The organism is Actinopolyspora sp. BKK2 (assembly GCF_011291845.1).
Taxonomy (GTDB): Bacteria; Actinomycetota; Actinomycetes; order Mycobacteriales; family Pseudonocardiaceae; genus Actinopolyspora; species Actinopolyspora saharensis.
In genome coordinates this window covers 1-57496 of record NZ_JAANTE010000008.1, presented here as the reverse complement: position 1 = coordinate 57496, position 57496 = coordinate 1, and the positions used below count along the sequence as shown (strand labels likewise).

Below are 57496 nucleotides of genomic sequence, written 5' to 3'. Positions count from 1 at the left end.
GGCGCGTAGGTGCCCGGGGCCCCGGTGAGCACCACGTCACCCGGGCGGAGTTCGACCAGTTCGGAGAGGAACTCCAGGACCTCGACGACTCCCCTGGCCAGTTCTCCGGTGCTTCCCTCCGCGACCGGGGAACCGTTGCGCAGCAGGGATATCCGGGCGTGGGCGGGATCCGTTTCCGTCTCGATCCAGGGGCCGAGCGGGCTGAACCCGGACCGGCTCTTGGCCGTGGTCCACAGCGGGTCCTCCCGCTGGGCGTCCCTGGCGGTGACGTCGATGCCGACCGTGTAGCCGAGCACGTGCTCCAGGACCTCGCTCCCGCTGCCGTTGCGCAGCGGGGCGCCCAGCACCACGGCGAGTTCGACCTCGGCGTCGACCCGGCCGATGCCCTCCGGGAGCGGGACCTCAGCGCCCGGGTCCGTCACCGTCGCCGGAGCCTTGAGGAACGCCGCGGGTGGCAGCGCCCGGTTCTCCTCCCCGGTGTTGCGCGCCATCCCGAACAGGGTCGCCGGCCGGACCGGGGCCAACCGCTCCCCGGAGAACTCCTCCACCACGGGGACGTCGTCCGGGCGGCGCAGCACCGCCGCGTTGTCCACCGGTTCACCGGCGACCACGTGCTTCCGGCCCCGTCGGGAGAGCACCGTGTGGACCCGGCCGTGGCGGCTCAACCGCTCGATCCTCATCGGTTCCCGTTCCCGGCCGCGAGCTCCGGTTCGGCGGGCTCCGCGCTCGCGGGCGTCCTCCTCGACCGCACCAGCGGGGTGATCAGCGCGGCCAGCACGAGCGAGCCCGCCATCAGCATGAAGGAGGCCGTGTTGGAGCCCGTGGCGGAGTTGAGGTATCCGACCAGGTAGGACCCGAGGAAGCCGCCCAGGGATCCCACCGCGTTCACGCAGGCCACGCCCGCTCCGGCGAAGTCGCGCGGCAGGCTCTCCGAGACGTAGGCGAAGTACGGCCCGTACGGGGCGTACATCGCGCCGCCCGCCACCACCAGCAGCAGGAGGGCCGCGGTGAAGTTGTCCGGCCCGACCAGGTAGGAGAGGTAGAAGGCCGCGCCACCGCCCAGCAGCCAGGGCCAGACGTAGCGGGACCGCGTGCCCGCCCGGTCGGAAACGCGCGAGTTGAGCACCATGAGCAGTGCCGCCACCCCGAAGGGAATGGCCGAGATCAGCCCGGTGAGCCCGATCCCCTGGCCGGATCCGGCCTTGACGATGCTGGGCAGCCAGAAGACCAGCCCGTAGACGCCGATGCTCCACAGCAGGTACTGCACGGAGAACAGCACCACGGGACGGGACCGGACGGCCTCGGCATAGGAGGCGACCGGGGTGCCCGCGCCCTCCTCGGACTCCAGCGCGCTCAGCAGCGCGTCCCGCTCGGAGCGGTTGAGCCACTTGGCCGTGGACGGGAAATCGCTGACCAGGGCCCGGAACACGAAGGCCCAGGCGATGGCTGGCAGCCCCTCGATGATGAACATCTCGCGCCAGCTGGTCAGCTCGACGATGTAGCCGGAGACCGCGTTGAGCCACATGACCGTGATCGGGTTGCCGAGGATCAGCACGGCGTTGGCGCTGCCGCGCTCCCGCTTGGTGAACCACCTCGCGAGGAAGACCACCATCGCGGGCAGCACGGCCGCCTCGACCGAGCCCAGCAGGAAGCGCACGACGAGCAGGGTCACCGCGTGCTGCAGCAGTCCCTGGAGAGTGGCGAGCACGCCCCAGGCGAGGGTGCACCAGAAGATCAGATTGCGGACGCTGCGCCGCTCGGCGTAGATGGTGCCCGGGATCTGGAACAGCGTGTACCCGAGGAAGAACGCGGCTCCGATCAGCGAAGCGGTTCCCCCGCCGATCGCCAGGTCCTCCTTCATGCCACCGGCCACGCCGATGGAGTAGTTGGACCGGTCCAGATAGGCCAGCGAGTAGGTCACGAAGGCGACCGGGAGCAGTCGCAACCACCTCTGCCTGCCCAGTTCGGTCGGGGTTGTCGAAGCGGAGGACGACACCGAGACCCCCTTTACCGCGATGTGGTAAACTTTTCTGTAATATGAAAAGACCATATTCAGGGGTTTGTGACCTCGTCAACACCCGCAGGTAACATCAATGGTGTTTTCCTGCTGGTCGGTCGCAGCGACAGGGGAGGTTCGGTAGCCGTGACGGATCCAGCGGAAAGATCCGAGGACAACGCCAAACGTGGCGACATGGTCGGAAAAGCGCTGCGGGTGCTGAACCTGCTGGGCGAGGCCCCGAACGGCGCGACGCTCTCCGAGCTCGCGCGCCGCGCCGGATATCCGGTCAGCACCACCCACCGGCTGCTGAACTCGATCGCCCGGGAGCAGTTCGCCGTGATCGACGAGGAGCGGCGCTGGCACCTGGGGCTGCGCATGTTCGAGCTCGGCCAGCGCGTGCTCAGCGCCCGCGGATTCGCCGGAGTCACCACCCCGGTGCTGCAACGCGTCTCCGAGCGGACCGGCGAACCGACGCTGATGTCCTTCCGCGAAGGGCACGAGCAGCTCTACGTCAACCACGCAGAGGGCTCGCAGCAGATCCAGATCACCGGAGAACCGGGCAAGCGCGGCCCGCTGCACTGCACCGCCATGGGCAAGTGCCTGATCGCCTTCGCCCCGGAGGAGACACGCGAGCAACTGGTGTCCGAACTGCACCTGGAGAAGCTGGGGCCGCGCACCATCACCGACCGCGCGGCCTTCCGGGAGACCATCGAACAGGTGCGCGCGGACGGCTTCGCCGTGGCCGACGAGGAGCACGAGGAGGGGATACTGGCCGTGGGGGTGCCCGTGCTGACACCCGACGGCACGGTCGCGGCCTCCGTGTCCACCGCCGTGCCCGCGTTCCGCTCCTCGCTGGAGGAGCTCTACACCCACCTGGGGCCGCTCCGGCAAGCGGCCCGCGAGCTGGCGGCGGGCCTTCCTTCCGGGTGAGCGGGTGGACAGTTCCTCAGCTCGGCCTTCGGGAGGGCGATGGTCCAGGGGCCAGCGGCACCGCCGAACTCCCGGACAGGAACTTCAGACCGAAGGGCACCGCTCAGACCGAGCGCTCTGAGCCCAAGTCACCGGCACCGCTGCGGGTTCTCAGTCTCGGGTCTCGCGAGGACAGCCTCGACGTTGTGTAGGTGCCTACCCGATGTCGAGGCTCCCGCAGCGAGACCCCGACTGAGGTTCCGCCACGCAACCACCCAAGCAACCGGCACCGCCGACCCTTCGGGGAAAAATCAGCCTTCGTTCTCGCACGTTCGAGCCCGACGAAGCAACGGGCCGCGCCCCTGCGACCAGCGCTCCCAGGCGAAGAGCACCACCGCCGCCAGCGCCGCCGTGCCGAACATGGCTGCGAACCGGCCGAACTCGACGGTGACGTCCTCCGGGAACAACAGCTCAGGCACCAACTGCCCCAGCAGAAGCAGCACGCCGAACCACACGTACTTCATCGGACTCCCCCGACAAACGCCGCTACGAAAACACCTCGAACATGGAATAGCCTGCTTCGGTACTTGGTCCGGTGGTTGATCCAACCGCCACCCGAGCGTGACATCCCGGCGCAGGAATATCCATAGCGGAATTCCTCCGCGAAAAAAGGGAAACTCTCGGGTAACCACGACCCCAGCACGCGCGGCGGAAATCCTAACGCCGCGCACCGCCCTGCCGACACGCCCCCCGCGTGCACTCGGGCGACGAAGAACACAGCCCGACCCACCCGGGCGAACTGCGCCGGGCGAGTGTTCCGCAACTCACAATATCCCCACGTCAGGGCGATAGCCGCCCGGTCACCTCTGGACCCACCCCCTAACCTGACGGGGTGTCCGAAACCGGAGAAGCACGCCCGAAATCGGGTTGGATCCGGCGGCTGACCGCCGCCTGCTGGCGCCACCCCGTGACCGTGTTGCTTTCCATGGGCTCCGCCGTGACCGCGGTCGGCATGGAAGCGGCCGTACCCGTACTGACCAAGATCGCGGTGGACGACGCGGTGTCCGGAACGACCGCACGGCTCGGCTGGATCGTCCTCGCGATGATCGGGCTGGGACTGTTCCGCTTCGGTGCCGCGTTCGTGCGCCGCTACAGCGCGGGCAAACTCGCCGTGGACGTGCAGCACGACCTGCGCAGGTCCGTGTTCGGTTCCCTCCAGCGCCTCGACGGGGGCAAGCAGGACTCGCTGCGCACCGGGCAGGTCGTCTCGCGTTCGATCAGCGATCTGCAGCTGGTCAACGGGTTGTTGTCCATGCTGCCGCTGGCCGCGGGCACCGTGATGCTCGCCGTCTTCTCCCTCACGGCGATGCTGTGGTTGTCGCCGCTGCTCACGCTGATCGCGCTCGTGGTCGGTCCGCTGATCGCCCTGGTCACGGCCTACAGCAAGAAACGGCTGTTCCCGGCGACCTGGACCGCGCAGCAGCGTGCCGCCGACATCGCCGAGCAGGTCGAGGAAACCGTGAGCGGCGTTCGAGTGGTCAAGGGCTTCGGGCAGGAGCGGCACGAGGTCGAGCGGATGACCACCCGCGCACGCCGCCTGTTCGCCGACCGGATGCGCGCCGCCAGGGTGACCGCCTCGCCCGCGGCGCACCTGACGGCGCTTCCGCTCGCCGGGCAGGTCGGCGTGCTCGGACTCGGCGGCTGGCTGGCGCTGAACGGGCAGGTCAGCGTGGGCACGTTCATCGCCTTCGCCGGATACCTGACCATGCTCGCCGGCCCGGCGCGGATGCTGTCCAACGTGCTGATCCAGTCCCAGCACGCCAGGGCCGGGCTGGAACGACTCCACGACGTGATCGACACCCGGCCGGACGTGACCGACTCCCCCGACGCGGTGGACCTGCCCTCCGGTCCGCTGCGGGTGGAGATGAACGAGGTCCACTTCGGCTACACCGCTGACCAGCCCGTGCTGCGCGGGGCCAACCTGGACGTCCGGCCCAGCGAGACCCTGGCCCTGATCGGCTCGGCCGGATCGGGCAAATCGACCGCGTCGCTGCTGCTTCCGCGCTTCTACGACGTGCGCTCCGGCAGCATCCGGATCGGCGCGGAGGATCCGGAGTCCTTCGAACGGGACATCCGGCAAGTGCGGATGGACTCGCTGCGCTCGGCGGTCGGTGTCGTCTTCGAGGAGGCCTTCCTGTTCTCGGACACGATCAGGGGCAACATCTCCTACGGGCACCCGGACGCCACCGAGCAGGAGATCGTCGCGGCGGCCCGCGCGGCCGAGGCGCACGACTTCGTGATCGACCTGCCCCAGGGCTACGACACCGTCGTGGGGGAACGCGGCCTGACCCTGTCCGGGGGACAACGCCAGCGGATAGCCCTGGCCCGGGCCCTGCTGACCGACCCGCGGGTGCTGGTCCTGGACGACGCGACCTCGGCCGTGGACCCGACCACCGAGGCCGCCATCCACGACACCCTGCGCTCCGTCACCGCCGAACGGACCACCCTGCTGATCGCGCACCGCAGTTCCACCCTCGAACTGGCCGACCGGATCGCGGTGCTCGACGAGGGCAGGATCGTCGACAGCGGAACCAGGCGGGAGCTGGAGCGGCGTTCGGAACTGTTCCGCTCCCTGCTGTCCGGCCCGTCCGGCCCGGTGGATCGGGCCGTGCCCGGGGAGTCGTCCGGACATCCGGTGGGAGCACCCGGGCAGGAGCCGACCCCGGAGCTCTGGCCGGGCGAACGGCGCGGCTCGGGGCAGGCGTCTCCCGCGGCCCCCGCGCGCGTCGACACCGCCCGGACCGGGGGAGCCGCCACCACCGCCCGCGCAGGCGGTGCCGCGGCAGCGCGCTCAGCCGGGGGCGCGGCGAGTGCCACGGCGGAGACCCCGCCCACGGCGGAACTGGCCGAGGCGATCGACCGACTGCCCCGCGCCACGGACGAACCAGAGCTGCACGGGGTGAACCCGACCGCCCCCGACCCGTGCTTCCGGCTGCGTGAGCTGTTCCGGCCGATCCGGGGGAAGCTGCTGCTCACAGTGCTGCTGTTCGCCCTGAGCGCCGTCGCCTCGGTGAGCCTTCCCTCGCTGGTGCGCTGGGGCGTCGACGGCGGGGTCGGGGCGAACGACCCGAGGACGCTGTTCACCGCGACCGCGGTCGGAGCTGGTGTGGTGCTGCTCGGCTGGGTGGCCGTGCGCGCGCAGACGGTGGTGGCAGCCCGCACCGGGGAGAACCTGCTGTACCTGCTCCGGCTGCGCAGCTTCTCCCACCTGCAGCGGCTGGGGCTGGACTTCTACGAGCGGGAACGTGCCGGGCGGATCATGACGCGGATGACCACAGATGTGGACGCGCTCTCCTCGTTCCTGCAGACGGGGCTGGCCACGGCCGTGGTCAGCCTCTCCACGATCATCGGGGTGGCCACGGCGCTGCTGGTCACCGACCTCTCGCTCGCGCTGGTCTCCCTGTCGGTGCTGCCGCTGCTGGTGATCGCCACCGTGATCTTCCGCAGGGTCTCCTCCGTGGCCTACGCGGAGGCGCGCGAGCGGGTCAGCACGGTCAACGCCGAGATGCAGGAGAACGTCTCCGGGCTGCGCGTGTCCCAGGCGCACCGCAGGGAGCGGCTGGCGGCCGAGCGCTTCGCCGAGCGCAGCGACGCCTACCGGCGCTCGCGGCTGCGGGCCCAGCGCTACATCGCCACCTACTTCCCCTTCGTGACGATGCTCTCCGAGCTGGCCCAGGCCGTGGTGCTCGGCGTCGGGGCGACGCGCGTCGCCCAGGGGGAGCTGACGGCCGGTGTGCTGGCGGCGTTCCTGCTGTACCTGGGGATGTTCTTCAGCCCGGTGCAGCAGCTGTCCGGGGTGTTCGACTCCTACCAGCAGGCCCTGGTCGGGCTGCGCAGGATCGGCGAGCTGCTGCGCACTCCCACGACCGTTCCCGAGGCCACCCACCCGGCCACGGTGCCGAGCAAGCTCTCCGGCGAGGTCGAGCTCCGCTCGGTGTCCTTCCACTACCCGGGGTCGGACGACACGGCGCTGTCCGACGTCTCGCTGCACGCGACGCCCGGCGAGACCATCGCGCTCGTCGGAGCGACGGGTGCGGGCAAGTCGACGCTGGTCAAGCTGCTGGCCAGGTTCTACGACGCCTCCGAGGGCGCGGTGCTGGCCGACGACGTCAACATCCGCGACTACCCGACCTGCGGATACCACCGGCACCTGGCCGTGGTCCCTCAGGAGGGGCACCTGTTCGCGGGGGACGTCGCGAGCAACATCGCCTACGGCCGTCCCGACGCCGGACCGGCCGAGATCGAGCGAGCGGCTCGCCGGGTGGGGGCGCTGCCGGGCATAGCCGCGCTCCCGGACGGTTTCCGCCAGCACGCGGGCGAGGGCGGCCGCTCGCTCTCGGCCGGGCAGCGCCAGCTCGTCGCCCTCGCCAGGGCCGAGCTCGTCGACCCGGACATCCTGCTGCTGGACGAGGCCACCGCGGCGCTGGACCCGGCGACCGAGGCGATGGTCGCCGCGGCGCACAACCGCCTCGCGGAGAACAGGACCACCTTCGTGGTCGCGCACCGGTTGGCCACCGCGGCCCGCGCGGACCGCATCGCCGTGCTGGACGGCGGGCGGATCGTGGAGCAGGGCACCCACCGGGAGCTGCTGGCCGAGGACGGCTTCTACGCGCGGCTGTGGGAGAGCGGAGGCGACTTCGACGGCCTCGACGAGCAGCTGCTGCAACGCTCGGAAGTCGGGGAGCAGGCCGAACGGGTGACCACGAGTCCCTAGCGGTTCTCGCTCGGCTCGCTCGGGGTGCCGCCGCGGGGGAGGCGGCCTCCCGCGGCGGCACCGGTCGAGCCGCCACGGGCTGGTACCAAATCTGGCACCTGGAAGGCATGCCGGCCTCATGCCGGCTCTGAACGTGGAATTCACCGAGGAAGAGAGGACTCAGCTCCGTCACGCGGCCGGACGCGAGGCCAAGAGCCTGCGCGCGATGGCTCATGATGCGGTGCTCACCGAGCTGCGACGTCGCAAGGTCACCTGCTGAACTCCTCCGGGACTTCGTTCACCTCCGCCCCCACTGCGCGCCGATGTGATCGCGGCGGGTGACCTCGTCCCACGACGACCACTCCTCACCGGGGAGACGGAACGCACCGGCTGGATCTCTCAGCATGTGGCCACCGGCAACCAGCATGCAGGAAATCCGAAAAGTGCGCTAAACCTCACATTTCCCACGGGGCGCGGGTCCGGCCGGAACGAGCACTTCGAGGCGATGCGGCAAAAACCCCACATACTACCGGAAACGCCGAGTTCGGGCAGGAGCGGACTCACCCGGAAGGAGGCGCGCAACCTTCACCTGATCGATTCGGAGCTCCGGGGTCAACCCCTCGGAACTCGGGAGAGTGCCAACGAGACACCCCGGAAGCGTTAGCCTGGTACGCGAGCGTTGCAAAAACCACGAGCAGATGGATCGAGGCGAACGCCAGCCGTGTCCAGCAGCAGTCCAGCCTCACAGTTCGGCCCCAACGAGTGGTTGATCGAGGAAATGTATGAGCAGTACCTCAATGACCCGTCGTCGGTAGACTCGGCATGGCACGAGTTCTTCGCCGACTACCGGCCCGGCCAGACAACCACCGGGGAGACCTCGGCTGAGGCGGCAAGCGCGACGGCGAGCCGGACCACCTCGACCGCCACCAAGGCCGACCAGCAGAACGGCCAGGTTCACAACGGCGCGACGGTGAGCTCCGCCCCGGCGGACGCGCAACGCCCCAGCTCTCAAGGTACCGCGGGCTCCCAACCGACCCAACAACAAACCGCCTCCGCCAAGAACGGTGCCGCCCAGGACGGCGCCAGGCAGAGCAGCGCGCAGCAGGCTTCCAAACCGTCCCCGCAGGAGGCGGCCAAGGCCGCACCGGTCAAGGAGGAGTCCGGCGGCGACGAGACGAAGACGTTGCGCGGTCCGGCCGCGGCGATCGCCAAGAACATGGAGCAATCGCTGTCGGTGCCCACCGCGACCAGCGTGCGCGCGATCCCGGCGAAGCTGCTCTTCGACAACCGCATCGTGATCAACAATCACCTGAAGCGGAACAAGGGCGGCAAGATCTCGTTCACCCACCTGATCGGCTACGCCCTGGTGCGCGCCCTGCGGGACTTCCCCGGCATGAACCGCCACTACGGCGAGGACGCCAAGGGCAAGCCCGCGGTGGTGACTCCCGAGCACGTCAACCTGGGCCTGGCGATCGACCTGCCGGGCAAGGACGGCTCGCGCAACCTCGTGGTGGCCTCCATCAAGGCGTGCGAGAACATGAGCTTCCTCCAGTTCTGGCAGGCCTACGAGGACATCATCCGCAAGGCGCGCAACAACGCGCTGACCGCCGAGGACTTCGCGGGCACCACGATCTCGCTGACCAACCCGGGCCCCAGCGGAACCAACCACTCGGTGCCCAGGCTCACCCAGGGTCAGAGCGCCATCATCGGCGTGGGCGCCATGGAGTACCCCGCCGAGTTCCAGGGCGCCAGCGAGAAGGCGCTCACCGAGATGGGCATCAGCAAGATCGTGACGCTGACCTCGACCTACGACCACCGGGTGATCCAGGGCGCCGAGTCCGGCGAGTTCCTGCGCAAGGTGCACAACCTGCTGCTCGGCGAGGACAACTTCTTCGACGACATCTTCGCCTCGCTGCGCATCCCCTACGAGCCGGTTCGCTGGTCCACCGACATCCCGGAGGGCGCGGTCGACAAGACCGCCCGGGTGCTGGAGCTGATCGACGCCTACCGCACCCGCGGTCACCTGATGGCCGACATCGACCCGCTGAACTACCGGCAGCGCAGGCACGAGGACCTCGACGTCCTCTCGCACAACCTGACGCTGTGGGACCTCGACCGGGAGTTCCCCGTCGGTGGTTTCGCCGGGCAGGAGCACATGACCCTGCGCGACGTCCTGGGTGTGCTGCGGGACTCCTACTGCCGCACGGTCGGCGTGGAGTACATGCACATCCTCGAGCCGGACGAGCGCGAGTGGCTCCAGCACCGCGTCGAGAAGCCGCACGAGAACCCGGACCAGTCCGAGCAGAAGTACATCCTGTCCAAGCTCAACGCGGCCGAGGCCTTCGAGACCTTCCTGCAGACCAAGTACGTCGGGCAGAAGCGCTTCTCCCTGGAGGGCGCCGAGACCATCATCCCGCTGTTGGACGCGGTGCTGGACTCCTCGGCGCAGACCGAGCTCGACGAGGTCGTGGTCGGCATGCCCCACCGGGGCAGGCTCAACGTGCTCGCCAACATCGTCGGCAAGCCGATCGCCCAGATCTTCCAGGAGTTCGAGGGCAACCTCGACCCGGGCCAGGCGCACGGCTCCGGCGACGTGAAGTACCACCTGGGAGCCGAGGGCAAGTACTTCAGGATGTTCGGTGACGGCGAGACCAAGGTCTCGCTGACCTCCAACCCCTCGCACCTGGAAGCCGTCGACCCCGTGCTGGAAGGCCTCGTCCGGGCCAAGCAGGACATCCTGAACAAGGGTCAGGAGGGCTTCACCGTGCTGCCGGTGCTGCTGCACGGTGACGCCGCCTTCGCGGGACAGGGCGTGGTCGCCGAGACGCTGAACCTCTCGCTGCTGCGGGGCTACCGCACCGGCGGGACGGTGCACGTGATCATCAACAACCAGGTCGGCTACACCACCACGCCCGAGTCGGGGCGTTCGAGCAAGTACTCCACGGACGTGGCCAAGATGACCGGTTCCCCGGTGTTCCACGTCAACGGCGACGACCCCGAGGCCTGCGTCTGGGTCGCCAAGCTCGCGGTGGAGTACCGCAACACCTTCGGCAAGGACGTCGTGATCGACATGGTGTGCTACCGCAGGCGCGGGCACAACGAGGGCGACGACCCGTCGATGACCCAGCCGTCCATGTACGACGCCATCGACAAGATGCGCAGCGTCCGCAAGACCTACACCGAGTCGCTGATCGGGCGCGGCGACATCACCGTCGACGAGGCCGAGAACGCGCTCAAGGACTACGCCAACCAGCTCGAGCACGTGTTCAACGAGGTGCGCGAGCTGGAGAAGCACCCGCCGGAACCGAGTCCCTCGGTCGAGTCCGAGCAGCAGATCCCCACCAAGCTGGACACCAGCATCTCCGAGGAGGAAGTGCGGCGGATCGCCGACGCGCAGACCGACCTCCCGGAGGGCTTCACCCCGCACTCGAGGGTCAAGCCCGTGCTGGAGCGGCGCACCAAGATGGGCAAGGAAGGCGGGATCGACTGGGCGTTCGGCGAGCTGCTCGCGCTCGGCTCGCTGACCACCTCGGGCTACCCGGTGCGGCTGACCGGGCAGGACACCCGGCGCGGCACCTTCGGGCAGCGGCACGCGGTGGTCATCGACCGCAAGACCGGCTCCGAGTACACCCCGCTGCAGAACCTCTCCTCGGACCAGGCCAAGTTCCTCACCTACGACTCCGCGCTGTCGGAGTTCGCCGCCGTCGGCTTCGAGTACGGCTACTCGGTGGGCAACGCCGACGCCATGGTGCTGTGGGAGGCCCAGTTCGGCGACTTCTTCAACGGGGCCCAGCCGATCATCGACGAGTTCATCTCCTCCGGTGAGGCCAAGTGGGGACAGCGCTCGGACCTGGTCCTGCTGCTCCCGCACGGTCACGAGGGCCAGGGCCCCGACCACAGCTCGGCCCGCATCGAGCGCTGGCTGCAGCTGTGCGCGGAAGGGTCCATGACGGTGTCCATGCCGTCCACCCCGGCGAACTACTTCCACCTGCTGCGCAGGCACGCCCTGGACGGCATCGACCGGCCGCTGGTCGTGTTCACCCCCAAGTCGATGCTGCGGCTCAAGGAGGCCACCAGCCCGATCGAGCACTTCACCTCCGGCAAGTTCGCCTCGGTCATCGACGACCCGACCGAGCCGGACCCGAACGAGGTGCGCAAGATCGTGCTCTGCACCGGCAAGCTCTACTACGAGCTGGCCGCGGAGCAGGCCAAGCAGGAGTCCCGGGACACGGCGGTCGTGCGGCTGGAGCAGCTCTACCCGCTCCCGCACCGCAAGCTGGGCAGGCTGCTGGAGCGCTACTCCAACGCCTCCGAGATCCGCTGGGTGCAGGAGGAGCCGCGCAACCAGGGAGCCTGGCCGTTCCTCGGGCTCGCGCTGCCCCAGCAGTTCGGTCCCGAGCTGGCGGGGCGGCTCAAGGTCGTCGCGCGCAGGCCCATGGCCGCCCCGGCCACCGGGCTCAAGAAGGTTCACGACGTGGAGCAGGCTGAGGTCATTACCAACGCCTTCGCCGACTGAGCCCTCACAGCGGGACCTCGCGTGCGTGGTCGGTTAGCCGTCACGTGAGTCGGCGCCTTGCCGCGTTGGGCCGCTCTTGAGTAGCGACCTACGCGGCGAGCGGCCCGGCCTTGCAATGCATCCGACTCACGCACCGGGGTCCCTGCTCTGCGCAGGCTCAAAGCGCTCGCGTCGGAGTGGCGGGGTTTCCGAGAACTCAAGTTCTCCGGGAACTCGAGTTGCTCGGGTGGTTTCGTGGCGGAACTTCTCGCGGGCTCTCGCTCCGGCGAGGCCCGACATCGAGTAGCCACCTACGCCACGTCGGGCCTTCCTCGCGAGAGCACCACGAGAGAACCCGCGGTCGGTCGGGCTGCGCAGGCTCAAAGCGCCTGGATTGGACGGAATCCCTGTCCGGGAATTCGGTGGATCCGCGGGTGCTCCTCGGTGCTTCCGGCGCCGAGAGCTCCACGCCGGTGGTCGACGCGACAGAAGAGTTCAGCACGGTGACGGGGTCGCCGGTCCGCACGGGCCGGCGACCCCGTTTGCTCTCGGGACCGGTCACCGCACGGGCAGGCCGCGTTCCCGCGCGGCGGCTGCCTGCCTGTCGCCCCGGGTCACCATCACCAGGTCGTCGTCCGCCGCGAGCGGAGCGGCCTGTTCGAGGGCTGCCCCCAGGTGCATGGCGTCCAGCGTGCGCATCGGGTGCGACAGCACCAGTTCCCTGGCCCTGGGCACGATCACCCCCGGATCCATCCGCAGCACGGCGATGGGCCCTCGTTCCCGCAGTCGCGGTCGAACCGGTCGAGCACCCGGGTGATCGTGGCGGCACGATCGCCGCGCTGGGTGGCGGAAACGGCCGAGGCGAACGCCGGTGAAGCTCGTCGTCCACCCGCGCGATCAACTGCCTCATGCAATGAGGATTGCGAACACGCATCATCGATATCACTTCAGCGCTCCGCCCCCGGCGGTGACTTCCCGCCTGCCGGACCGGCGCGGAGAGCACCGCCCCGATCCGGTTCCGGGGAAACGGCGGCTTAAGCTGCCCCTGAACAACCACCGAACAGGAAACCAGGACCGTTGGGAGGCGGGTTTGTACTTCACCGACCGTGGCCTCGAAGAGCTCGAGGAACGTCGCGGCGACGAACAGGTGAGCATGGTCTGGCTGGCCGACCGGATGCGTGCCTTCGTCGACGAGAACCCCGAGTTCGAGGACTCCGTCGAGCGGTTGGCGACCTTCCTGGCCCGCGACGAGGGCGACGAGGAGAGCTCCGCGGACGAGGAGGCGGAGGTCGAGCAGTGAGCTCCGCTCCCCGGCGAGCGAGCACGTGACCACTCCCCCGCGCGCTGTGCAGTCTGACTTACCCCCCTGTGCGGAAAGTCCTGCTGGACCGGCGCCGCGGGTGGGGAGACAATCCCGTGCGGCGATCCCGATGCGCCCACCGGCGTACCGGCGGAACGGACGCGGCCACACCAGGGGTGAACAGCCCGGCCGGATCGCCGCGGAATTGGAGGAACCGTGCGAGCACTGGTGAAACCGGCCGCCGCGCCGGGGCTGGAGCTCACCGAGGTCGCCGACCCGGAACCCGGGCCGCGGGACGTGGTCCTCAAGATCCTGCGAACCGGGATCTGCGGCACCGACCTGCACATCGACGCCTGGGACGAGTGGGCGGCCGAGAACATCACCCCACCCCTGATCGCGGGTCACGAGTTCGTGGGAGAAGTGGTCGAGGTCGGCGCGGGGGTTCGCCAGGTGGCCGTGGGCGACCTGGTCAGCGGCGAGGGCCACCTGGTCTGCGGCAGGTGCCGCAACTGCCTGGCGGGCAGGAGGCACCTGTGCGCGAACACCCGGGGACTCGGGGTGCACTACGACGGCGCGTTCGCCGAGTACGCGGCCGTGCCCGAGTCGAACTGCTGGGTGCACCAGCAGGCCGTCGACCCGGACGTGGCCGCCGTCTTCGACCCGTTCGGAAACGCCGTGCACACGGCGCTGAGCTTTCCGGTCGTCGGCGAGGACGTGCTGATCACCGGCGCGGGCCCCATCGGACTGATGGCGGCGAGCGTGGCGCGGCACGCGGGCGCCCGCCACATCGTGATCACCGACGCCAGCGAGTACCGGTTGGAGCTCGCGCGCCGGATCGGCGTGGACTTCGCCATGAACGTCTCCGAGCACGAGCCGCACGAGGTCCAGGAACGGCTCGGGATGACCGAGGGCTTCGACGTGGGCATGGAGATGTGCGGGCAGCCCTCGGCGCTGCGCGACATGATCTCCAACATGGCCCACGGCGGGCACATAGCCATGCTCGGCCTGCCTGCCGAGGGCTTCGCCATCGACTGGAGCTCCGTCGTGCTCAAGATGCTCACCCTCAAGGGCGTCTACGGCAGGGAGATGTTCGAGACCTGGTACTCGATGTCGGTGCTGCTGGAGTCGGGTCTGGACCTGAGCCCCGTGATCACCCACCGCTTCGGCCACACCGAGCACCGGAAGGCCTTCGACACCGCACGCGGCGGCCGGTGCGGCAAGGTCATCCTGGACTGGACGGTGTAGCAGCAGGACTTCCGCGGGCCGGAACGGCGGAAGCGGCGAGCCCCACGAGCGGATCCTGCCGCGTGAGTCGGACGCGTCGCGAGGCGTCGACGCACGCGGCGGCCACCCGACCAGGCGAGCAAAGCTCCACCACGAGTTGCAAACGGCGAAAGGAAACCCCCCATGCTCGGCAAAGTCGCCGAAGACCTGCGCGGCAGGCTGGACGAGATCCGCTCGGCGGGCCTGTACAAGCACGAGCGCGTCCTGGACACCCCGCAGCGGGCGCGGGTCGCGGTCAGCTCGGACGGCTCCGAGGAGGAAGTGCTCAACCTCTGCGCCAACAACTACCTGGGACTGGCCGACAACCCCGAGCTGGTCGAGGCCGCCAAGCGGGCGCTGGACCAGTGGGGGCTCGGAATGGCCTCCGTGCGGTTCATCTGCGGAACCCAGGCACCGCACAAGGAGCTGGAACGGCGGCTGGCCGAGTTCCTCGGCACCGGGGACACGATCCTGTACAGCTCGTGCTTCGACGCGAACACCGGCCTGTTCGAGAGCCTGCTCGACGAGCAGGACGTGATCATCTCCGACGAGCTCAACCACGCGAGCATCATCGACGGCGTCCGGCTGTGCAAGGCCCGCCGCGCGCGCTACGGCAACCGCGACATGGCCGAGCTGGAGCGCAAGCTGATCGAGCACGCCGACGCCAGGCACCGGCTGATCGTCACCGACGGCGTGTTCTCCATGGACGGCTACCTGGCCCCGCTGGACGAGATCTGCGAACTGGCCGAGCGGCACGACGCGATGGTCATGGTCGACGACTCGCACGCGGTCGGCTTCCTCGGCTCCACCGGAGCGGGCACCCCTGAGCTGTTCGGGGTCACCGACCGGGTGGACATCGTCACCGGAACCCTGGGCAAGGCCCTGGGCGGCGCCAGCGGCGGCTACGTCGCGGCCTGGCCGGAGATCGTGGAGCTGCTGCGCCAGCGCTCCCGCCCCTACCTGTTCTCCAACTCGCTGGCTCCCCCGATCGTCGCCTCGGCACTGGCCGCGCTGGACCTCATCGCGAGCCGCCCGGAGCTGCGCGAGCAGCTGCGCTCCAACAGCGAACTCTTCCGCTCCCGAATGACCGAGGCGGGCTTCGACCTGCTGCCCGGGCAGCACCCGATCATCCCGGTGATGATCGGCGACGCGGCCGAAGCCGCGCGCATGGCCGAGCTGCTCCTGGAGGAAGGGGTCTACGTCATCGGGTTCTCCTACCCGGTGGTTCCCCACGGCAAGGCCCGCATCCGCACTCAGATGTCGGCCGCGCTCGACTCCTCCGACGTCGAGAACGCGGTGGCCGCGTTCGTCAGGACCCGCGAAAAAGCAGGTAAGCTGGCCCAATGATTGACCCGCGTCGACTGGCCGTGCTGCGCGCGCTGGCCGAGCACGGCACGGTGCGCGCGGCGGCCGAGACGCTCTTCCTCACCCCCTCGGCCGTCTCACAGCAGTTGACCTCCCTGGAGCACGAGGCAGGCGAGGAGCTGCTCGTCCGCAGCGGGCGCCGCGTCCGCCTGACCGCGGCGGGCGAGCTCCTGGCCGAGCACGCCAAGAACGTGCTGGCCGAGCTGGAACGCGCCGAAGCCAGCATGGCCGCCTGCGCCGCGGGCACCGTGGGACGTGTCGAGGTGGCCTCCTTCGCCTCCGCGATAACGCGGGTGCTGGCTCCCGCCATCACCACGCTGCGCGGATCGGCCCCCGGCATCACCGTGCTGGTCCGCGACGCGGAGGCCCACAACAGCCTGCTGATGCTGCTGTCCGGCGAGACCGACATCGCGGTCTCCATGGAGTACAGCGCGACCGCCCGCGGCGAGGAACCCCGCCTGACCCGCTATCCGCTCTACACCGAACCCTTCGACGCGGTGCTGCCGCCCCGGCACCCGCTGTGCTCCCACGAGACGGTCGGGGTCGAGGAGCTGAGCGCCGAGGACTGGATCGTCCCGCTGCCGGACAACCCCTGCCGCGAGGTCGTCCAGAGCCGGTGCGCCGACGCCGGGTTCGCCCCGAACATCACGCACACCTCGGACGACTTCCACGCGGTCGTCGCGCTGGTCGCCGCCGGAACCGGCGTGGCGCTCGTGCCGCGCGGGGCAGTTCCCGCCGAGCACGGCGCTCAGGTCCGCCCGCTGAGTGACCGGGCGCCCACCAGGAGGGTGTTCGCAGCGGTCCGGCACGGTCGTGAGCAGCACCCGCTGCTGCGGAGCGTGCTGGACGCGCTGCTCGAGAACGCACAACCGATCTGAACGGCCCGCACCACCTCCCACGTCCGGCACCGGGAGACCGCGGAGTCGACCACGCTCGCGAACTCGCGGAGCCCCGCTTACGTTCGACCAGCGAAAACCGGCAACACGAAGCACCACCGCAGAGAGGCGGGAGCGAACATGGCACAGGACGACGCCGAGCAGCCGAGCGGCACCTCCGAGACGCGGAACGGCCCGCTGGAGCAGCACGACGGGGACGACCGGGGCGGCAGGACGAGCATCGCGGACTCGGTCGTGCAGAAGATCGCGGCGATCGCCGCGCGCGAGGTCTCCGGGGTGCACGCGCTGGGCAGTGGGGTTTCCAGGGCGTTCGGCGCGCTGCGGGAACGGGTCTCCGGCGGCAGCGGCACCTCCACCTCGTCCGGGGTCCGGGTCGAGGTGGGCGAGAAGCAGGCCGCCGTGGACCTGGACGTGGTCGTCGAGTACGGGGTGTCCATCGTGGAACTCACCCGGGCGGTGCGGCGGAACGTGCTGAGCTCCGTCGAGCGCATGACCGGTCTGGATGTCATCGAGGTCAACATCGCCGTCAACGACATCCGGCTGCCCTCCGAGGAGAGCGAGGCGAACGAGTCGTCCCGGGTGGAGTGAGACCCCCGCGGGACGAGCCGACTCGGTGCCTCGCCACTCGGCGGGGCACCTGGAGCGGGGCCCGTCCGGAACACGCACACCGGGCCACGAACAGGACGCGATTCCGGTCCGACACGTGCGTTCCCCGGGCCGGCGGTGGTGGGATCGGCGAAAATCCCCGGGAAAGTGAGCGACGATGGCACCGTCCGAACACCAGCTGATCATCGGAGGCGGCACCCGCCCCGCCGCGCACGGGCGCACGACCGCGGATACCTCGCCCCACACCGGTGAGGTCTTCGCCGAGGTCGCCGCGGCTTCCGTCGAGGACGTGACCGCGGCGGTCGACGCGGCCGCCGCCGCGTTCGGCCAGTGGTCGCGCACCGGAGCGCTGCGGCGCAGGGAGATCCTGCTGCGGGCGGCGGATCTGCTGGGCGAGCACACCGAACAGCTCGTCGAGCTGATGGCAGGCGAAGTCGGCGGTACCCGCCCGTGGGCGGCGTTCAACGTGGATCTGGCCGCGAACATCCTGCGGGAGGCCGCCGCCTCCACCACCGGCCCGCGCGGCGAGGTGCTGACCTCCTCCGACCCCGACGAGTGGAGTTTCGCGCTGCGGCAGCCCGCCGGGGTGGTCGCGGCGTTCGCGCCGTGGAACGCCCCGCTGATCCTCGGAACGCGCTCGTTCGCCACCGCGCTGGCCATGGGCAACACGGTGGTGCTCAAGCCGAGCGAGCAGGCTCCGCTGACGGCGGGGCTCCGGTTGGCCGAGATCCTGCGGGAGGCCGGGCTGCCGGACGGCGTGCTCAACGTGATCACCAACGACGGCGCGGACGGCGCCGAGATCGGCAACGCGCTCATCGCCGACCGCAGGGTCCGGCGGATCAACTTCACCGGATCCACCGAGGTCGGGCGTTCCATCGGGATCGAGGCCGCCCGCCACCTCAAACCCGCGGTGCTGGAACTCGGCGGCAAGAACTCGGTGCTGGTGCTCGACGACGCGGACCTGGACTACGCGGTGGACGCGGTCGCCTTCGGCGCGTTCATGAACGCGGGCCAGATCTGCATGTCCGCCGACCGGGTGCTGGTTCCCGAGGCGATGCGCGCCGAGTTCACCGAGCGACTGGGCAAGAAGGTCGCCGGACTCCCCTTCGGCGATCCCAGCGACCCGGACACCGTGCTCGGCCCGGTGATCGACGAGGCGGCCGCGCGGCGGATCTCCGCGCTGGTCGACGACGCCCTGGAACGGGGTGCCGTGGCGCACTGCGGCGGGCAGCCACCGGAAGGGGCGTTCTACCGGCCGACGGTGCTCAGCGACGTCACCCCGGAGCAGCGGATTCACTCGGAGGAGATCTTCGGCCCGGTCACCACGGTGCTCGGCTACGAGTCCGTGGAGGAGGCGATCGAGGTCGTCAACGACACGCCGTACGGGCTGACCGGCGGGGTGATCACCGCCGACACCCGGAAGGGCTGGGAGATCGCACGACGAGTCGAGACCGGGATCTTCCACATCAACGACCAGTCGGTGGGCGACCAGCCCCAGGCCCCCTTCGGCGGCATCAAGGACTCCGGGTTCGGCCACTTCGGCGGGCGCAGCGGTGTCGAGGCCTTCACCGACACCAGGTGGGTGACCTTTCGGGAGCAGCAGGCGCACTACCCATTCTAGATGTGTCGTCCCGGGGCTCGGTTTTCATAGGTGGTTGCGTGGCGGAACCTCAGTCGGCGCCCGGCTGCGGGTGCCCCGACATCGGGTAGCGGCCTACACAACGTCGGGACCGTCCTCGCCGGGCACTCGACTGAGAACCCGCAGCGGCGCCAACTGCGCAGGCTTAAAGCGCCTGCGTTGGAGCGGCAGGGTCTCCGAGAGCTCAAGTTTTCCGGGAACTCGAGTTGCTCGGGTGGTTAGCCGGCACGTGAGTCGGCGCCTTGCTGTGTTGGGCCGCTCTTGAGTAGCGACCTACGCTGCGAGCGGCCCGGCCGTGCAATGCATCCGACTCACGCACCGGAGCTTCTCCTCCTGCGCAGGCTCAAAGCGCTTACGTTGGGGTGGGGCTTTTTCGGGGACTGGCTTGTCGTAGGGGGTTGCGTGGCGGAACCTCTCGCGGGCTCTCGCTGCGGCCAGGCCCGACACCGGGCAGCGGTCTGCACGGTGTCGGGCCTTCCGAATGCCACCGGATTCCTCACCGGGAATCAGATCCTGGCACTGCGGGTGGGGCCGCTCTCGACGATCTCGCTTCCGTCGTGAAGCAGTATCCGGAAAGTGATTCTGCTTCCTTCCTTCATGTTGTAGTTGCAGTCCGTCGGATTGTTCCTGCCGTCGAACTCGCACTCACCTGACCGGTAGTAATCGGTGTTCCACCGGACCAGGGGAGTCAAACCGTCCTTTTTCTCGTCCCACACCACGACGTGGTCCCCATGGCTCACGAAGCACGCTCTTGCCGGGGAGAAGTTGTTGATACAGACCCTTCCCTGTGGAGCCGCTTCCGCGTTGGCCGGAGATACCGCGGCATGGGCCGGAATTGCCGTGACCAGCAAACCGGTCGCGGCCAAGAAGGGAACCGCCAGGTTCTGCGGACGCAGAGACATCGCGCTGTCCTCTCGACGCTTTCGTTGTGTCCATCCGACATGTCGGATCCACACGGCCGGGGATCATCCTCCCCGAGTTCGAAGCCAGCGTGCAGCACCTTCGGCATCAACCACTCGATGGCATCAGACGATCAACTGCACTCCCACACGTCCGCACCAGTAGCGTTTCGCGGACCGTGTTCGTGATCACCGTTCAGTGGGATCCTCGGGACGGCAACGTAGGTCCGGCGGTCCCGCCCGCGCTTCAGCGCACCGGCCTTCCGGCTCGCCACACCCGGTGGGTCAGCGGCACCCCGGGCCGGTAAGCCAACCACGCCGCGCTGGGCGCGTCGAGCGCCTGCACGTCCGCCCTGGCACCGGGGCGCAGCACCCCCACGGCCCCGTCCCCGCCGTCCCTGCCCAGCGCGGCGGCACCGCCGCGCGTCGCCGCGCGGACCGCCTCGTCCACGGTCATCCGCAGCTGCAGCACGGCCGTGGTCACGCAGAACGCCATGGACGAGGTGTAGGACGAGCCCGGGTTGCAGTTGCTGGCCAACGCCACGGTCGCCCCCGCGTCCAGCAGCTCCCGCGCGGGCGGCAGCGGCTGGCGCGTGGACAGATCGCAGGCGGGCAGCAGGGTCGCCACGGTGTCCGAATCGGCGAGCGCGGCGATGTCGGCCGCGCCGAGGTGGGTGCAGTGGTCCACGCTGGCCGCCCCCAGCTCGACGGCCAGCTCCACCCCCGGACCTCGCTCGAGCTGGTTGCCGTGCACCCGCAGCCCGAGCCCCCGCTCGCGCGCGGCCAGCAGCACCCGCCGGGACTGCTCCGCGTCGAAAGCCCCGCGTTCGCAGAACACGTCACACCAGGACACGTGCGGGGTCACGGCGTCGAGCATCGGCCCGCGAACCGTGTCCAGATAGTCCTCGGCCGCGCGCTCCGGTGGGACCAGGTGAGCCCCCAGGCAGGTCACCTCGTCGACCTCGGTCGCGGCGATGCGGGCCGCGCGGAGCTCGTCCTCGACGGTCAGCCCGTAACCGGTCTTGGTCTCCACGCAGGTGGTCCCCTGCGCGACCGCCTCGGCCAGGTGCGCGCGGAGGTTGGCCGCGAGTTCCGCGTCGGTGGCTGCCCGGGTGGCGCGCACGGTCTCGGCTATGCCCCCGGCCGTGTAAGGCCGCCCGGCCATGCGCGCCGTGAACTCGGCCGTCCGGTCCCCCGCGAACACCAGGTGGGTGTGGCTGTCCACCCACCCCGGCAGCACGGCCCGTCCCTCCAGGTCGACCCGGTGGTCGGCGGCCGGGGCGTCCCGCGCCGGGCCGACCCAGCTGATGCGCTGCCCCTCGAACACCAGCGCCGCCTCGGCAAGCTTGCCGAGCTCCTCGTCGTTGGTGGTGAGCTCGGAAATCCCGGTGATAATAGTGGCTGTTGGCACCGCTGCCCGCTCCGTCCTTTCCCACCACTGCTGAACGTTTCGCGCGAAACCGTCACTCCGGAACCGCTCCGGAAAGTCGTTCGTGCTCACGGCGCTTCGAGCAGCTCCCCGATGCTCCTGCTCAGCTCGCCCGCAGCATCGGACACCCGGAGGTGCGCACCGTCCCGCACCACGGGGACGCCGTCCACCACGACCTCCCGCACGTCCGCCGAACCGGCGACAAGCACCGCCGAGGCCAGCGGCACTCCGGAGAACCGCACGCTGTCCAGGGACAGAGTGACCAGGTCCGCCCGCCCCCCGAGCTCGATGTGCCCCGCGTCCGGCCAACCGAGCGCGCGGTGTCCGGCCGAGGTCGCCATGGAGGTCAACTCCCCGGTGGAGAAGTGCCCCCGCACCTCGCTGCGCAGCCGCATACCGGACTCCACCCCCCTGGCCTCCGCGAACGGGTCGATCACCGAGTGGCCGTCGCTGCCCAGCGAGAGCGCGCACCCGGCCACCGCCAGCTCGTCGGCGGGCCCGATCCCGTCGGCCAGGTCCGACTCCGTGGTCGGGCACAGGCACACCCCGGTGCCGCTGCGGCCCAGCCGCGCCACGTCACCGGGAGCCGGGTGCGTGGCGTGCACGGCCGTGGTCCCCGCGCGCAGCAGCCCCTCCTCGTCGAGCAGCTGCGTCGGGGTGCGCCCCGTGACGGCCAGGCAGGCGTCGTTCTCGGCGCGCTGCTCGGACAGGTGCAGGTGCAGCGGCACCCCACGCGTGTGGGCGAAGTCCCGCACGGTCGGCATCGCCGCGCGCGGCACCGCGCGCACCGAGTGCAGCGCCGTCCCGACGAGCACCCCCTCGCGGTCGGGTTCGAAGTCCTTCACCCGCTCGGCCCAGGACTCGACCGTCCTGTCGGAGAACCTCTCCTGCACCCCCTCGACCGGAGGGCCGAAACCGCTGCTCAGGTAGCAGGTGTCCAGCAGGGTGAGCCGAATCCCCGCCTCGGAGGCCGCCCGCACCAGCGCGGCCGACATCGCGTTGGGGTCGTCGTAGGACGCCCCGCCGGGAGCGTGGTGCAGGTAGTGGAACTCGCCGACCGCGGTGATCCCGGCCAGCACCATCTCCGCGTACACCCCGCGGGCCAGCCGGTAGTAGCTGTCCGGGTCCAACCGCTCGGCGACGCGGTACATCCGGTCGCGCCAGGTCCAGAAGGTCCCCCGCTGGTCGGCGGTGCGTCCCCGCAGCGCCCGGTGGAAGGCGTGCGAGTGCGCATTGGACAAGCCGGGCAGCGTCAGCCCGTTCAGCCGCCGCGCCCCCGGCGGACACGCCCCCGCGTCCGCCGTGACCCCGGTGATCCGTCCGCCGTCGGTCTCGACCAGCACGTTCGCCGCGGGGCCGCCCGCGAGCCAGGCCCATTCGCACCAGTAGGTCATCGGTTCCGACTGCCCCTTCCCGGTCATCGGCTCCACCTCCGCAGCACCTCGGTCAGCGCCGCGGCCCCCGCGGTGCAGTCGTCCCGCTCGGCGTGCTCCTGCGGAGCGTGGCTGATCCCGGTCGGGTTGCGCACGAACAACATGCCGGTCGGTGCGCGCGCGGACAGCGTCCCGGCGTCGTGCCCGGCCCCGGTGGGCAGCGCGGGAGCTCCCAGCAGCGCGGTGAGCTCGTCGCGCACCCCGGAGTCGAAGCTCACGCCGTCCGCATAGGACTCCTCGGACAACCGCACCGAGCAACCCTCCTGCGCGGCCAGCTCCTCCGCCCGCCCGGCCAGCTCGTCGACCAGCGCCCTGGCGTCGGCGTCCCGATGCGCCCGGGCGTCCAGCCACACGTCCACCGACTCGGCGATCACGTTCGTCCCACCGGGATTCGGTCGCAACCGCCCCACCGTGGCTCTGGCGTCGTCGAACCGCAGCGCGGCCGAGCGCGCCTCCGGGACCAGTCGGGCCGCGGGCAGCATCGGGTCCGCGCGGTCGTCCATGGGAGTGGCCCCGGCGTGGTTTCCCTGCCCCGTGAAGCGGAACCGCCACCGCCCGTGGGCCAGGATCGCCGAAGCCACCCCCACGGCGCTGCCCCGGTCGATCAGACCGCGCCCCTGTTCGACGTGCAGCTCCACGAAACGCCCCACCCGCTCCAGGCTCGTCCGGTCCGGCCCGGCCAGTCGCGGATCCTTCCCGGCCGCGCGCATCGCCTCGGCGAGAGTGGTTCCCGACTCGTCGCGCAGCCCCAGCGCCGTCTCCGGGTCGATGGTCCCGCAGGCCAGCCGCGAGCCGAGGCAGGGAACGCCGAACCTGCCGCCCTCCTCCTCGGCGAAGACGACCACGGCGAGCGGTCTGCCCGGGCGGAAGCCCTCGGCCCGCAGCTCGTCCACCGCGGACAGGGCGCCGGCCACTCCCAGCGGACCGTCGAACCGCCCTCCCCCGGGCACGGAGTCCAGGTGGCTGCCGGTGACCACGGCGTCGTCGCCCGGCTCGGACCACCAGGCCCAGAGGTTGCCGTTGCCGTCGGGAAGCACCGTCAACCCGCGCGCGGCGGCCTGAGCGGTGAACCACTCCCTGAGCTCGAGCTCGGCGTGGTCGAAGACGTGTCGCGAGTAGCCGCCCCCGGTGCGGTCCCTTCCGATCCCGTCGATCTCGGCGAGCAGCTCGTTCGGTGTGGCCACCTGCTACCTCCGTTCGGGAGTAAAGGAGTGCGCGGTTTGGTTCGCTCGGGTGGTGAGAAGCGAGCGGCGCCGGGGCACCGAAAACACCACGCCGCTCGCCGACGCGCACGCTCGGCTCACTCGGTCGGTATCCGCAGCCCGTGCCGGTGGGCCGTCTCCCCGGCCCGCTCGTACCCCGCGTCGACGTGGCGCAGCACCCCGGTTCCGGGATCGTTGGTCAGCACCCGGTCGAGCTTGCGCGCGGCCAGCTCGGTTCCGTCGGCCACGGTGACCTGGCCCGCGTGCAGCGAGCGACCGATCCCGACACCGCCGCCGTTGTGCACGGAGACCCACGTGGCCCCGGAGGCGGTGTTGACCAGCGCGTTCAGCAGCGGCCAGTCCGCTATCGCGTCCGAGCCGTCGGCCATGCTCTCGGTCTCCCGGTACGGCGAGGCCACCGATCCGGTGTCCAGGTGATCCCTGCCGAGCACCACCGGGGCCTTCAGCTCCCCGGAGGCGACCATCTCGTTGAAGCGCTGCCCGGCCTGCGCGCGCTGACCCTGGCCCAGCCAGCAGATCCGCGCGGGCAGCCCCTGGAAGGAGACCCGCTGCCCGGCCATCCTGATCCACCGGGCCAGGTGCTCGTCCGCGCCGAACAGCTCCAGGATCGCCCGGTCGGTGGCCGCGATGTCGGCCGGATCTCCGGACAGCGCCGCCCAGCGGAACGGTCCTCTGCCCGCGCAGAACTGCGGTCTGAGGTAGGCGGGCACGAAGCCCGGGTAGTCGAACGCCCGCTGGTAGCCCGCCGTCCGCGCCTCCCCGCGCAGCGAGTTCCCGTAGTCGAACACCTCGGCTCCCGCGTCCAGGAAACCGACCATGGCCTCGACGTGCGCGGCCATGGACTCCCGCGCCCTGGTGGTGAACCCCTCGGGGTCGCGCGCGGCCCGCTCCGCCCACTCCGCGGTGGAAATCCCGCGCGGCAGGTAGGACAGCGGGTCGTGGGCCGAGGTCTGGTCGGTGACCACATCGGCCTCCACCCCGCGCCTCAGCAGCTCCGGCAGCACCTCGGCCGCGTTGCCGATCACCGCGACCGAGTGGGGCCTGCGGTCCCGCTTGGCCCTCTCGGCGCGGGACACGGCGTCGGAGAGGTCCTCGACGACCTCGTCCAGATAACCGTGCCGCACCCTGCGGTGGGCCCGCTCGGCGTCGCACTCGACTACCAGCGCCACCCCCTCGTTCATGGTCACCGCCAGGGGCTGCGCCCCGCCCATGCCGCCCAGGCCCGCGGTGACGGTGAGCGTGCCCGCCAGCGAGCCGCCGAAGCGCTCGGCCGCCACCGCCCCGAAGGTCTCGTAGGTTCCCTGCAGGATCCCCTGGGTTCCGATGTAGATCCAGGAACCGGCCGTCATCTGGCCGTACATGGTCAGCCCGAGCTCGTCCAGCCGCCGGAACTCGCTCCAGTCGGACCACTCGCCGACCAGGTTGGCGTTGGCGATGAGCACGCGCGGGGCCCACTCGTGGGTGCTGAGCACTCCGACCGGTTTGCCGGACTGCACCAGCAGCGTCTCCTCCTCCCCGAGGGTGGTCAGCTCGCGCACGATCGCGTCGTAGCTGGCCCAGTCCCTGGCGGCCCTGCCGGTTCCGCCGTAGACCACCAGGTCCTCGGGGCGTTCGGCCACCTCGGGGTCGAGGTTGTTGCGCAGCATCCGCAGCGGGGCCTCGGTGCTCCAGCCGCGGGCGGTGAGCTCGGTGCCGCGCTGGGCGCGCACGGTTCGGGGTCCGGTGATCACTGCTGTCCTCCCTCGACTGCGAGGTCGACGTGCTCGGCCGCGGCCCGGTGGACCGCTCCGGAGGCGATGAGCTGTTCGGCGGCCTCGATCTCGGGGGCCACGTGCCGATCCGGTCCGGGACCGTCGACCCGGGTGCGCAGCAGGTCGCGCACGGCCCCGGTGGCGGGGGCGGGCCGCAGCGGCTCGCGCAGGTCCAGGGCCCGCGCCGCGGTGAGCAGCTCGACCGCCAGTACCCTGCGCAGCCCGGTCACGGCCGAGCGCAGCTTGCGCGCCGCCGACCACCCCATGGACACGTGGTCCTCCTGCATCGCGCTGGTCGGCACCGAGTCGACCGAGGCGGGCGCTGCCGAGCGCTTGAGCTCGGTGAGCACTCCCGCCTGGGCGTAGTGCGCGATCATGTATCCGGAGTCCACCCCCGGGTCGTCGGCCAGGAAGGCCGGGAGCCCGTGGGAGCGGGCCACGTCGAGCATCCGGTCGGTGCGGCGCTCGGCGATGCTCGCGACGTCGGCCAGTGGAACGGCCAGGAAGTCGAGCACGTGGGCCAGCGGGGCGCCGTGGAAGTTGCCGTTGGACTCCACGCGTCCGTCGTCCAGCACCACCGGGTTGTCGATGGCCGAGGCGAGCTCGCGGTCGGCGACGGTGCCCGCGTGGGCGATCGTGTCCCGCGCGGAGCCGTGCACCTGCGGTGAGCAGCGCATCGAGTAGGCGTCCTGCACGCGGGTGCAGTCGGGTCCGCGGTGGCTGGCCACGATCGGCGAGTTCGCCAGCAGCTCGCGCATGCGGCGCGCCGAACGCGCCTGCCCCGGGTGGGGGCGCAGCCGCTGGAGGTCGGCAGCGAAGGCGCGGTCGGTCCCCAGCAGGGCCTCGACGCTCATCGCGGCGGTGACGTCGGCCACGTCGACGAGCTCGGAGAGGTCGCGCAGCGCCAGCACCAGCATGCCGAGCATCCCGTCGGTGCCGTTGGTCAGCGCCAGCCCCTCCTTCTCGGCCAGGGTGACCGGCCGGATCCCCGCCGCGGGCAGCGCCTCGGACGCGGGGCTGCGCCGTCCCGCGGTGTCCAGGACCTCGCCCTCCCCGGTGAGGGCCAGCGCCACCGCGGCCAGCGGGGCGAGATCGCCGGAGCAGCCCAGCGAACCGTACTCGTGGACCACGGGGACCAGCCCAGAGTTGAGCAGCGCGGCCAGCGCGTGGGCGGTCTCCGGGCGCACACCGGTGTGGCCGGTGGCGATGGTGTGCAGCCGCAGCAGCATCAGCGCGCGCACCACCTCGGGTTCCACCGGGTCACCGGTGCCCGCGGCGTGGGAGCGCACGAAGGAGGTCTGCAGCGCGGCGCGGCGTTCCGGGGGGATGTGGCGCACGGCCAGCGCGCCGAACCCGGTGGACACCCCGTAGGTGGGTTGTTCCGCCGCGGCGAGGGCGTCGATGTGCTTGCGGGTGTCGCCGATGCCCTGCTCGGCCCGCTCGGAAAGCCGCACCCGGGCGTGATCACGTGCGACCGCGAGCACGTCCTCGAACGTGAGGGGATCCGGTCCGATCTCGGCGGGCTCGTTGTCCGCGCGTTCGGCGTTGTGCTGCATACGCCCATCCCACCCCGAGCGCGGCGAGTCGGAAAGCCGGGATAGCGTGATTGCGTCTGGGATTTCAGACAGGTGTTCCCTCCTCTGGAGTGGCGATGGGGTCGAGCAGTGACGTGCCCGCGCTGCGGCGCGGGCTGGCGGTGCTGCGGGTGCTGGCGGCCCGGCCGGGTCCGGTCTCGGCCGCGGTGATCGCGCGCGAGCTGGAGCTGCCGCGCTCGACCACGTACCACCTGCTGTCGGAGCTGATCGCGGCCGGTTTCGTGACGCACCTGCCGGAGGAGCGCCGCTACGGGCTGGGCGTGGCCACCTTCGAGCTCGGTTCGGCGTACCTGCGGCACGAGCCGCTGGAGCGCTTGGCAGGGCCGCTGCTGCGGGGGCTGGTGGACCGGGTGGGGCACAACGCGCACCTGGGAGTGCTGCACGGCAGCGAACTGCTCTACCTGATCAAGGAGCGCCCAGCGCAGCCGCAGACCCTGGTGACCGACGTGGGGGTGCGACTGCCCGCGCAGCTGGCCGCCTCGGGCAGGGCGATGCTGGCGCACCTGCCGCGGGTGCAGGTTCGTGCGCTGTTCCCGAGGGCGGAGTCCTTCGTGCTGCGCACCGAGCGGGGACCGCGCGATCTTCCCGGGCTGCGCCGGCTGTTGACCCGCGAGCGGCGCAGGGGCTGGTCGGTGGAGGACGGCGAGATCACCGAGGGCTTCGCCTCGGTGGCCTGCGCGGCCTTCGACCACGGCGGGCGTCCCGCGGCCGCGATCAGCGTGACCGTGCGGCACCACTGCGCGGACCTCGGGGCCGGTTCGGGGGACGGCAGGCAGCTCCCGGAGCCGTGCGGGCACACCTGGCCGGAGCTGGCACGGCTGGTGCGCGCCACCGCCGACGAGCTCACCAACCGCATCGGCGGACGCCCCGGCGAGCCCGACGATCCCGCCTGAGACCCCGCGCGGACCGGGACCGCGCTCCGGCGCGGCCTCCTACCAGAGCCTCTTCGAGGCGTACGGCGAGTCCGCCGCGGGCCGGGGGCCGTACCGGCGGCGGTGCAGGATCGACAGTGCGAAGAAGCCACCCAGGGCCACGAACAGGACCACGCTCAACCAGACGAGATCGTGCAGAGCAGGCACCGCCGCGAGAACATTGTTGCTGATCATGACCAGTCCGAACAGGACCTGGTTGCGCCCGCCCGCCCGATTCGCCCGCGTCCAGCGGGCCCAGTGACTGACCGAGACCCAGCCCACCCAGCCGAGCACACCGCCCATCGTGAACGCCGTCCCGGTGATCAGCGTGATCCAGAGCAGCACGAGGTTCGTCGATTCCACCACTCCGCGATACCAGACGGCCGAGGCTGCTGTAAGCCGCTTCGCGAGGGATCCACCGTGGACTCGACTCAGCGACTGCGGCAATCCCCCGGGCAGAAGGACGACCGAGAACATCCACCCACCGTTGCCAGTTTTGCCGGTGAGAGTTCGGGGCTCATTTCGCTCAACCGGCTCCGCGGAGGAACCTCAGGCTGGGTCTCGCCGCGGGCGCCCCTCCTTCGTGCTCCCCACACCGGGACCAACGAGGTTCGGCCCGGTCGAGTTCCCGAGCAACGCGGTGGCTTCACCCGGGTGTCTTCCGGTTGTGCCCGGGGCTGGAAGACTTGACGCATGGATTTGGATCAGCAACTGGTGGACGCGGCCGTGGAGCAGATGGACCGGCGCGACCGAACCGAGGCCGCGGCGGTGTACCTGGAGGACGGCCGGATTCTCACCAGCCTGGCGCTGGACAACCTCAACGCGGCTGCCACCCTGTGCGCCGAGGTCGGGGCGATCTGCCAGGCGCACACGCTGGGGCTGGCGGTCACCGCCTCGGTGTTCGTCAACCGGTGGAACGAGGACGACAGCTTCTCGGTGCTGGCGCCCTGCGGGATCTGCCAGGAGCGCCTCGCGCTGTGGGGACCGGACGTGCAGGTCGGGGTGCCCGCCCCGGAAACGGAGTCCGGGTGGAGCGCGCGCACCCTGCGCGAGCTCAACCCGTTCTACTGGGGGCAGTACTTCGCCGAGGAGGGTGACTGGCCCTCCTACGAAGTGCACTCCTCCTGAACGAAATTCCCGCCGGGCTCCGGGGCGTGGGGACCGCGCTTCCGCCCCGCGGGTGTGGAAGACTCCCGATTTCGCCTAGAACTGGGAAAACCACGCCCCGGCGCCCCGGAGCACGGGCGGCTCGTCACAGGTCCAGCTCGCTCACGAACTCCTCGGCCAGGTCCCGCGGATTCGCCTTGTCCACCGACATCCGCTTGTTCAGCCGCGTCAGGTCCTCGGTGGTCAACCGCTCGGAGACCTTGTTCAGCGCCGTGCGCTGCTTCTCGTTCAAATCCCCCCGGTGCACCAGCGGCAGCACGTTCTGCGCCGGGTACATGTTCTTCGGGTCGTCCAGCTTGACCAGGTTCTCGCGGTCGATCGCCGCCGTGGTGCTGAACAGGTTCGCCACCTGGATCCGCCCCTCGGTCAGCGCCTGCACCCGCACGCTGCCCGACTGGAGGTTCCTGATGTCGGAGAAGGTGCAGCCGTACAGCTCGGAGATGCGCTGCTTCCAGCGCGGTTTCCACTCGGCGGGCGCACCGAGTACCAGCTCGCCGCACCGCTGCCCCAGATCGGCCATGGAGCGCAGCCCGCTGTCCGCGGTCTCGCCGGTCACGGCCAGCACGTCGGAGTTCTCCGCAGCGGAGCGCTCCAGCACCCGCAGGCCGTCCGGCAGCTCGTTCCGCAGCTCCGAATCGATGCGCTCCGCACCGGTGGCCGTGGCCTGCTCGTCGAAGTGCCGCAGCAGGTTCCCGGTGTACTCGGGGATCACCGATATCTCCCCGTCCCGGACCGCCTTGACGTAGACCTCGCGCGCGCCGATGCGCCCCCGCGTCTCCACCTCGGTCCCCACTCCGCGCAGCGCCTCGGCGTAGATCTCCATCAACAGCTGGCTCTCGCTGAAGTTCGCAGAGCCGACCACGACGGGACCGCCGGAGTCGCCACCCGACTCGGTGGGGTCCGAACACCCGGCCAGCATCCCCATGGCCGTCGCCAGCACCAGCACCGGTGCGAGCAGCCGCTTCATCGTTACCTCCTCCATCGGGACCGCGTCCCGCTCTTCGCCGAGGCGAGCAGCACACCACGCGGCACGAGCAGCCGCGAGATCCCGGCCAGGGCCAGGTCGGTCAGCACCGCCAACAGCGCGATCAGGATCGCCGCTCCGGCCATCCGCTCGTAGGCGCCGGTCTGCTGACCGGTGATCAGGATCTGCCCCAGCCCCCCGAGACCGACGTAGGCCGCGACGGCCGTGGTAGCCATGACCTGCAACATCGCGTTGCGCACCCCGCCCATCAGCAGCGGGAGCGCGTTGGGCAGCTCCACTCTCCACAGTCGCTGCCCCGAGGTCATCCCCATGCCCCTGGCCGCGTCCACGGCGTGCGCGGGAACCGCGCGCACCCCGGAGTAGGTGCCGGACAGCACGGCCGGTATCGCCAGCACCACCAGCGCGGCCAGCGCGGCGCTACCCCGGGACACCATCGCCAGCAGGGTCACCAGCCCCAGCGTCGGCAGCGCGCGCATCGCGTTGCTGAAACCGATCACGAACACCGAACCGCGCCCGGTGTGCCCGATGTAGAGCCCGAGCGGAACCGCGACGAGCACGGCCACGACCACGGCGAAGACGCTGTAGAGCAGGTGCAACCACGTCTGGACGAGGACGCCGTCCTCCCCGCGCCAGTTGGCCGGATCCGTCAGCCAGGTCAGGATCTCGGTGATCACTCGCCGATCACCACCCCACCGGCACGCTCCCAGGGAGTCAGCAGGCGCCAGAGACCGACCAGCAGCAGGTCCACCGCGAGGGCGAGCAGCACCGTGGCCACGATCCCGAGGACCGTCTGGACCAGGTAGCCGCGTTCGAAGCCCACCGTGAACAACCTGCCGAGGCCGCCCACCCCGATGAGCGCGCCCACGCTGATCAGGCTGATGTTGCTCACCGAGGCCACCCGCACCGCCGAGGTCAACGCGGGCACGGCCAGCGGCAGCTCCACCGACAGGAACCTGCGCCGCGGCCGGTAGCCCAGCGCCTCGGCCGCGGTCGTCACGTGGGACGGGACCGCCTCCAGCGCGTCGAGCACGGGCCGCACCAGCAGCGCCGCGGTGTAGAGGGTCAGCGCGATGACCACGTTCAGCGGCGAGGTGTAGCCGGTGCCGATCACGCTGGGCAGCAGCACGAAAACGGCCAGCGAGGGCAGCGTGTAGACAACGCTCGCACCCCCGAGCAGCGGGGCGCGCAGCCAGCGGAAACGCTGGGCCAGCCGCCCGAGCGGCAGCGCGAGCAGCACACCGACCGCCAGCGGAACCAGCGCCATGTAGACGTGCTGGGCGAGCTGCTCGAACAGCACCTCCCGGTTGCTGGGGCTGGAGAAGTACCGGACCAGTGGTTCGAACACTAGGCAGCACCCTCGGTGAGCGCGGGGTGCTGCCTGGCCTCGATCAGGTCCAGCACGTGCCTGGCGGTGACCACGCCGACGAGGGCCCCGTCCCCGTCGACGACCACCCCGAGCCCCGACGGGGCGGACAACGCGGCGTCCAGGGCGCTGCGCAGCGGTGACCCGAGCGCGTGCAGCGATCCGCCCGCGATCAGCTGGTCCTCGGTGAGCTGGCCGCGCACAGTCGCGTTCGGATGGAGCCAGCCACGCGGGCGCTCCTGGGCGTCCAGGGCGAGCACCCACTCGGCCCGGCTGGGCACGTCGGCGCTGGTGTCACCGATGTGGACCGTGTCGACCGGGGCCGGGTCCAGCCCGGAAGACTCCACGAAGGACAGCCTGCGGTAACCGCGGTCGCGGCCCACGAAGGAGGTCACGAAGTCGTCGGCGGGCCGGGCCAGCAGCTCGTCCGGAGGGGAGCACTGGGCCAGGTGGCCGCCCTGCCGCAGCACCGCGACCCGGTCGCCCAGTTTGATGGCCTCGTCGACGTCGTGAGTGACGAACAGGACGGTCTTGCCCAGTTCCTCCTGCAGCCGCAGCAGCTCGTCCTGCAACCCGGCGCGCACCACCGGGTCGACGGCGCTGAAAGGCTCGTCCATGAGCAGCACCGGAGGGTCGGCGGCCAGCGCGCGGGCCACGCCGACCCGCTGCTGCTGACCGCCGGAGAGCTGGCTCGGGTAGCGCCTGCCCATCTCCCGCGACAGCCCGACCCGCTCGATCAGCTCCTCGGCGTCGCGCCGCGCCCTCCTGCGGGAACGCCCGAACAGCATCGGCACGGTGGCCACGTTGTCCCGCACAGTGCGGTGAGGGAACAGCCCGGCCTGCTGGATGACGTACCCGATCCCGCGGCGCAGCGCGGCCGGGTCCGAGTCGCGAACGTCGTGCCCGTCGAGCAGCACCGCCCCCGAGGAGGGTTCGGTCATCCGGTTGACCATCCGCAGCAAGGTGGTCTTGCCACACCCGGAGGGCCCGACCAGGGCGGTGACGCTGCCCGCCCGAGCGGTCAGGCTGAGTTCCTGGACGGCGACCGTTCCGTCGTCGTACTGCTTGCGCACGGTTTGGAACTCGATCACCGAGCCCCCTCGTGGATCACCGACGGTCACTCGCCGACCGTCACAAGCCTAGCCGAGGGTAACCCGATCAGCGGTTTCACGCGATGTAATGAGAGTTACCCGTGCTCACGTGTCACTGCGTAACCGCTGCCAGCTCCTCCGGCAGGGGGTTCTCGCTCGAGTCACCGATTCGGACTCCGCTGCGTCCCTCCGGGGATGCTCCTCCGGAGCGTCCCGAGACCGCCGACCGGGACTGCCGCTCCCGCAGCGGGCGCCGCGTGTGCGCCCACCGCTGTTGTGGACAATTGGACCCACCCGTTGGAACGAACGGCACGGGCGCAGCCACACGAATCCGGGACGTGAGATGAGCACACAATTCGAAGCCGTTTCCGAAACGGCGGGCGTCGAAGCGGTCCGCGGGCGGATCCGCGAGGAAGGTGTGCTCGCGCGCCCACTGCGGCGGGTTTTCGCGCTCATGGCCCAACAGCCCCGCTCGCTGCAGGAACTGGTGCGCGTGTGCAGGGCACCGCGCCGCACCGTCGAGGAGCTGATCGGACTGGCCGGCGAGGACGTCGAGAGCGGACCGGAGGGCTACCGCCTGGCGGAGCGGGCGCTGCCGCTGTACCGGGAGCGGGTCCTGCTCGCCGAGAGCGACGGGGGACCCGAGGAGGTCGAGCAGCTCCTCGAGCGCTTCGTCGCCACCGGCCCCGCGCCCGCCGCCGCCCTGGACCACGTGACGGCCACCCCCGGCACCGCCCTGCGCCGCGCGCGGTGGCTGCGCGACCACTACGAACTGGATGGGGCCAGGCTGCTGCTGCTCGGCGACCACGACCTGACCTCGCTGGCGGGCTGCCTGCTCGTCCCCGGACTGCGCGCCACCGTGGTCGACATCGACGAGCGCGTCCTCGCCCACATCGACGGGACAGCGGCCGAACACGGCCTCGACGTGCACACCGTGCACGCCGACCTGCGGTTCGGCCTGCCGCCCTCGCTGAACGCAGGCTTCGACCTGGTCTTCACCGACCCCCCGTACACCCCCGAGGGCGTGGGGCTGTTCGGAACCCGCGCCCTCGAGGCCATGTCCTCCAGCACCAGCAGGTTGCTGCTGGCCTACGGCTTCAGCTCCCGCAGCCCGGCGCTCGGCCACAAGGTGCAACAGGAGCTGCTGCGGCTCGGGTTCGTGTTCGAGAGCATCGTGGCCGGGCTGAACGAGTACGAGGGCGCCCAGGCCATCGGCAGCACCAGCGACCTGTACGTGTGCCAGCCGACCGGGCGGGCGCGCAAGTCCGCCGGACGGCAGAAGCAGACCATCTACACCCACGGCCCGCAGTCCGTGGAGGGAACCACCGGCGAGACCTCCCCGGAACTGCTGGAGGGGATCGGCGCCGTGACGGGAACGCCGGTGCGGAGCCTGCGCCCGGTGGGCTGGCAACGACCGCTGCGCGCCACGGACGAGGTGGCCGTGTTCGACCTGCGAGGCGACCCGGGGCCATGGCTGCTGCGGATGCTGCTGGCCTGCAACACCGAGAAGGTCGCCTTCCTCGTCGACAACCGCCACCCCGACATCACCAGCGAGCACGCCCAGCACGCGCTCGCGCACGTGGTGGGGGCGAAGTACGCGCTGCGGTTCCACCGCAGCAGCCCGGACGCCACCCACGCCGTGGTGGTCGCTACGACCAACGGCGCGACGGGCGGAATCGCCGGGTACCTGCTGCACCGGGCGCACGGCAAGATCGCCAACACCTGGCGAGAGGCGCTGATCGCCCACTCGGAGACGCAGCTGACCAAGCGGGAGGCAGCCGAGCACGTCGCCGCCCTGGTCGCCGACACGGCCGACCTCGGACTGCGGTTGATCGACCTGCCGCGGCACCGGTTGAGCGCCCTGCTGCACAGCGAAGGCGTCTGACAACCGGTTCTCCCGCTGCGGTGTCGTGGGTGGCACTTGGCGGACCCCCTAGCGGGCTCTCACCGCCGAGCGAACCAAACCGCGCTCCTCAAACGTTCACTCGGCGGGGCCCTCCCGCGACGAGCATCGAGTGGAAATCGTTCGCCGGTACCGGGGGCGAGAAGAACCAGCCCTGGTAACTGTCCACGCCGGTCCCGGTGAGCGTTTCGAACTGCTCGGAGTTCTCCACCCCCTCGGCCACGCATTCCCGCCCTATGGCCGAGGCCATGTCGACGACGGCCTTGGCCACGGCGAAGTCGCAACTGTCCGAGTGGATCTCGGAGACGAATTTCCGGTCGACCTTGATGATCTGCGCGGGCAGATCCTTCAACCGGGCCAGCGAGGAGAACCCCGTGCCGAAATCGTCGACGGCGAACCGCGCGCCCCGGGCGACCAGGTCCTGCATCGCACTGCGGGGACGCGAGGGCAGGTCCACCAGGGCGGTCTCCACCAGCTCCAGCACGACCCGGCTCCAGTCGATCCCCGACTCCGCGACGGAGTCGGCCACGTAGTCGACGAAGTCGTGATCGCCGGGCACCAGCCCGCCCAGGTTGACGGCCACCGAAACCGGACCGGCCGCGCCCTCCGGCCATGCGGCGGCCTCCCGCAGCGCCCTGCGCAGCACCCAGCGGTCGATCTCCCGCAGCAGGCCTCCCTGGTCGGCCACGGGCAGGAACGTCCCCGGAGTCAGCAGCCCGCGCTCCGGGTGCGGCCAGCGCAGCAGCGCCTCCGCGCTGACCACGGTGCCCTCCGAGTTCACCACCGGCTGGTAGTGCAGGGTCAGCTGGTCCTGGTGCAGCGCCTCCCTGAGCTGACCCTCCAGCTGCAGCTGGCTGTTGGCCGAGGCCATCAGCGCGGGGCCTGCCAGCGACACCCGCCCGGGGCCGTTGCCCTTGGCCTCGAACATCGCCGCGTCGGCAAACCTGAGCAGGTCGTTTCCGTCGGTGTCGCTTCCATCGGGCACCGCGGCCCCGACCGAGGCCGAGATCCGCACCAGCTGGTCACGTATCGGAACCGCCGTGTTCAACAGCCCGGATACCCGGGAGGCCAGCGCGCCGGTCCCCCCGACGACGTCCACGTCCACGCAGATGACCACGAACTCGTCGCCCGAGATGCGCGCGGCCACGCACCCCTCCGGCAGCCCGCCCTCCAGCCGCCTGGCCAGCGCCACGAGCAGATCGTCCCCGGCGTCGTGCCCGAGGGAGTCGTTGATGCGCTTGAAGTTGTCGATGTCGCAGAACAGCACCGCGCTGCGCTCCACTTCACCGCCCGCCCGCATGTCGGCCAGCATCTCCTTGACCGCGGCCCGGTTCGGCAGGCCGGTGAGCTCGTCGTGCGTGGCCTGGAATCGCAGGGCTTCCGAGGTGCGACGGCGTTCGGTCACGTCCTGGAAGACGACCAGCCAGAACCTGGTCCCGTCGTCCTGGACCGAGGGCGTGCTGTGCAGTTCGCAGTGGACCGGTTGCCCGTCCGCGCGGACCAGCATCCGTTGCACGGGGGCGCGGCGGTTCCCCCGCTGCGACCGCCGTGTCTCCGTCTCGGCGAGGTCGATCTCCCGGTCGTCGGGGTGGGTGAGTCCCCGCGCGCTCGTCCCGCGCAGTCGCTCCAGGTCGTAGCCGAGCAGCTCGCACAGGGCGTCGTTGGCGTCGACCAGGCGCTGCCCCTGATCGAACAGCCCGATGCCCACGGGGGTGAGGTTGACCAGGTCGGTGAACCGCTGGCTGGACCTCTCCATCCTGCGCAGCGCCGTGCGCTGTTCGGTGACGTCCTGGGCCGTTCCCACCATCAGGGGGCGTCCTTCCCCGTCCTTGGCGACGCCTCCGTGGCAAAGCAGGATGCGCATCGCCCCGTCCGGGCGGATGTAGCGGTGCTCCACCTCCATGGGGGTGTGCTCCTCCGCGAGCTGGTTCCAGCACGCGGCCACCCGGGAGCGGTCCTCGGGGTGGATGTGGTCCAGGTAGTGCTCGAAGGTCGTCTCCGTGCTCGGCGGGGTACCGGTGATCTCGAAGAACATCTCGGACAGGCGGGTGCTGTTGGTTCGCGGGTCCCACTCCCACGTGCCCATCCGCGCGGCGCGCTGGGCGTTCTGCAGCTTGCGGCGCTCGTAGGCCAGCAGGCTCGCCGTCGGGGTCATCAGATCGGACACGTCGACCAGCAGGGTGACGGTCAGCAACGGATTCCGCTGGTGCGGCCAGCTCAACGCGCGGAACCACGAGTCGTGCCCGCGCGGTCTCGCGAACTCCCCCTCGACCAGCATCAGCTCCGTGATCCCGCTGCCGAGCAGTTCACCCCCGGAGTCCGCTCCCAACAGCAGCGCCGCCTGCTCGGTGGCGCGCAGCACCACACCGTCCGAAGTGCTGAGCAGCGCGGGAGCGTCCGGCAACGATTCGACGACCGCGTGGGAGGACTCCACGACGCCCGGGGCGACCGTCTCGGGATCGTCGACGGGGAGAGACCCTCCGGGCACACGCTGGGTTCGCCTGCCGCGTTCGGTCAACAACAACCTCCGCATCACCACTGCGCTCGCGCCGTACCCGGCCGGTCGGAGTTCGAAACGTGGTGAACAGCACACCAAGTTATTACGACCATACCGGCATTCAGGTGAAAAATTCAGCCACGACGTCACCGTCGAGGATGAACACCTCTCAAGGTGAGACGCGCGCCCGCCGAGGATGTGACGCGACGAACTTCCGGAGATTCCCCCTCTGGATACTCCCAGCAGGACAGTCCTGCCGGGACGCCCCGCGGAAACGAAGTCCGGCCCGGCGGGAGGGGACGAGCCCTCCCACCGGGCCGGACTTGCTCACGACGAGTCGAACGAGGTCCCGATCAGGCCGTGGCGACCCCGTCCAGCCGCGCGGCCTCGGCGACGGCGCGGGTGACCTCGGGCGCGACCCGGGGATCGAGCGGGCTCGGCACGATGTGGTCGGCCGCCAGCCCCTCGGCCGCGACCTCGGCCACGGCCTCGGCGGCGGCGACCTTCATCCGATCGCTGATCATCCGTGCCCCCGCCTGCAACGCCCCGCGGAAGATGCCGGGGAAGGCCAGCACGTTGTTGATCTGGTTGGGGAAGTCGCTGCGCCCGGTGGCCACGACCGAGGCGTGCGCGGCCGCCACGTCCGGGTGAATCTCGGGGTCCGGATTGGACAGCGCGAACACGATGGCGTCATCGGCCATGCCGGCCACCTGCTGCTCGGGGATGGTTCCCGCCGAGACCCCGATCAGGACATCGGCTCCGCGCAGGGCTTCCTCCAGCCCGCCCGTGACTCCGCGCGGGTTGGTGCTCCGCGCCAGCTCCTCCTTGATCGGAGTGAGGTTGTCCCTGCCCTGGTGGATCACCCCGCGCGAGTCGGCGACGACGACCTCACCGACACCTGCCGCGTCGAGGATCTCGGCGCAGGCGACCCCGGCGGCGCCCGCCCCGGAGATCACGACCCGCAGCGAGCCGAGCTCCCGACCGGACAGCTCGCAGGCGTTGCGCAGCGCGGCCAGGGTGACCACGGCGGTCCCGTGCTGGTCGTCGTGCATGACCGGGCAGTCCAGCGCCTCGATCAGCCTGCGTTCGAGGTCGAAGCAGCGCGGCGCGGCCACGTCCTCCAGGTTGACCGCTCCAAACGACGGGCGCAGCCGAACCAGGGTGTCGACGATCTCGTCGTTGTCGGTGGTGTCCAGGACCAGCGGGAAGGAGTCCAGCTCCGCGAAGGACTTGAACAGCGCGGCCTTGCCCTCCATGACGGGCAGGGAGGCGCGCGGGCCTACGTCCCCGAGGCCCAGCACCGCGGTACCGTCGCTGACCACCGCGACCAGTTGGTTCGTCCAGGTGTAGCGCGCGGCCAGCGCCTCGTCCGCGGAGATCGCCCGGCTGACCTTGGCCACGCCGGGTGTGTAGGCGATCGAGAGGTCGCGGGGAGTCGTCAACGCCGCGGAGGGCGTGACGGACAACTTGCCGCCCTCGTGCGCGCGGAAGATTTCCTCGGCGGTCGGTTCCGTGCTCGCCGGTGCGGGCAGGCTCGCCGAATCGGGCGTGTTCTCTTGATCACTAACGGTGGTCACGGCGTCCTCCTGTTGCCTTGACCTGGCCGGCCGGAGGGAACCCCCCGCCGGCAGACGGGCGAGGCGGCACTCGACGGGCTGGTGCCCTCGGGTGACGCCTAGGGGTGACCGAGACGTACTGCCCGGTTCGGGCAGCGGCTCGGCGGACGCTGCGGTCTCACGAGTGTGCCAGCCCGCACCGCCCCTGTCTGCGACTGGGGTCACACCCCAGCAGTGAATTCAACAAATTGTCAACTCAATTTCCGGTTTCCGCCCACGCGAAGCGAGTCCGGACGATCACTGAACGCACCCGGAACGCCCCATCGCCGTCCGGGGCGCACCACGCCGCGCTGTCCGCGCCCGCTCCTCCGCCCCGCTCTTCCGACGGGGCCGCCCCGGCTTCGTCTAGGCTTGCCGCCGTGCAAGCACGTCACACGGAGATCAGCGGCGCCATCGAGTTCACTCCCCCCGTGTTCCCCGATCACCGCGGGCTGTTCGTCGCGCCGTTCCAGCAGGGCCCCTTCACGGGAGCTGTCGGACACCACATGCCCCTGGCCCAGATCAACAACAGCGTGTCCAACCGGGGAGTCATCCGCGGGATCCACTTCGCCGACGTCCCGCCGGGCCAGGCCAAGTACGTCTACTGCGCGCGGGGGAGCCTGCTGGACGTGATCGTGGACGTCCGCACCGGCTCCCCCACGTTCGGGCAGTGGGAGGCGATTCGGCTGGACGCCGAGCGGTACAACGCCGTCTACCTGGCGGAAGGGCTCGGACACGCCTTCGCCGCCCTGGCCGACAACACCGTGATGATCTACCTGTGCTCGACTCCCTACAACCCGCCCGCCGAGCACGCCGTCACCCCGTTCGACCCCGAGCTCGCGCTGCCGTGGGACGAACTGGACGCGGAGCCGATCCTGTCCGAAAAGGACCAGCACGCGCCCACCCTCGCCGAGGCCGCCGCCGCGGGCACGCTTCCCGCGTACCAGGACTGCCTCGAGCACTACGAGCGGTTGCGCTCCGCGGGCTGAGCTCCGCCCCGCCCCGGTGCGCGGGTGCTCACCCGAACCGCCGCGGGACGCGGGCGGGGATCCGGAGCGGATGCGCGACCGACGTGCGGCCGCGCCGTCCAGCGCGGCCCCTCGCCGGAGCGGGGATTCCGCGCACGGCCCCGTGGTTGGCTTCAGCTAAACAACCACTCACGGCGGGCGGGAGCCGAGAACACCGGCCGGTCAGCGTATTCGACCGGGGCGGGGAACGAGCCGCCAGTGCAGCACTCCGAGCACCTCGGCGGGGCCGAGCTCCCTGGAGTCCGTGGACGCCTCGGCGTGGTCGCCGGTCACGTGCCAACCACCGTCCTGCCGGCACACCGCGCGCTTGACCGAAAGCTGTTCGGGGCGGGAGGACCACCGCACCAGGACCACGTCGCCCGGTGACGGCTCGCTCCGCAGTTTGAGCAGCACGATGTCGCCGTCCCGCAGTGTAGGAGCCATCGAAGCCCCCCGCACGCGCAACCTGCGCCACCTCAACCGACCGAGCGAACTCACACCCACCTCCGTAAGACAAGAACGATCGTAACGGAGTAGGGTCGGCCCCGTCGGAGCATTCACTGTCACTGTCAGGGAGGAAGTATGCGACTCCTGTCGCGGCTTCTCGGCCCGCGTCTGGAAGCGACCGCGCACTGTGACCTGCCGTGCGGGGTCTACGACCCGGCCCAGGCGCGGATCGAGGCCGAGTCCGTCAAGGCCATCCAGGAGAAGTACCAGAACAACGAGGACCCCGAGTTCCGCACTCGCGCGATCAACATCGCCGAGCAGCGCTCGGAGCTGGTCAAGCACCACCTGTGGGTACTGTGGACCGACTACTTCAAGCCTCACCACTTCGAGAAGTACCCGCAGCTGCACGAGCTGGTGAACAAGGCCACCAAGGCCGCGGGTGCCGCGGGGACCAAGGGCTCGATGGACCCCTCCACGGGTCAGGAGCTGTTGGACTACATCGCCGAGGTCGACAAGATCTTCTGGGAGACCAAGAAGGGCTGACCTCCGAGTCCTGAGGACGGCGCCGGCCGGCGAGCTCTCGTCGGTCGGCGCCGTTTTTTCGTCTCGGCGGGCACGGCGCGTCCACCCCCTCACCCGAACGAGTGACCCGGCAGCAGCTCCTTAACCTGTCCGCATGCAGGAACATGCGGACGCTCCGACCACTGATCCGCGCATTCGGGAGACGACACCGGCCGATGTCGCCGACGTCGTGCGCCTGGTGCACGAACTGGCCGAGTACGAGAAGGCCCCGCAGGAGTGCCGACTCACCGCCGAGCAGCTCGAGGCGGCGCTGTTCGGACCACGCCCCGCGCTGTTCGGGCACGTCGCCGAGGTCGACGGCGGAGTCGTCGGCTTCACCCTGTGGTTCCTCAACTTCTCCACCTGGCGCGGGACCCACGGGATCTACCTGGAGGACCTCTACGTGGAACCCGCGTACCGGCGGCACGGTCTGGGGCACGCGCTGCTGTCCACCCTCGCCGCGGAATGCGTGCGCCGCGGCTACTCCCGGCTCGAGTGGTGGGTGCTGGACTGGAACCATCCGGCGATCGAGTTCTACGAGTCGATCGGTGCCGTAGCCATGGACGAGTGGACCGTCTACCGGCTGGCGGAAGGGGCACTCGAACGAATGGCCCACGGTTGACGGATTTCAAGCAGGCCTTGCCAAGATAGTCTGCCAAGGTCACACGGAGCACACCACCACACGAGGTGTCACCATGCCCACTCGCCCGATCAGCAGGTACTTCAACCACGGGCTGACCTTCCGCTGGGCGCAGGGGGACCGGGAGATCGCGGTCAAACGCGGTTACGTCGTCGAGGGGAACCCGTTCATCGAAGTGACCCGCCCCAAGCACTTCTCGATCGCCGACCGCCCCTCCGAGGACCCCGCGCAGGACCGGGACACGTGGCTGGCGACGATCCCGGCCAACCCCTCCGACTGGGACAAGCCCGGGGCGCTGGCCCGCCTGGCCGAGAACTGGGCCGCGGCGAACCCGCGGAGCCTTCCCGCGGACAATCGAGGCGAGGGGGGCGCCCCGACGGGGCAACGCCGTTAGTCGGGGCAACGCCGTCAGTCGGGGCAACGCCGTCAGTCGGGGCAACGCCGTCAGTCGGGGCAACGCCGTCAGTCGTGCTCCGCCCGCCCGTTCCGCGCGCGGCCCGCTCGACGCGAACCTCTCGCAACCGCTCGCGGTCCGGCGGAACCCGACCTCGGACAGCTCCGGAGGAACTCAGCCGCTGTTCGAGTCGGGCGCGATCCGCGAGCTCATCCACCACTCCCGGCCCGCGCGGTTGAACAGGCACCACAGCACGAACACGGCGGGCACGGCGAAGACGAAGGCCATCAGCGGACTGTCCGAAGGCCCCATGGCGAACCACGCGACGCCCAGCAGCAGCAGTTGGACCAACAGCACGGGAGTGCGGGCCCAGTGCTTGCTGCGCAGCAATCCCACCCCCGCCGCGAGCACGCCCAGCGAGATCAGGCCGAAGTAGCCCGCCTCCCCGTAGGTCGACCCCCGGGTGAGCGAACCGACCGTCCCCATGTCGGCCTGCGCGGCGCGGAGCAGCAACGCCGCCACGAAGGCGAGGCCGGCGACCGCCTGCACCACGGTCACCACACCGGCGAAGCGGACTGTACGAGGGGCTGGCGTTGCCGACACGACGGCCTCTTTCCTGCTTGAACGCGCTGGTGGTCACACTACGTACCCGCTTTCGATGGTAATACCGGCCGAACGCCGCACCGCGCAGGCCGCTCGGGCGCCGGACGCGCGAACCGGCCCCACGCGCCCGGCGCATCGGAGCGGGACTTCGGCCCGCTCGAACTCCTTCGAAAGGACCGTTCGGGTTCACCGGCCGGGTGAGATCAGGGCGACGGTGTGGCTAGGCTTCGGGTGTGCGCGCTGTTCTCGTAGTCAACCCGGAGGCGACCTCCACCAGTTCCGCGGGCAGGGACGTACTCGCACACGCTCTGGCCAGCCAGACCGAGCTCGAGCTCGTCGAGACCCGCTACCGCGGCCACGCCGCCGACACCGGATCCCGAGCCACCCGCGAGGACTTCGACCTGGTCGTGGTGCACGGCGGCGACGGGACCGTGAACGAGGTCGTCAACGGGATGCTGGACACGGAGCCCACCCGCGCGGAGAAGCGGCCGAGCCTGGCGGTGATCCCCGGAGGTTCGGCCAACGTCTTCGCGGGCGCGCTGGGGGTGCCCCGCGATCCGCTCGAGGCGACGCACCGCCTGCTGCACGCGGTCGAGCAGCGGCGCGGTCGCTGGGTGGGCCTCGGCAGGGCCAACGGGCGCTGGTTCACCTTCAACGCCGGAGTGGGAATCGACGCCGACGTGGTGGCCGAGGTGGAAAGGCTGCGCGACAGCGGCCGCAAGGTGACCCCCTGGCTCTACGCCAGGGCCGCCATGGCCTGCTACCTGAGCTCGATCCACTGCGAGCCACTACTGACCGTGCATGTAGACGGTGAAGATCCCGTCACCGGGGGACACGCGGCCATGATTTCGAACGCGGATCCGTGGACCTACCTAGGCCCCAGGGCAGTGCACACCAACCCCGAGACCAGCTTCGACACGGGCATCGGTGTCTTCGTCCTGCGGAGCATGCTTCCTCACGCTGTGTCACGACATGTAGCGCAAATGCTCCGCGATAGAGCTAAACCACACGGAAAAACTTTGTTCAGGCGTGCGAACACCGGGCATGTACGAGTAGTCTGTCAGGAGCCGTTGCGGGTTCAAGTGGACGGCGACTCCCTCGGCGAGCTTTCAACGATCGATTTCGAGTCGGTTCCGAACGCTCTCCACGTCGTCGAGTGACTCGCACAACGGACTTGTCACGTGGGTCGGCCCCGCCGTACCCGATGACCTCCACCCCCAGATCAAGGCCAGTCGATCTTCCGGGTGAGCTCACTCACTCGGTCGTGATCGTCCCCTTGACATTGCGCGAGTTCGTGAAAGTATTCACAAGCGCACGGACTCCGTGAAAGCATTCACAAACACCCCGAACCAACGAGCGGCACGCATCGCGTGCCTAGCGAGGAGCAAGGACGATGGACTGGCGCGACCGCGCGGTTTGCCGTGACGAGGACCCCGAACTGTTCTTCCCCGTCGGGAACAGCGGTCCTGCCCTGTTGCAGATCGCCGAAGCGAAAGCTGTTTGCCGTCGTTGCCCGGTGACCTCCGAATGCCTCGCCTGGGCCTTGGAGACCGGACAGGACGCAGGCGTGTGGGGCGGCATGAGCGAGGACGAGCGTCGCGCCCTCAAGAGGCGTAACGCGCGTACCCGCGCTCGGACCGATGCCTGAGTTCCCGAACCAACTGTCCTGAAAGGACTCCGTACTCACGGGTGGGCAGACCCGACGGAATCCGAGGGGCAACGGCTCGGAAACACCGGACACGCATCGAAAACCACAACACCACCAGGTCGATCCGCGTCGATGTCGGTCGCGAGCGCGACTACGCGCTCCACAGGGGGGCCGACAGGATCGACCCGCGTTCACCCTATCCGGTGTACGCAGAGCATCGACGCACCCGGCGGCCCCCGAAATCAGCGGCGGTACTTCAACGGGACCCGCAACACCGCCTCGGTGCCCCGCTGTTCGCGACCGCGCAAACTCAACGACCCGCGGAGCTCGGACTCCACGAGGGTTCGCACAATCTGCAGGCCGAGGCGTTCGGCGTGTTCGAGGGAGAAATCCCCCGGTAAGCCCTGGCCGTCATCGGAGATCACCGCGTCCAGCCAACGCGCCGAACGCTCCGCCTGCACCACGACCTCACCACCGGTTCCCTCCGGGAAGGCGTGCTCCAGGGCGTTCTGGACGAGTTCGGTCAGCACCATCACCAGCGGAGTCGCCAGCTCCGCCGCGACCACACCGAACCGACCTTCCCGCCGAACGCTCACCCCGGCACCGGCACTGGCGAGATCGCTCATCATCGGGATCACCCGGTCGACGACATCGTCCAGGTCGACCCGCTCGTCGACCGACATGGACAGCGTCTCGTGCACCAGCGCGATCGAGGTCACCCTGCGCACGGACTCGTTCAGTGCCTGACGCGCGGTCCCGTTCCCGGTCCGACGCGACTGCAGCCGCAGCAACGCAGCCACGGTCTGCAGGTTGTTCTTCACCCGGTGATGAATCTCCCTGATCGTGGCGTCCTTGGACATCAGGGCGCGGTCCCTGCGCTTGACCTCGGTCACATCGCGCACCAGGACCAGCGCACCGGCCTGCTGCCCACGCGGCTGCAACGGCAGCGCCCGGAAGAGCACGGTGGCCCCCCGCGCCTCCGCCTCGATCCGCATGCCGGGCTGGCCGTCCAGGGCCTGCCTGATCCGCTGGGAGACCTCATCGGCGTCGAAGGGATCGGACAGCAGCGACCGCGTCAGCGGGGCGAGCGGGCCACCCACCAGGTCCGCGGCATGCCCCATCCGGTGGTACGCGGACAGCGCGTTGGGACTCGCGAAGACCACCGTGCCCGCGCTGTCCAGCCGGATCAGCCCGTCCCCGACGCGGGGGCTGGTGTGCACGTCGGGAGCCGGCTCGGAGGTGGGAAAGCTTCCGTCCGCGATCATCTGGCACAGATCCGCGGCGCTGCCCAGGTACGAGATCTCCAGCGGGCTGGGCACCCGCGGCACGGCCAGGTTGGTGTCCCGACTCAGCACCGCGACCACCGTCTCGCCCAGCCGCACCGGGATCGTCTCGCGCCGCACCGGAACCCCCATGTGCCAGCGCGGATCCTCCTCCCGGCAGATCCGGCGCTCCCGCACCGCGCGCCGCAGCTGCGGGTGCTCGTGCGGGGTCACCTCGGTCGCGACCATGTCCTCCGGATGAGCCGTGGGGGCCGTGGTGGGCCGAGCCTGGGCCACGCAGAGGAAACGGCCGTCCCCGGTCTCCTCACCCTCACTTCCGACCGGCACCCACAGCAGGAAGTCCGCGAACGACAGGTCGGAGAGCAACTGCCACTCCGCCACGACCAGCTGGAGGTGGTCCGCGACCGAACCGGGCAACCCCGTGTGCTCGGCCAGCAGGTCACTGAGCGTGGACACGAGCAGTCCCCCGCAGCGTCTCCCGACCCTGTCCGACCGAGTCCCTCACGAGCTCTCGACACCTTCGACGACGGCGAGCAGGTCACCCTCGCGGACGACGTCGCCTGCCTGCACGGCGACCCGGTCGACACGGCCCGACCCCTCGAGCAGCACCGGAATCTCCATCTTCATCGACTCCAGCACCACCAGCGACTCGCCGTCCGAGACCCGGTCACCGGGGTTCACGTCGACGGACATGACGTTGGCCACCATCTCGGCACGGATCTCCTGCGCCATCAGCTACCGCTTCCCTTCTAGACCGGCCCAACCACAAGGAAACCATGCGGGCAACCGCCCACGAACAGCAGGTCACCGAACATGTCAGACTGGAGGAGTTCGAACTCGAGTCGGATTAGGAGTGCTCCATGGCCAAGCGGGCCCGCAAGAAGAAAGCCGCGCGCAAGAACAACGCCAACCACGGCAAGCGTCCGCTGCGCGGCAAGTGACGGTCCTCGCGGACTGGAGCGGCTCACCCGCCACCGAGCGGCGCCGTGCCGCCTCCGCGACCGCATACAACAGGCCCCCGAACCGAAGTCGAACGGTTCGGGGGCCGCTTTCATACCGCTGGTGTCGAGGAGCGTTCGACGGCCTCCCGGGTGCGGGTCCCTTCCGGCCCCGGGGGGTGTGCTCCCGAGGTGGTGCCCACCCGGGGGCTGCTTCCGCGGCCGTCGAATCAGTGATGCGCGAACCGGGACTGCCGGCTCACTCCGACGAGGAAGCGGGCTTGTGCCGCACCTCGACCGAGGTTCCCTCCGGACCGCTCTCGACGGTCACATCCGCCTGCCGGAGGACGTTCTCCCTGATGGAGCTGCGCAGCCTGTTGCGCAACTCGGCAGGGGCGTGCTCGCCGCCGCACTTGCGGTGCAGCAGTTCCTTCAGGTGCTCCTCGATCCCGTAGTGCTCCAGACAGGAGCCGCACTCGTCGAGGTGCCTGCGCAGCGCCGCGCGGCGCTCCTGATCGCACTCGTTGTCCAGGAAGAGCCAGACCTCGGCCAGCACGTCCTCGCACGAGGTCTGCGGTTCATCGCCGGGATTCACGACGCGCTCACCTCCTGACCCTCGGTCCGGAGGAAACCACGGTCACGAGCCACGTCCGTCAACATCCCGCGCAGCTGCCTGCGGCCCCGGTGCAACCGGGACATCACGGTGCCGATGGGCGTGTCCATGATCTCGGCGATCTCCTTGTAGGCGAACCCCTCGACGTCGGCCAGGTAGACCACCATGCGGAATTCCTCGGCCAGCTGCTGCAGGGCGTTCTTGACGTCGGTGTCCGGCAAGCGGTCCAGCGCCTCCAGCTCCGCCGAGCGCAGCCCGCTGGAGGTGTGGCTCTCCGCCTGCGCCAGCTGCCAGTCCGCGATCTCGTCGGTCGGTTGCTGCTGCGGCTGCCGCTGCCGCTTGCGGTAGCCGTTGATGTAGGTGTTGGTCAGGATGCGGTACAACCAGGCCTTGAGATTGGTCCCCCTGGTGTAGGACTTGAAAGCCGAGTACGCCTTGAGGTACGTCTCCTGGACGAGGTCCTCGGCGTCGGCCGAATTGCGCGTCATGCGCAGCGCGGCACCGTAGAGCTGGTCCAGCAGCGGCATCGCGTCACGTTCGAAACGCGCGACCCGTTCCTCGGCGGTCTCGGTGCTCTCGGATTCCGCCGTCTGCTGGGCCGTCGCCTGCGACCGCTGCTCACCGGCTGCTGTCTCCGGCCGCGCGTTCTCGGCAGTGTCCTGCTGCCCCCTGGTACCAGGCACCGGGCTCCTTTCCCGCCACCAGGTCGACAGTGGTGACGTTCCCATGCCCTCGCCGACATGAGTGCTCTCCCAGGTTACCCCGGTGGACTCCTGCGTACGCGTTGAAGAGTTCCGGACTTCGCGTGAGGACACGCACTCCTTGATGCTGGGTTGCTGGCCGCACACGGCCGCGCCACTCTGCTCCGTCAACACGTCCCGTGCAACACCGCTCCCCCCGGGGTTATTCCTGCGCCCGCCGCGCGACGAGAGGCCGACCCGGCGGCTCAGCACCGCCGAGGCCGCGCGCCCACCGCTCAGTCGAGCAGGCGCAGAACCCGGCCCAGCCACTCGGCCACCGCCCGGGAGAGCGCGTTCGTGTCGGCCCGCAAGGAGTGATCCCCGGGCACGAGGACCACCTCGCGATTGCTGGCCGGTTCCGGCTCCCCGAAGGCGTCGCGCTCCCCCTGCACCACCAGGGTGGGGACCTCCACCCCGGCCAGCTCCGAGCCGCGGTCCTTGTCCGGTCTGCCCGGCGGATGCAGCGGGAAGGCCAGGCACAGCACCGCCGAGGCGCCCCCGGACTCCGCGGTGCGGCAGGCCACCCTGGCTCCGGAGGAACGGCCGCCGAAGATCAACGGAAGCTCGGGGAACCAGCGCTGCCCCAGGTCCTCCACCACGGCCAGCCACGCGGCGTCCAACTGCCGCGCGGGAGCGGGAGCGCGCCTGCCCGCGACCCGGTAGGGCTGCTCCACCAGGGCCACGTGCACCCCGGCCGAGGTCGCCGTGCGCACCGTGCTGATCAAGTCATCGGTCCCGAAACCGCCTCCCGCGCCGTGTCCGAGCAGCAGCGCCGCGCGCCCCTCGGCCGCGCTGTGCAGCTCCGCCCGGGCCGAGCCGTGCGGGGTTTCCACCTCGACCCTCGTCATGATCGGAACAACGTGTTCTCCGCGTCGGGGGCCGCTTCGGTCAGCTCCGGCCCGTTGTTGGCCACATTGTTGACCGCTCGGGAGACGGGACGCAGCGCGAGCCCGTTCACGAGATCGTGTTCCGGTGGGGTCAGCAGCTCGTCCACGTTCTCGCTGTCGGGGTCCAGCCAGCGGTCCCAGTGGTGCCGGGGCAGCACGAGAGGCATCCGCTCGTGAATCGCGGCCAGCTCGCCCACGGCCTCCGTGGTGAGCACGGCGCAGCTCACCAGGGGCTGCCCCTGCGGATCGGCCGGATCGCGCCAGGTCGCCCAGATCCCGGCCATGCCGAGACTGCGCTCGTCGGCGGAGCCGGCGAAGTACGGCTGCTTCGGGCTGCTGTCGCCCTTCCACTCGTACCAGCCGTCGGCGGGCAGCAGGCAGCGGTAGTGCCGGATCGCGCCGCGGAAGGCCGGCTTGACCGAGACCGTCTCCGACCTGGCGTTGATCATGCGGTTGCCCACGGCCGGGTCCTTGGCCCACTTCGGCACCAGCCCCCAGCGCATCACCCGCAGGGTGCGCTCGGAAGCGGTGAGGTCCCGGCTGCCCTCCGCGTCCTTGGGGTAGCGCTGGACAACGGCGAAAACCGGCTTGGTCGGGGCCACGTTGTAGTCGGGCTCGGGAGCCCGCTGCCCGGTGGCGTCCCTCGCCCCGAACTCGACGGCCAGTGCTTCCGGGCTCTTCGAGGAAGAATACCTGCCGCACATCGCCGGAACACCTCCCAAAACACCGCAGCGAACCACGCGGGACGCCGACGGTCCCGGCTCGACGGGCTCGCACGGTGCCGCCGGACTCGGTCACGCCGGTTCGCTCCCCACCGAGCCACGCGTGCCCGGGAGAGCGAGCATAGCGCACCCACGACCGAGAACGGGGGCGATGATACGAGACCATTGCCCCATGACCGCGCCTTGGCTCGCCCCCGTGGCCCGTGGGGCAGTGCACGCCACCGTCGAAGTAGCAGGCTCCAAATCGATCACCAACAGGGCTCTGGTGCTGTCCGCCCTGGCCTCGGAACCATCGGTGCTGAGAGCACCGCTGCGCAGCAGGGACACCGATCTCATGGCCGAGGCGCTGCGCACCGTCGGCGTACGGATATCCGAGGGGGAGGACGGCGAGTGGCTGATCACCCCGGGGCTGCTGCGCGGCCCGGCCACCGTCGACTGCGGACTCGCCGGAACGGTGCTGCGCTTCCTGCCGCCGCTGGCCTGCCTCGCCGAGGGCGAGATCGCCTTCGACGGGGACCCCAGGGCGCGGGAGCGCCCGCTGGGAGCCGTGCTCGAGGGCCTGCGCGCGCTGGGCGGAACCGTCAAGGGGGATTCGCTGCCGTTCGCGGTGCTGGGCAGCGGGTACCTGCCCGGCGGGGAGGTGACCATCGACGCTTCGGCGTCCTCGCAGTTCATCTCGGGGTTGTTGCTGTCGGCACCCCACTTCGAGAACGGCCTCACGGTTCACCACGAGGGCGCCGCGGTCCCGTCCCTGCCGCACGTCGCGATGACCGTGGAGATGCTGCGCGAGCACGGGGTGGAGGTCGACGATTCCCAGCCGAACTCCTGGAGCGTCTCCCCCAGCAGGATCCGCCCCCTGGACCTGACCGTGGAGCCCGATCTGTCCAACGCGGCTCCCTTCCTCGCCGCGGCCGCGGTGACCGGGGGCAGCGTGACGGTCCCCAGGTGGCCCGCCGCCACCACCCAGGCCGGTGACGCCATGCGCGGCATCCTCACCCGCATGGGCGCGGAGCTGGTGCTGGACGAGGCCGGGCTGACCGTGACGGGCCCGCAGCAGCTGAGCCCGGTGGACCTCGACCTGCACGACGTCGGCGAGCTCGCCCCGACGGTCGCGGCGCTGGCCGCCCTGGCCGAGGGGGAGTCCCGGCTGCGGGGGATCGCACACCTGCGGGGGCACGAGACGGACAGGCTCGCCGCGCTGCGCCGGGAGCTCGGCGCGCTCGGCAGCGAGGTCACCGAGACCGAGGACGGATTGCTGATCAGGGGGCGGGAGCTGCACGGTGGGAAGTGGCACTCCTACGCGGACCACCGCATGGCCACCGCCGGTGCGATCCTGGGGCTGCGGGTTCCCGAGCTGACGGTCGACGACATCGCCACCACGAGCAAAACCCTTCCCGACTTTCCCGATATGTGGACGAACATGCTGGGCACGGTGCGGTGATGGCCAAACGAGGATGGCGCGACCTGGACGAGTCCGACATCAAGGTGCGTCCGGGGCGGCGCAACAGCAGACCACGCAGCAAGCAGCGCCCGGCCCACGCGGACGCCCTGGTGGGCATGGTCGTGGCCGTGGACCGGGGCAGGTGGACCTGCGCGATCAACGGGGACCCGAACCACCAGGTAGTGGCGATGCGGGCGCGAGAACTCGGGCGCACCCCGGTGGTCGTGGGCGATCGGGTCCGGCTGGTCGGAGACACCTCCGGCAAGCCGGACACGCTGGCGCGCATAGTCGGCGTCGACGAGCGCACGAGCGTGCTGCGCCGCACCGCGGACGACAACGATCCGTACGAGCGGATCGTCGTGGCCAACGCCGAGCAGCTCGTGATCGTGTCCTCGCTGGCCGACCCACCCCCGCGCCCCGGCTTCATCGACCGGTGCCTGATCGCCGCCTACTCCGGCGGTCTCACTCCGGTGCTGTGCCTGACCAAGGCGGACCTGGCCGATCCGGACGAGTGGACCGCGGGGTACGCGGACTTCGACATGACCGTGCTCACCACTCGCCCGGACGCGGAGCCGGAGGAGCTGCGCGAGGTGCTGAGCGGACGGGTCTCGGCGCTCGTCGGCCACTCCGGGGTGGGCAAGTCCAGCCTGGTCAATCGGCTGGTGCCCGTGGCCCAGCGGGCCACGGCCGAAGTGAGCGAGGTAGGCAAGGGCAGGCACACCTCGACCTCCGCGGTGGCGATGTCCCTGCCCGACAGCGCGGGCGGGTGGGTGGTGGACACCCCGGGCATCCGCTCCTTCGGGCTCGCCCACGTCACCGTGAACGACCTGGTCAACTCGTTCGAGGAGCTGGCGGAGGCGGCCGAGGAGTGCCCGCCGAACTGCGGCCATCTCGGCGCCCCCGAGGACCCGGACTGCTACCTGGACGAGTTCGTCGCCGCGGAGGGGCGCCGGGAACAGCTCGCCTCGCTGCGGAGGCTGCTGCGCTCCCGCGCCGGGCGCGACGAGTGAATCAATTCGATAAATGTCTGAATCAATTCGATAAATTCGTTTCCTCCAAAACTTCTCGCGTTGCTACGGTTCCGAGTCGACTGAGGCAAAACGAGAAAGGAAACGATGCGAAGACTGTCCGCGGCAGTGGTGACCGTCGCCGTCACAGGACTGGTGGGAGCTTGCGGGACGCAATCCCCCTCCGACGGGAACCAGCCCTCGGAGGAATCGTCCGGGATCAGTCCCGTGGCCAACGTCTCCGAGCTGAAGAAAACGGCCAGCGCGGCCATGCAGGAGGAACAGACCGTGCGTATCGATCTGAACACGCTCGGCGTTCCTCCCGAGGAGCAGGACTCGGTTCCGAACTTCGACTGCTCGATCAATTTCACCGACTCCGTCCAACGGTGCTCGGGACTGGTGGAGTTCGCCAGCGGGCCGGACAGCTTCTACTTCGCCCCGGGCGAGACCAGCCCCGCCGGGAACAAGTGGGTGAAGGTCCCGGTCGGGCAGAGCGGCTTCTTCAGGGAGATGTTCGGCAATCCCGAGCAGTACACCGACCTCGAAAAGCTCCTCCCCAAGGGATCGCACATCGACGGGACCGAGCAGGTCGAACTGGCCGGGACGAAGTCCCTGCGCTACGACGTCACCGTCGACGTCGAGAAGAACGCCGAGGAGAAGTCCGCCGAGAGCGGCGCGGAAATAGGTCCGGAGACGAAGAAGCGGATAAACGAGCTCAAAAAGGCCGGGAAGGCCCAGCTGGACTACACGATGTGGGTCGATTCCTCGGGGCGTCCGCTCAAGGTGGTCGTCAACCCACCGGATCCGGAGGACTCCGAGAAGGACCTGCGGATCGAAGCAGGCTACTCCTGGAACGAGGAGCTGGACATAAGGCTTCCCGCCGATCAGAACACTCGCGAACTCACCTCTTCCGAGGCAGAACAGCTGAAGCAGGTCATGCGCAACCAGCAGGGCCAGAACTGAGTTCGCCGCACGATCCTCGCCAGGGGCCCGCGAGGACTTTCCGCGGACCCCCCTCATCGGGACGGTGACGTGATCACCTTCCGGCGGGCCGTCGCCGAACGCGCGGCGGCCCGCCGCCGGCCGTGGACGACACGGCCTTCCGGGGCCCGCTCTCCTGTGCGCGCTCCTCTCCCCGTGCGGTGCTTCACAGCACAACGCCCGCTCATTGCGAAAAGTCGCCCACGGCGGGTGCGGTGCTCTGCTAGCTTGATTCTCGCTCAGACCTGATCAGAACGAGGGGACTCGACCGTGCGCCGCACAATGATGACGACACTGTCAGCGCTGGCTCTGGCGACCACGCTGGGCGCGTGTGGCAGCTCGCCCGAGCAGAGCGCTCAAAGCGACAACAACGACGACCAGCAGTCCTCCTCGGACGCCGCGCTCCAGGACGTCTCGGCTCTCGTCTCCCAAGCGTCCACCACGATGGACAGCAAGAAGACCGTGACCATGAAGATCTCGATCGAGGGCGGTGCCATGCAGGGCTCGCCCGCCGCGGGGTTGCAGAACCAGACCTGCCGGGCCGACCTCAACAACGCCAGGATGGCCTGCGAAGGTGCCGGGGAGAGCGTGTTCACCGAGGACGCGGTGTACATGAAGATGCCCGGGCAGGGTCAGTCCGGCAAGCCCTGGATGAAGCAGGACCTGAACTCCTCGCAGATTTCCGACAGCATGGGCCAGCTGGGCAAAACGATGCAGTTCTCGAACATCGAGTCCATCCTCCCCGCTGGTTCGGAGATCACCGACCAGCAGCAGGTTCAGCTGAACGGGCAGCAGGCCACGCGCTACGACGTCACCACCGACCTGCAGAAGGCCGCGGCCGAAGCCGAGGGGGTGCAGAAGAAGTCCGCCGAAATGCTGATCAACTCCGGAGTCACCGAGACCGAGAAAACGGTCTGGGTGGACTCGAACAACCTTCTCATGAAGGTCGAGAACGTCACCCCGGCGATGAAGATCGCCGGACAGCAGGTCCCGGAGACCACGCAGACCGTCACCTACTCCGACTGGGGCGAGCCGGTTGACATCACCGTTCCGCCCGCCAGCAAGGTGAGCGAGTTCTGATCCCGACCCCGCCGCCGAAGAGCTCCCGACTCCACGGTGATCCCACCGGGAACGGGAGCCCTTCGCACGCGCTCACGGGGCACGACGACCTCGGAAGCCCCCACTGCGAGCCCGCCTCCACCTCGGGCGCGGGACGGGAAGACCAGCAGTCACCCCCGGCTCACATCAACTCCAGCAGGAACGGAACCTCCTGCGGGGCGAACCAGGCCAGCTCGTGGTCCTCCGCGTCCCCCAGGGTCAGCTCGGCCTGCTCATCTCCCAGATCGGCCGCGTCTATCACTCCGGCGGCCGCGTGCACGTCCTGCTCGGCTTCCTCGGTGTCCACGTGCACCGCGGCGACCGTTTTCCACGGAACCTGCCCGGAAACGCGCACCACAGCGTGATCCAGATCCGGACGCAGCGTCACGTCCTGCACGTCGGCCGCGACCACCACGCGCCGGGTCCGCTGCCCGCTGCGCTCCACGGCCCGCTCTTCGTCCTGCTCGTCCCGCGGCTCATCCTGCTGCTCGGCTTGCTGCTCGGCTTCCCGCGGTTCGTCCTGCTCCCCGGAGATCAGCCGCAACGAGGCACGCGCGGCCTCGCGCATCGCCGCGTACTCCAGCTCCTCGTCCCCACCGCTCGAATAGGCCTCCCGAAGCGCCGGGGTCAACGCGAAAGCGGTTCCGCTCAACGGCTGTAGACTCTGCTGCTCGAAGAAATCCCGCAGCATCCGCAGCGTGGCGGGTATGTAGATTCTCATTCTCCGACCGTCCCGATCATTTCTTCCACCGATTCCTCGATCATCGCAGCAAGGGCGTCCACATCCGGCACGGCGGCCCGATCGGCGTTCAGCCCGATGAACACTCCCCCGTTGTACGAGGTGACACCTATCGCCAACGACTGGTTCTTCACCAGAGGTACCACCGGGAACATCTCCGACATGGTGGCCCCCGCCGCGTACAACGGGACCTGCGGCCCCGGAACATTGGTGACCAGCAGGTTGAACACCCGGTTGGAGAGCCCGCCCGCGGCCCGAGCGCCCAGGGCGTGCAGCGTCGGCGGGGCGAACCCCGACAACCGGACCAGCGCGTCGGCCGCCACCGAACGCCCCGACTCCGCATGAGCTCGCATCGCGTGCCCCACCTGGTGCAGTCGCATGACCGGATTCGGCTCGCCCACCGGAAGGTCCACCAGACAAGCCGATACCCCGCCGAGGGAAACATCCGCCGCTTGATCCCGCTCCGGGGCGGCAGGACCGTCCGCGTGCACGGACACCGGAACCAGCGCCCGCACCTTGGTCCGCTCCGACACCGCTTCACCCCGGAACAACAGCCAGCTCCGCAAAGCAGTCGTCAACACGGCCAGCACCACGTCGTTGACTGTTCCGCCGTGCTCGTTGCGCACCGCGCGGAAATCCTCCAACCTCCCCCTGGCCACGGCGAACCTGCGCTGCGGTGAGGTCGACGAGTTCAACGGTCCGCCGGAGGCGGGCGGCAGCGCGGTTCCCAGAGCCGAGCAAACCCCGCCGACCACCCCGGTCAACTTGCGCAGGCTCGCCCTGGCATCCACCGCGGCGGCCCGGAAGTTCTCCACCACCTCGCCCGGACGGCCGATCGCCTCGGTCACGGCACCGACCGCGAGATCGACGAACCCCGGCTCCGGGCGCGGCATCCACAGGTCCTCCTCGCGCTCCCTCCCGCTTTCCGGAGAGGAATCGAGGATCAACTGGCTTATGTCCACCGCACCGATACCGTCGATCACGGCTTGATGCGTCTTGGTGATCAGCGCGACGCGTTCGTCGGAGAGACCTTCGACCAGGTAGAGCTCCCAGAGCGGACGCGTGGTGTCCAGCTTCCTGGACATCAACCGCTGGACGAGCTCGTGCAGCTGCTCGTCGTCGCCCGGTTTCGGCAGGGCCGAACGGCGCACGTGGTAGCTGATGTCGAATTCCGGGTCGTCGACCCAGACCGGACGTGCCAAGCGGCCGGGCACCTGAACGACCTTCTGCCGGTACCGCGGGACGGATCCGAGTCTGCGCCGGACGAAGGCCAACAGCTCGTCGTAGTCGAGCCCGGTTCCCGGCCGCTCGAACACCGCCACCCCACCCACGTGCATCGGTGTCGTGTGGTCCTCGAGATACAGGAACGAGGCGTCGAGCGCGGACAGTCGATCGACCATGGTGGCGATACTGGCACAGGTTCGCAGGTCGACGAAGTGCGAGCACCGGCACGTGCAATACTGAAATTCGAGCAGTCGGCGAAGTCGTGTCCGGATCGTCCGCCTTCCTGCGCAAGGGGCCGATCCGTTCGAAAGGAGATCGCCCCCTTGTCCGAGCACGTCTCCCCGCGGGACCGTTTCGTCACCGTCTACGGGCGCAAACCGGTGCTGGAAGCGCTCACCGATCTCGAACTCCGGGTGGACAAGGTAGTTCTCGCCGAGGGAGCGACCGGCAGTGCGATCAAGGACATCAAAGAAGCCGCTGCGGACCGCGCAGTTCCCGTTCAACGCGCCGGCGCGCACCGGGTGAAGATACTGGCCGGGAACGGGCGGCACGATCAGGGCGTGGTCGCCGACGTCGTGGCACGCAGGATGCGACCGCTGGAAGACGCGCTGGCCGACCACGCCAGAGCTCCGGGCAGGATGCTGCTGCTGGACGGACTCACCACCCCGGCCAATGTCGGGATGATACTCCGCACCGCCACCGCGGCCGGAATCGACGGAATCGTGCTGCCGCATCGCGGTGTCGCCAATATCGATCCCCTGGTGGTCAAGGCCTCCGCCGGGGTGGCTTTCCACGCCCCGATCCTGCGCTCCTCCGACGCGGGAACGGCGGCGGAAACGCTCACCGAATTCGGGTATCCGCTGTACTCCCTGGACGCACGTGCGGAGTCGAACCTGTTCGAGGCCGAGTTGCCCGACCGCGCGGTGTTCGTTCTCGGCAGTGAAACTGCGGGATTGTCCCCGGAAGTAGAGGAACGTGTCGCGGACCGCGTGAGCATTCCGATGCGTGCCGGAACCGAGTCGTTGAACGTGAGCGCGGCTGCCAGCGTGCTCTGCTACGAACTGCTACGACGTTCGATCAGCGGGTGACTCCCGGTCCTGGTGACCGGGTCAACTGTCCGATCCCGATCGCGGTGTTCGGGATCCCTGCGTCACCGGTGCCGAGGTGAGTGTCCGCCCGCAGCCGTCCCCGCGGGAATGGTCGTGGTGCGTCTTCGGGGGATGGTCGTGCCACCGTCGGGTGATCAGTGCACTGCTGCGCGAAGCCCCCCCGGGGGGGTGTGGTATGTAAAGTGCCCGGCCCCCCTCGTTGGGGGGCCGGGCACAGAATGGGGGTTGGGTCGGCGGTGTCCGAGTCTCCCACACCCGTGGGGGTGCAGTACCTTAGGCGCTGGAGGGCTTAGCTTCCGGGTTCGGGATGGGCACCGGGCGTGTCCCCTCCGCTGTAGCCACCGACC

General features: G+C 70.0%; 51 protein-coding genes and 1 rRNA gene (1 of these 52 cut by a window edge). 24 read left to right on the top strand and 28 right to left on the bottom strand.

Going from position 1 to position 57496, the window contains the following annotated elements:
- Positions 1 to 665, bottom strand: the 5' portion of a protein-coding gene (locus G9Q41_RS16535; RefSeq protein ID WP_165633534.1) for a fumarylacetoacetate hydrolase family protein. Its footprint begins 124 nt before the window's first position; 665 of the gene's 789 nt are visible here — the first part of the coding sequence; its start codon is at positions 663 to 665; the stop codon falls past the left edge of the window.
- Positions 666 to 676: 11 nt separating this feature from the next.
- Positions 677 to 1996, bottom strand: coding sequence for an MFS transporter (locus G9Q41_RS16530; RefSeq protein ID WP_165633535.1), 1320 nt, complete (start codon positions 1994 to 1996; stop codon positions 677 to 679).
- 147 nt (positions 1997 to 2143) lie between these two features.
- On the opposite strand from G9Q41_RS16530, the gene G9Q41_RS16525 reads away from it, so the two are divergent.
- Positions 2144 to 2929, top strand: coding sequence for an IclR family transcriptional regulator (locus G9Q41_RS16525; protein WP_217637844.1), 786 nt, complete (start codon positions 2144 to 2146; stop codon positions 2927 to 2929).
- Positions 2930 to 3219: 290 nt separating this feature from the next.
- On the opposite strand, the gene G9Q41_RS16520 is transcribed toward G9Q41_RS16525, so the two are convergent.
- Entirely contained in the window at positions 3220 to 3432 is a 213-nt protein-coding gene (locus tag G9Q41_RS16520; protein WP_165633536.1) for a hypothetical protein, read from the bottom strand.
- 368 nt (positions 3433 to 3800) lie between these two features.
- Between G9Q41_RS16520 and G9Q41_RS16515 the strand changes: the two genes are divergently transcribed.
- The 3 genes from G9Q41_RS16515 to G9Q41_RS16505 all read left to right on the top strand — a co-directional run bounded on the left by G9Q41_RS16515 (position 3801) and on the right by G9Q41_RS16505 (position 12177).
- Positions 3801 to 7682, top strand: coding sequence for an ABC transporter ATP-binding protein (locus tag G9Q41_RS16515; RefSeq protein ID WP_165633537.1), 3882 nt, complete (start codon positions 3801 to 3803; stop codon positions 7680 to 7682).
- A gap of 118 nt (positions 7683 to 7800) precedes the next feature.
- Entirely contained in the window at positions 7801 to 7941 is a 141-nt protein-coding gene (locus G9Q41_RS16510) for a hypothetical protein (protein ID WP_165633538.1), read from the top strand.
- A 441-nt stretch (positions 7942 to 8382) separates the two neighbouring features.
- Entirely contained in the window at positions 8383 to 12177 is a 3795-nt protein-coding gene (locus tag G9Q41_RS16505; RefSeq protein ID WP_092523815.1) for a multifunctional oxoglutarate decarboxylase/oxoglutarate dehydrogenase thiamine pyrophosphate-binding subunit/dihydrolipoyllysine-residue succinyltransferase subunit, read from the top strand.
- Between the two features lie 537 nt (positions 12178 to 12714).
- On the opposite strand, the gene G9Q41_RS16500 is transcribed toward G9Q41_RS16505, so the two are convergent.
- Positions 12715 to 12918 (bottom strand): type II toxin-antitoxin system VapC family toxin, encoded by a 204-nt coding sequence (locus G9Q41_RS16500; protein ID WP_165633539.1) that lies wholly within the window; start codon positions 12916 to 12918, stop codon positions 12715 to 12717.
- A 328-nt stretch (positions 12919 to 13246) separates the two neighbouring features.
- Here G9Q41_RS16500 and G9Q41_RS16495 point away from each other — a divergent pair, with 328 nt between their 5' ends.
- The 6 genes from G9Q41_RS16495 to G9Q41_RS16470 all read left to right on the top strand — a co-directional run bounded on the left by G9Q41_RS16495 (position 13247) and on the right by G9Q41_RS16470 (position 19207).
- The gene (locus tag G9Q41_RS16495; RefSeq protein ID WP_165633540.1) at positions 13247 to 13456 is read left to right on the top strand and encodes a DUF6104 family protein; all 210 of its coding nucleotides are present in this window, start codon (positions 13247 to 13249) and stop codon (positions 13454 to 13456) included.
- 216 nt (positions 13457 to 13672) lie between these two features.
- Entirely contained in the window at positions 13673 to 14701 is a 1029-nt protein-coding gene (gene tdh, locus G9Q41_RS16490) for an L-threonine 3-dehydrogenase (protein ID WP_165633541.1), read from the top strand.
- Between the two features lie 162 nt (positions 14702 to 14863).
- Positions 14864 to 16066 (top strand): glycine C-acetyltransferase, encoded by a 1203-nt coding sequence (locus tag G9Q41_RS16485; RefSeq protein ID WP_165633542.1) that lies wholly within the window; start codon positions 14864 to 14866, stop codon positions 16064 to 16066.
- Entirely contained in the window at positions 16063 to 16962 is a 900-nt protein-coding gene (locus G9Q41_RS16480; protein ID WP_092523827.1) for a LysR family transcriptional regulator, read from the top strand. Before G9Q41_RS16485 ends, G9Q41_RS16480 begins: the two co-directional genes overlap by 4 nt.
- 138 nt (positions 16963 to 17100) lie before the next feature.
- Positions 17101 to 17568, top strand: coding sequence for an Asp23/Gls24 family envelope stress response protein (locus G9Q41_RS16475; protein ID WP_092523829.1), 468 nt, complete (start codon positions 17101 to 17103; stop codon positions 17566 to 17568).
- A 175-nt stretch (positions 17569 to 17743) separates the two neighbouring features.
- Positions 17744 to 19207: an aldehyde dehydrogenase family protein gene (locus tag G9Q41_RS16470; RefSeq protein ID WP_165633543.1), complete on the top strand. Its 1464-nt coding sequence runs from the start codon at positions 17744 to 17746 to the stop codon at positions 19205 to 19207.
- 524 nt (positions 19208 to 19731) lie between these two features.
- Here the strand turns inward: G9Q41_RS16470 and G9Q41_RS16465 are convergent.
- The 6 genes from G9Q41_RS16465 to hutH all read right to left on the bottom strand — a co-directional run bounded on the left by G9Q41_RS16465 (position 19732) and on the right by hutH (position 27516).
- A complete protein-coding gene (locus G9Q41_RS16465; RefSeq protein ID WP_165633544.1) occupies positions 19732 to 20127 on the bottom strand; it encodes a hypothetical protein in 396 nt (131 codons plus the stop codon).
- Positions 20128 to 20371: 244 nt separating this feature from the next.
- Complete coding sequence (hutI, locus tag G9Q41_RS16460; RefSeq protein ID WP_092527420.1) at positions 20372 to 21535, bottom strand: imidazolonepropionase; 1164 nt, start codon at positions 21533 to 21535, stop codon at positions 20372 to 20374.
- An 86-nt stretch (positions 21536 to 21621) separates the two neighbouring features.
- Positions 21622 to 22947 carry a formimidoylglutamate deiminase gene (locus G9Q41_RS16455; RefSeq protein WP_165633571.1) on the bottom strand — a complete coding sequence of 442 codons (1326 nt, stop codon included), beginning with the start codon at positions 22945 to 22947 and terminating at the stop codon, positions 21622 to 21624.
- 23 nt (positions 22948 to 22970) lie between these two features.
- Entirely contained in the window at positions 22971 to 24170 is a 1200-nt protein-coding gene (locus tag G9Q41_RS16450; protein WP_165633545.1) for an allantoate amidohydrolase, read from the bottom strand.
- A 116-nt stretch (positions 24171 to 24286) separates the two neighbouring features.
- Positions 24287 to 25936, bottom strand: coding sequence for a urocanate hydratase (gene hutU, locus G9Q41_RS16445; protein ID WP_165633572.1), 1650 nt, complete (start codon positions 25934 to 25936; stop codon positions 24287 to 24289).
- Entirely contained in the window at positions 25936 to 27516 is a 1581-nt protein-coding gene (gene hutH / locus G9Q41_RS16440) for a histidine ammonia-lyase (protein WP_165633546.1), read from the bottom strand. The genes hutU and hutH overlap by 1 nt, the downstream gene beginning before the upstream one ends.
- Before the next feature lie 95 nt (positions 27517 to 27611).
- On the opposite strand from hutH, the gene G9Q41_RS16435 reads away from it, so the two are divergent.
- Entirely contained in the window at positions 27612 to 28448 is an 837-nt protein-coding gene (locus G9Q41_RS16435; protein WP_165633547.1) for an IclR family transcriptional regulator, read from the top strand.
- Between the two features lie 39 nt (positions 28449 to 28487).
- On the opposite strand, the gene G9Q41_RS16430 is transcribed toward G9Q41_RS16435, so the two are convergent.
- On the bottom strand, positions 28488 to 28829 hold the full coding sequence (locus G9Q41_RS16430; protein WP_165633548.1) for a hypothetical protein: 342 nt from the start codon (positions 28827 to 28829) through the stop codon (positions 28488 to 28490).
- Positions 28830 to 29159: 330 nt separating this feature from the next.
- On the opposite strand from G9Q41_RS16430, the gene G9Q41_RS16425 reads away from it, so the two are divergent.
- Positions 29160 to 29594: a cytidine deaminase gene (locus G9Q41_RS16425; protein ID WP_092523841.1), complete on the top strand. Its 435-nt coding sequence runs from the start codon at positions 29160 to 29162 to the stop codon at positions 29592 to 29594.
- Positions 29595 to 29718: 124 nt separating this feature from the next.
- On the opposite strand, the gene G9Q41_RS16420 is transcribed toward G9Q41_RS16425, so the two are convergent.
- Genes G9Q41_RS16420 through G9Q41_RS16405 form a run of 4 tightly spaced genes read right to left on the bottom strand, consistent with a single transcriptional unit; the run spans position 29719 to position 33072 of the window.
- On the bottom strand, positions 29719 to 30600 hold the full coding sequence (locus tag G9Q41_RS16420; protein WP_165633549.1) for an ABC transporter substrate-binding protein: 882 nt from the start codon (positions 30598 to 30600) through the stop codon (positions 29719 to 29721).
- 2 nt (positions 30601 to 30602) lie between these two features.
- Complete coding sequence (locus G9Q41_RS16415; RefSeq protein ID WP_165633550.1) at positions 30603 to 31292, bottom strand: ABC transporter permease; 690 nt, start codon at positions 31290 to 31292, stop codon at positions 30603 to 30605.
- Positions 31289 to 31963 (bottom strand): ABC transporter permease subunit, encoded by a 675-nt coding sequence (locus G9Q41_RS16410; protein WP_092523849.1) that lies wholly within the window; start codon positions 31961 to 31963, stop codon positions 31289 to 31291. Before G9Q41_RS16410 ends, G9Q41_RS16415 begins: the two co-directional genes overlap by 4 nt.
- Positions 31963 to 33072 (bottom strand): ABC transporter ATP-binding protein, encoded by a 1110-nt coding sequence (locus G9Q41_RS16405; RefSeq protein WP_092523851.1) that lies wholly within the window; start codon positions 33070 to 33072, stop codon positions 31963 to 31965. Before G9Q41_RS16405 ends, G9Q41_RS16410 begins: the two co-directional genes overlap by 1 nt.
- A 343-nt stretch (positions 33073 to 33415) precedes the next feature.
- Here G9Q41_RS16405 and G9Q41_RS16400 point away from each other — a divergent pair, with 343 nt between their 5' ends.
- A complete protein-coding gene (locus tag G9Q41_RS16400; RefSeq protein ID WP_092523853.1) occupies positions 33416 to 34957 on the top strand; it encodes a bis-aminopropyl spermidine synthase family protein in 1542 nt (513 codons plus the stop codon).
- Positions 34958 to 35045: 88 nt separating this feature from the next.
- Here G9Q41_RS16400 and G9Q41_RS16395 read toward each other — a convergent pair whose 3' ends face one another.
- Together G9Q41_RS16395 and G9Q41_RS16390 are read right to left on the bottom strand one after the other, a co-directional pair.
- On the bottom strand, positions 35046 to 37508 hold the full coding sequence (locus G9Q41_RS16395; protein WP_207631362.1) for a bifunctional diguanylate cyclase/phosphodiesterase: 2463 nt from the start codon (positions 37506 to 37508) through the stop codon (positions 35046 to 35048).
- A gap of 317 nt (positions 37509 to 37825) precedes the next feature.
- Complete coding sequence (locus G9Q41_RS16390; protein WP_092527446.1) at positions 37826 to 39004, bottom strand: NADP-dependent malic enzyme; 1179 nt, start codon at positions 39002 to 39004, stop codon at positions 37826 to 37828.
- Positions 39005 to 39447: 443 nt separating this feature from the next.
- On the opposite strand from G9Q41_RS16390, the gene G9Q41_RS16385 reads away from it, so the two are divergent.
- Positions 39448 to 40056, top strand: a complete 609-nt coding sequence (locus G9Q41_RS16385; RefSeq protein ID WP_165633551.1) for a dTDP-4-dehydrorhamnose 3,5-epimerase family protein — start codon at positions 39448 to 39450, stop codon at positions 40054 to 40056.
- Positions 40057 to 40257: 201 nt separating this feature from the next.
- Here G9Q41_RS16385 and G9Q41_RS16380 read toward each other — a convergent pair whose 3' ends face one another.
- A complete protein-coding gene (locus G9Q41_RS16380; RefSeq protein ID WP_092523857.1) occupies positions 40258 to 40572 on the bottom strand; it encodes a S26 family signal peptidase in 315 nt (104 codons plus the stop codon).
- 84 nt (positions 40573 to 40656) lie between these two features.
- On the opposite strand from G9Q41_RS16380, the gene sodN reads away from it, so the two are divergent.
- From sodN to G9Q41_RS16365, 3 genes are all read left to right on the top strand, one after another.
- Positions 40657 to 41064 carry a superoxide dismutase, Ni gene (sodN, locus tag G9Q41_RS16375; protein WP_017973487.1) on the top strand — a complete coding sequence of 136 codons (408 nt, stop codon included), beginning with the start codon at positions 40657 to 40659 and terminating at the stop codon, positions 41062 to 41064.
- A gap of 133 nt (positions 41065 to 41197) precedes the next feature.
- Positions 41198 to 41704 carry a GNAT family N-acetyltransferase gene (locus G9Q41_RS16370; RefSeq protein ID WP_165633552.1) on the top strand — a complete coding sequence of 169 codons (507 nt, stop codon included), beginning with the start codon at positions 41198 to 41200 and terminating at the stop codon, positions 41702 to 41704.
- Positions 41705 to 41777: 73 nt separating this feature from the next.
- Positions 41778 to 42116, top strand: a complete 339-nt coding sequence (locus tag G9Q41_RS16365; RefSeq protein WP_165633553.1) for a hypothetical protein — start codon at positions 41778 to 41780, stop codon at positions 42114 to 42116.
- A 174-nt stretch (positions 42117 to 42290) separates the two neighbouring features.
- Here the strand turns inward: G9Q41_RS16365 and G9Q41_RS16360 are convergent, their stop codons facing one another.
- Positions 42291 to 42677 carry a hypothetical protein gene (locus tag G9Q41_RS16360; protein ID WP_092523863.1) on the bottom strand — a complete coding sequence of 129 codons (387 nt, stop codon included), beginning with the start codon at positions 42675 to 42677 and terminating at the stop codon, positions 42291 to 42293.
- Positions 42678 to 42952: 275 nt separating this feature from the next.
- Between G9Q41_RS16360 and G9Q41_RS16355 the strand changes: the two genes are divergently transcribed.
- Positions 42953 to 43879: a diacylglycerol kinase family protein gene (locus G9Q41_RS16355; RefSeq protein WP_092523865.1), complete on the top strand. Its 927-nt coding sequence runs from the start codon at positions 42953 to 42955 to the stop codon at positions 43877 to 43879.
- A 233-nt stretch (positions 43880 to 44112) separates the two neighbouring features.
- Positions 44113 to 44367, top strand: a complete 255-nt coding sequence (locus tag G9Q41_RS16350) for a WhiB family transcriptional regulator (RefSeq protein ID WP_092523867.1) — start codon at positions 44113 to 44115, stop codon at positions 44365 to 44367.
- Between the two features lie 242 nt (positions 44368 to 44609).
- Here G9Q41_RS16350 and G9Q41_RS16345 read toward each other — a convergent pair whose 3' ends face one another.
- The 6 genes from G9Q41_RS16345 to G9Q41_RS16320 form a co-directional block, all read right to left on the bottom strand.
- Positions 44610 to 46106: a PAS domain-containing sensor histidine kinase gene (locus tag G9Q41_RS16345; RefSeq protein WP_165633555.1), complete on the bottom strand. Its 1497-nt coding sequence runs from the start codon at positions 46104 to 46106 to the stop codon at positions 44610 to 44612.
- 45 nt (positions 46107 to 46151) lie between these two features.
- Entirely contained in the window at positions 46152 to 46382 is a 231-nt protein-coding gene (locus tag G9Q41_RS16340; protein WP_092523871.1) for a biotin/lipoyl-binding carrier protein, read from the bottom strand.
- Positions 46383 to 46847: 465 nt separating this feature from the next.
- A complete protein-coding gene (gene rsrA / locus G9Q41_RS16335; protein ID WP_092523873.1) occupies positions 46848 to 47183 on the bottom strand; it encodes a mycothiol system anti-sigma-R factor in 336 nt (111 codons plus the stop codon).
- Positions 47180 to 47884 (bottom strand): sigma-70 family RNA polymerase sigma factor, encoded by a 705-nt coding sequence (locus tag G9Q41_RS16330; RefSeq protein WP_092523875.1) that lies wholly within the window; start codon positions 47882 to 47884, stop codon positions 47180 to 47182. The genes rsrA and G9Q41_RS16330 overlap by 4 nt, the downstream gene beginning before the upstream one ends.
- Before the next feature lie 293 nt (positions 47885 to 48177).
- Positions 48178 to 48789 (bottom strand): alpha/beta family hydrolase, encoded by a 612-nt coding sequence (locus tag G9Q41_RS16325; protein WP_092523877.1) that lies wholly within the window; start codon positions 48787 to 48789, stop codon positions 48178 to 48180.
- The gene (locus tag G9Q41_RS16320) at positions 48786 to 49532 is read right to left on the bottom strand and encodes an SOS response-associated peptidase (protein ID WP_165633556.1); all 747 of its coding nucleotides are present in this window, start codon (positions 49530 to 49532) and stop codon (positions 48786 to 48788) included. The genes G9Q41_RS16325 and G9Q41_RS16320 overlap by 4 nt, the downstream gene beginning before the upstream one ends.
- A 190-nt stretch (positions 49533 to 49722) precedes the next feature.
- Here G9Q41_RS16320 and aroA point away from each other — a divergent pair, with 190 nt between their 5' ends.
- The 4 genes from aroA to G9Q41_RS16300 all read left to right on the top strand — a co-directional run bounded on the left by aroA (position 49723) and on the right by G9Q41_RS16300 (position 54059).
- Positions 49723 to 50991 (top strand): 3-phosphoshikimate 1-carboxyvinyltransferase, encoded by a 1269-nt coding sequence (gene aroA, locus G9Q41_RS16315; RefSeq protein WP_092523881.1) that lies wholly within the window; start codon positions 49723 to 49725, stop codon positions 50989 to 50991.
- A complete protein-coding gene (gene rsgA, locus G9Q41_RS16310) occupies positions 50991 to 52001 on the top strand; it encodes a ribosome small subunit-dependent GTPase A (protein WP_092523883.1) in 1011 nt (336 codons plus the stop codon). The genes aroA and rsgA overlap by 1 nt, the downstream gene beginning before the upstream one ends.
- Before the next feature lie 105 nt (positions 52002 to 52106).
- Complete coding sequence (locus tag G9Q41_RS16305) at positions 52107 to 52961, top strand: hypothetical protein (RefSeq protein WP_207631364.1); 855 nt, start codon at positions 52107 to 52109, stop codon at positions 52959 to 52961.
- 303 nt (positions 52962 to 53264) lie between these two features.
- Positions 53265 to 54059, top strand: coding sequence for a hypothetical protein (locus G9Q41_RS16300; protein ID WP_165633557.1), 795 nt, complete (start codon positions 53265 to 53267; stop codon positions 54057 to 54059).
- Positions 54060 to 54219: 160 nt separating this feature from the next.
- Here G9Q41_RS16300 and G9Q41_RS16295 read toward each other — a convergent pair whose 3' ends face one another.
- Positions 54220 to 54798 (bottom strand): hypothetical protein, encoded by a 579-nt coding sequence (locus tag G9Q41_RS16295; RefSeq protein WP_165633558.1) that lies wholly within the window; start codon positions 54796 to 54798, stop codon positions 54220 to 54222.
- A complete protein-coding gene (locus G9Q41_RS16290; protein WP_165633559.1) occupies positions 54795 to 56216 on the bottom strand; it encodes a wax ester/triacylglycerol synthase family O-acyltransferase in 1422 nt (473 codons plus the stop codon). Before G9Q41_RS16290 ends, G9Q41_RS16295 begins: the two co-directional genes overlap by 4 nt.
- 147 nt (positions 56217 to 56363) lie before the next feature.
- Here G9Q41_RS16290 and G9Q41_RS16285 point away from each other — a divergent pair, with 147 nt between their 5' ends.
- A complete protein-coding gene (locus G9Q41_RS16285; RefSeq protein WP_165633560.1) occupies positions 56364 to 57128 on the top strand; it encodes an RNA methyltransferase in 765 nt (254 codons plus the stop codon).
- A 249-nt stretch (positions 57129 to 57377) separates the two neighbouring features.
- Here the strand turns inward: G9Q41_RS16285 and rrf are convergent.
- Positions 57378 to 57495 (bottom strand): 5S ribosomal RNA (gene rrf, locus G9Q41_RS16280).
- Between the last annotated feature and the right edge of the window lies 1 nt (position 57496).

Excerpts from the sequence above, each read along its gene's own strand:
- G9Q41_RS16425 (WP_092523841.1), top strand. The coding sequence starts at position 29,160 with ATGGATTTGGATCAGCAACTGGTGGACGCGGCCGTGGAGCAGATGGAC.
- G9Q41_RS16370 (WP_165633552.1), top strand. The coding sequence starts at position 41,198 with ATGCAGGAACATGCGGACGCTCCGACCACTGATCCGCGCATTCGGGAG.
- G9Q41_RS16400 (WP_092523853.1), top strand. The coding sequence starts at position 33,416 with ATGAGCACACAATTCGAAGCCGTTTCCGAAACGGCGGGCGTCGAAGCG.
- G9Q41_RS16320 (WP_165633556.1), bottom strand. The coding sequence starts at position 49,532 with ATGTGCGGCAGGTATTCTTCCTCGAAGAGCCCGGAAGCACTGGCCGTC.
- G9Q41_RS16455 (WP_165633571.1), bottom strand. The coding sequence starts at position 22,947 with ATGACCTACTGGTGCGAATGGGCCTGGCTCGCGGGCGGCCCCGCGGCG.
- G9Q41_RS16300 (WP_165633557.1), top strand. The coding sequence starts at position 53,265 with ATGACGACACTGTCAGCGCTGGCTCTGGCGACCACGCTGGGCGCGTGT.
- G9Q41_RS16465 (WP_165633544.1), bottom strand. The coding sequence starts at position 20,127 with ATGTCTCTGCGTCCGCAGAACCTGGCGGTTCCCTTCTTGGCCGCGACC.
- G9Q41_RS16365 (WP_165633553.1), top strand. The coding sequence starts at position 41,778 with ATGCCCACTCGCCCGATCAGCAGGTACTTCAACCACGGGCTGACCTTC.
- rsgA (WP_092523883.1), top strand. The coding sequence starts at position 50,991 with ATGGCCAAACGAGGATGGCGCGACCTGGACGAGTCCGACATCAAGGTG.
- G9Q41_RS16325 (WP_092523877.1), bottom strand. The coding sequence starts at position 48,789 with ATGACGAGGGTCGAGGTGGAAACCCCGCACGGCTCGGCCCGGGCGGAG.
- G9Q41_RS16520 (WP_165633536.1), bottom strand. The coding sequence starts at position 3,432 with ATGAAGTACGTGTGGTTCGGCGTGCTGCTTCTGCTGGGGCAGTTGGTG.
- G9Q41_RS16295 (WP_165633558.1), bottom strand. The coding sequence starts at position 54,798 with ATGAGAATCTACATACCCGCCACGCTGCGGATGCTGCGGGATTTCTTC.
- G9Q41_RS16420 (WP_165633549.1), bottom strand. The coding sequence starts at position 30,600 with ATGAAGCGGCTGCTCGCACCGGTGCTGGTGCTGGCGACGGCCATGGGG.
- G9Q41_RS16480 (WP_092523827.1), top strand. The coding sequence starts at position 16,063 with ATGATTGACCCGCGTCGACTGGCCGTGCTGCGCGCGCTGGCCGAGCAC.
- hutH (WP_165633546.1), bottom strand. The coding sequence starts at position 27,516 with ATGCAGCACAACGCCGAACGCGCGGACAACGAGCCCGCCGAGATCGGA.
- G9Q41_RS16475 (WP_092523829.1), top strand. The coding sequence starts at position 17,101 with ATGGCACAGGACGACGCCGAGCAGCCGAGCGGCACCTCCGAGACGCGG.
- G9Q41_RS16485 (WP_165633542.1), top strand. The coding sequence starts at position 14,864 with ATGCTCGGCAAAGTCGCCGAAGACCTGCGCGGCAGGCTGGACGAGATC.
- G9Q41_RS16340 (WP_092523871.1), bottom strand. The coding sequence starts at position 46,382 with ATGGCGCAGGAGATCCGTGCCGAGATGGTGGCCAACGTCATGTCCGTC.
- aroA (WP_092523881.1), top strand. The coding sequence starts at position 49,723 with ATGACCGCGCCTTGGCTCGCCCCCGTGGCCCGTGGGGCAGTGCACGCC.
- G9Q41_RS16510 (WP_165633538.1), top strand. The coding sequence starts at position 7,801 with ATGCCGGCTCTGAACGTGGAATTCACCGAGGAAGAGAGGACTCAGCTC.
- G9Q41_RS16470 (WP_165633543.1), top strand. The coding sequence starts at position 17,744 with ATGGCACCGTCCGAACACCAGCTGATCATCGGAGGCGGCACCCGCCCC.
- sodN (WP_017973487.1), top strand. The coding sequence starts at position 40,657 with ATGCGACTCCTGTCGCGGCTTCTCGGCCCGCGTCTGGAAGCGACCGCG.
- G9Q41_RS16435 (WP_165633547.1), top strand. The coding sequence starts at position 27,612 with ATGGGGTCGAGCAGTGACGTGCCCGCGCTGCGGCGCGGGCTGGCGGTG.
- G9Q41_RS16350 (WP_092523867.1), top strand. The coding sequence starts at position 44,113 with ATGGACTGGCGCGACCGCGCGGTTTGCCGTGACGAGGACCCCGAACTG.
- G9Q41_RS16290 (WP_165633559.1), bottom strand. The coding sequence starts at position 56,216 with ATGGTCGATCGACTGTCCGCGCTCGACGCCTCGTTCCTGTATCTCGAG.
- G9Q41_RS16305 (WP_207631364.1), top strand. The coding sequence starts at position 52,107 with ATGCGAAGACTGTCCGCGGCAGTGGTGACCGTCGCCGTCACAGGACTG.
- G9Q41_RS16395 (WP_207631362.1), bottom strand. The coding sequence starts at position 37,508 with ATGCGGAGGTTGTTGTTGACCGAACGCGGCAGGCGAACCCAGCGTGTG.